Below are 54,596 nucleotides of genomic sequence, written 5' to 3'. Positions count from 1 at the left end.
GTTACCAGTTCTATGAGGCGCCTTGCAAAGGGCGATGTGGAGCACCCGATCACAGGACATGAGCGCCGCGACGAAGTTGGAGAGATGATACGGGCCCTATGCGTTTTCCGGGAGTCGATGATCCGTGAAAAGGCACTTGAGGCGGCAGTTGTGGAACGCTCGATTGCAGCCGAAGCTGGTAATGTGGCCAAGTCTGAGTTTCTAGCAATTATGAGCCATGAAATTCGCACCCCTATGAATGGCGTCCTGGGGATGAGTTCGTTGTTGTTGGAAACTGATCTGGATGAGGAGCAGGAATTGTTTGTTCAAACCATTGCGGATTCCGGTCAGTCCCTGTTGGTGATCATCAACGACATTTTGGATTTTTCGAAACTGGAAGCCGGAAAAGTTGAGTTGGATGAAGGTGTATTTGATCTTCAGCAGCTGGTGCAGAGCATTCTAAATCTGTTGTCACAGCGCGGGGCGACCAAAAACGTCGACCTGGTGATGGACTATGATCCAGACCTGCCAAAGCTGTTGATTGGAGATGAAGGGCGTATCCGGCAAATCATTACAAATCTTGTTGGAAACGCAGAGAAATTCACTTCAAGCGGGAGTGTGACAGTTCAGGTTTCCGGGACGTCGACACAAGGGGACGCTGCATTGGAGATCGCGGTGCATGACACCGGTATTGGTATACCGGATGACAAGCTCAGGCATATCTTCGACAGGTTCGCCCAGGTAAACGGGAGCAAGAACCGAAACTTTGGTGGTACCGGGCTGGGCCTGGCTATTGCGTCTGATCTGTCCCGTTTGATGGGTGGCGAAATTTCAGTGCAGTCCCAAGTCAACAAGGGGTCATCTTTCACGTTTAGATGCAGTTTGAAAACTGCGGAAAATGTGGAACTCCTGTCTCAGAATGCAGATCAAGAGGCAGGTACTCTGACCGACTATAATTTGGCTGAGCCTGAGGCTGATGTTGAAATTAAGTCTGTGCCGAAGAAAATACTGGTAGCAGATGACAACCGGACCAACAGGTTAGTGCTTCAGAAAATGTTGAAAGTAGTAGATGCCGAAATCCTGTTTGCGCAGGACGGCTGTGATGCAGTGCACCAGTTTGTGACCCATCATCCCGAGCTCGTTTTGATGGATATATCGATGCCCAAATTGACCGGCATAGAGGCGACAAATGAGATCCGCGCCTATGAAAAGGAAATTGGATTGCGAACTTGCCCAATTGTTGCACTGACCGCAAATGCCATGGTTGGGGACAAGGAAATATATTTAGAATGCGGAATGGATGATTACCTGAGCAAGCCCATCCGAAAAGCCAACCTGCTGGAGGTGTTATCGCGTTGGTCTTTAGACGAAGACGGTGATTGGCAGCAGGTTGCGTTAGAGCGAAGTGAACCGCGGCAAATAAATGCATATTAAGAATTCAGACATCGAAGTTTGTTGCTGCAAAGTTAGATCATCCCAGATCTACAAAGGTGATCGAGATCAAGGCGCCGCGCCTAAGAAGAGCTAGGCTGCGGGCAAATGAGTTGCTCACAATACAGGAGAGCCCCATGTTGCGCCTTGCCTCTATTCTTTATTCGCTGATCGCCACCAGTTTGGCTGGGGTCGGCGTGATTACTGTTCTGGTGGCCGGTTTGATTTCGGTCCCGGCGATTTTTGGTGCCGCAGCAATTGGGGCCCTGATTGCTGTGCCGGTGTCGTGGCTGGTTGCGCGGCAGATTATTCAGACCTAAGCGTTTAGAAAGGCCCGCGCGGTGGCTTCGAACTCGCGCGGCTTTTCGGCATGTAGCCAATGACCTGCGTCAGGGATCTTGGCAAACCGCGCTTGTGGAAAACGGGCGCGGATCTCGCCTCGGTGTTCGGGCCTCACATAGTCAGATGTGGCTCCGGATAAAAACAAAACTGTCCCATCCCAGACCGCATCAGTCTGTGGAAACGACATCACATTGGGCATTTGATCGGCCAATGTATCCAGGTTTAGACGCCACCGACGGTTTGGAAGGTCCAGGGACTGGGTGAAAAAGCTCTGCAAAGCTGGGTCTACACCAGCCTCGGCCAGTTGTGCCTCGGCCTGTGATCGCCGTTCTAGCGTGGCAAGGTCAATACTGCGCATGGCTTCGATGAACTGGATCTGGCTGTGTGTGTAGGCCACGGGTGCGATATCAGCGACCAGCAGGCGGTTTACGCAACTGGCATGGTTGAGTGCCAACATCATTGACGCCTTGCCGCCCATCGAATGGCCAATAACATCCATGGTTCCACCATGTGCGGCAATGACTTCAGCCAAATCCTCGGCCAGCTCTGGGTAGCTGTGGGTTTGCGTCCAATCACTGTGGCCATGGTTGCGCATGTCTACCGCGACGACCAGACGTTCGTCTGAGAGGCGTTTGGCGATAACCCCCCAATTGCGCGCTGAACCATATAGGCCATGGGCAATCAGCAGGGGTGGTTTGTCGGTGGCAGTGCCATGAGTGATCGTGTTCAACATGCCACCGTGATAACGCCGTGCGGACAAAGCTGCCAGCCCCATTGAGCACCTCAGTTTCAGCAGGTAATGTGGCGCGAAAAGCCAGACAGGGAGAGAGCCACCATGGCCCAGAGCATTGCAGAACAGATTGCCGAGGTGCAGGAATTGCTCAAATCTCGCGAACATGCTTCTGGGGATCTGGTTGCGGCGCTAAAAAAGGCGCGTCGACGACTGCCACGGCGGATCTTTAATCAAGGAATGGTATTGGCCCAGGCGATCCCGCTGATGGATCACCCCAAGCTGCGGCTGACATTGGATGAACCCGCCCTGCGTAAAGCCGCGCGAGAGGTGACAACCCATCTGAAATCGATTGATCTGGCCGACCGTCGCAAAGGCCGGGTGCTGGATGTTCTGGGCAGTATGGCGTTTTCGCTGTTGGTTGTTTTTGCACTGTTCATTGTGGTGTTGCGGTGGCGTGGCTTGATCTGATTGCAACACGGCCGAGGTTAGTGCTATTTGATTTCTGAACGCAGTTCAGGAAATAGAGGTACTATGGCAAGCAAAGCTGAGCAACGTAGGGCAGATCTGCGCGAAAAATTAGTGGTAGCAGCCGAAAGCCGAATAGACCGTGACGGGGCGGTGGCCTTAAGAGCCCGTGATCTGGCTGGCGACGTTGGCTGTGCGGTAGGGGCGATATATACGGCCTATGATGATCTGAATGCGCTGATTATGGCCGTAAATGGTCGAACGTTTCAGAAACTGGGGCAGCAGGTTGCCGCATCAGTTCAAGGCGCGGAAGCCGAAGTTGCAACGCAACGGCTGATTTTGATGAGCAACGCCTATCTTGCCTTTGCTGCAGAGAACACCAACCTGTGGCGGGCTCTGTTTGATCTGAAAATGCAAGCAGGCGACCGCGTGCCGGAATGGTACGTTCAGGCGCTACGAGACCTCTTTGCCAATATTGCCCGTCCGGTGGCCGAGCTGTTTCCAAATGATACGCCTGAGGAGCTGGACCTGATGGTGCGGGCCTTGTTTTCGGCTGTGCATGGAATTGTACTGCTTGGATTGGAACAGCGGATCTCGGCTGTACCACTGGACAAAATCAAGCAGATGATCGCGCAGATCTTGTCGCAAATTGGCGGTTAAGTTTTTCTGAACGTCGTTCATTTTTTTCTTGAACGCTGTTCTGATATTGCCTATACCATTTTCATGAACGATGTTCAGAAAGCTGGAGAGCAACATGTTTGGAACTTTAAGAACTCTGATCACCGGCGCGAATGCCCGTGCAGAAGAGCAATTGCGTGACACTTATTCGGTTGAATTGATTGATCAGAAAATCCGTGAATCTGAAGGCAGTCTGAAGGCAGCTAAGCTGACGCTTGCCAGCCTGATCCAGCGCCAACGTGCTGAGAACCGTCAAATTGAAACACTTGAAGCGCGTATCAAGGATTTGCTGAGCCGCGCCAAACAGGCGCTGGATGGCGACCGTGAAGATCTGGCGCAGACTGCAGCCCAGGCAGTGGCTGAAATGGAAAATGAATTGACCCTGCGACGTCAAACGCTGGATCGCTTGGATCGCCGGATCCTTCAGCTGCGCCAATCAGTTGCCACAGCCAGTCGCCGCATCATTGACCTGAAACAAGGCGCTATGACAGCCCGTGCGACCAAGCGCGAGCAGACTATGCAACGCCGTCTCAATAAACATCTGGGAGGCGACAGTCCGATGGAAGAAGCCGAAGCCTTGATTTCGCGGGTACTGGAGCAGGATGACCCATTTGAGCAGGGTGAGATCCTGCGAGAGATCGACGGTGAGCTGGGTCATGCGAATATCAGCGAGGAACTGGCCGATGCCGGCTTTGGCGCGCGCAACCGCAGCAGTGCAAGTGATGTGCTGAACAGGCTGAAAACCGCTAAATAATTTTTCAACTTACGAACCTGAATTACGGAGAGACCCCATGTATACCGAGAAAAACGACAACAGCCTTATCATCATGTTGAACACTGCAGGTGTAGCGATAGCTTACGGTCTTCTTGGCCTCTCTCTCTGGCTGTCCACAGATGTGCCATTGGCCACCAAAGGCTATTGGGCGATGGGGATCATATTGCTGACCCTCAGCCTGATCAACGTTGTAAAATATCGCTTTGATCACCGCTCCAGTGCGGACCGGATTAGCCGCATAGAAGAGGCTCGCAATGAAAAGCTTCTGGAAGAGGCGTTGAGTGATCCCAAGACTTCTATCTGATCGAGTGATAAGTCAGAAACGCCCGGAGTTCTCCGGGTGTTTTCTGCCGAACATAAGTTTTAGGCCTTACTGGACCGTCGCAGGCTTTAGGTTGCCTTATAGCACAAAGGCTTACGGGACAGCGTATCCCGTATCACTACAGTGACAGTGACAAAACTGACAAAGAGCAGAAGGTACCAGGACCCCATCTTGGCCAAGCTGACCATTTGGTGACTGTCCTGACCGCTATAGATCCATGTTTTGGTGCTGGTTCCAATATTTTCTGCAAGCCAGAGAAAAAAGCTGGAGAAAAAGGCGGCCAGCGGCAGGGGCATCCAATAGTGGGTTTCTGCGATGCGAAACCAGATCCGGGTGCGGGCAAATAGCAAAAGGGTCGCTGCAAATAGGGCCAGCCGGATGTCGGGAAGGAAATGGTGGGCAAAGAAGTTCCCATAGATTGCGGCGGCTAACACAACCGTTGTCCAGAACGGCGGGTAGGGGGCAAACCGCATGTCAAACAATCGGATTACGCGCGCCATATAGGACCCGACGGATGCATACATGAATCCGGAAAACAGCGGCACACCCCAGAGTTTCATCACGCCGCCGCCCGGATACCCCCAACTGCCCGCATAGACCTTGAAGATCTCCATCGCGGTGCCGGTGATGTGGAACAGTAAGATGACACGGGCTTCACGCCAGCTTTCCATGCCGGTGGCCAGAAACAGCGCCTGTAGGGAAATGGCATAAATTAGCAATGCGTCATAGCGGGCGAGCGGCCAGTCGGGCTGCCAGATTTGGCTGCTCAGAATCATGCCACCCAATAGAAGAGTCCCAAACAGTGCTGCCCAGCCTTGTTTCAGGGTAAACATGACAAGCTCGCTCAACAGATATGGCAACTTGGAGCGGGTCCAGTCGCCTAGCTGGCGCTCGAGTTGGCGGGTGCGGTTTGGTGAATCGCTCATGGGCGCAAAAAAAGTGGGGGGACTTGATCGCAAAGCCAGACACCGTTTTCGGACAAAAGAAAAACATGGCCACTTGCGTGCATCTGACCTGCCTCGACAACAAGGACGACAGGTTTGCCGTGCCGCATACCAACCTGTCGCGCTGTCTGGGCATCTGACGACAGGTGCACGTGGTGACGGTTCTGACGGGTCAATCCCTCGGTGCGGATTGCTTCGATATTGCTGGCCGCGGTACCATGAAATAGCATCTCAGGAGGGCGGCACTCGGGCAATCCCAAATCAATTGGAATTGAATGCCCCTGATTTGCACGGATTTTTTTGCCGTCGGCAGAAATTGCAAACCGTTGCTTGGAATTAGAGACGACAATCTCTTCAATTTGGCTCCGGGTTATCGGATGCTCTGACTTATCAATGATCTCATCAATGGTGACCCAGCCCTGGGGATCCATCGTCAGTTGCAGGGTTTCTGGCTTGTGACGCAAAAGGTAGCTCAGAAATTTGCTGCGTGCTCGTAATTCTTTTTTCTCCATAACCGCATCTAATCATTGGGTGGCGACGTGGTCCAGTAGAGTTGAGAAAACCGCCGCAGCCACAGGCCACGACGGCTTCAAAGTGTTGAATTCCCAGAGTTTACAGGTTTGGATACAGCGGGAATTTGGCGCACAGGTCAGCGACTTTGGCGCGAACGCCAGCTTCGACCTCGGCATTGCCTTCTTCGCCGTTGGCAGCCAGACCGTCGACGACTTCGACGATCAGATCAGCGATCTGGCGGAATTCAACTTCGCCAAAGCCACGGGTGGTCCCTGCTGGGGTGCCCAGACGCAGGCCCGATGTGACCATAGGCTTTTCCGGGTCAAATGGGATACCGTTCTTGTTGGTGGTGATATGGGAGCGACCCAGCGCCTTGTCAGCGATATTGCCGGTGACCGATTTGGGGCGCAGATCCACCAGCATCACGTGGGTGTCCGTGCCACCAGTGACAATGTCCAGCCCGCCTTTGATCAGCTGATCCGCTAGTGCAACCGCGTTTGCACGCACCTGTTTTTGGTAATCTTTGAACTCGGGGCGCAGAGCTTCGCCAAAGGCGACGGCCTTGGCTGCAATCACATGCATCAGCGGACCACCCTGGATACCCGGGAAGATGGCTGAATTCAGTTTCTTGGCGATGTCCGCATCGTTGGTCAGGATCATGCCGCCACGTGGACCGCGCAGAGTTTTGTGAGTGGTGGTGGTGGCAACATGGGCGTGTGGAAACGGCGAGGGGTGCTCTCCTGCGGCAACCAGACCGGCGATATGCGCCATATCGACCAGCAGATAGGCGCCAACCATATCCGCGATTTCGCGGAAGCGGGCAAAGTCGATTTGGCGTGGAATGGCCGAGCCACCCGCGATGATCATTTTAGGCTGGTGTTCTTTAGCCTGAGCTTCGACCTGATCATAGTCGATCAGGTTGTCGTCGCGCTTTACACCATAAGACACAGCGTTGAACCACTTGCCCGACTGGTTGGGCCGCGCACCGTGGGTCAGGTGCCCACCTGATGCCAGATCCATGCCCAGAATGGTGTCGCCGGGTTTGATCAGGGCCTGAAACACACCCTGGTTGGCCTGGCTGCCCGAGTTTGGTTGTACGTTGGCAAAGTCGCAGCCAAACAACTGTTTGGCACGGTCGATGGCCAGGTTTTCAGCAACATCAACATGTTGGCAGCCGCCGTAGTAGCGGCGTCCGGGGTAGCCTTCAGCGTATTTGTTGGTCAGCACAGTGCCCTGAGCTTCCATCACGGCAGCAGAAACGATATTCTCGCTGGCGATCAGTTCGATTTCGTCGCGCTGACGTGTCAGCTCGTTGGTGATCGAGCCATACAGCTCGGGATCACGTTCTGACAGGGACTGGGTGAAAAAGCCGGGGTCACGGGGGGAGTTGCTCATGGTGGCTCCGTAAAGTTGGACTGGGATTGGCGATTTCCTATAGGAAACTTCCCCGTGCGAAAAGCCTGTAAAGCGACGAATCCCTGCGACAGAGCGGCAAGACTGGCCATCTGGGGAAAGGTGTGGTTGTTTCGGAACCAATTGGGCAACACCGGAAACTGATTTCATGAGTATGAGAATCGCCTTTTTGGCAAGTCAAACGTCATCGGCACAAAGTGCATTCGACGTTTTGACGAAACGATATGGTAATGTTGAGCCCAATACAGCCGAGGTGATCGTGGCTTTAGGCGGTGATGGTTTTATGCTCCACACGCTACATGCCACCGTAGATGTACCTGCACCGGTCTACGGTATGAACCGTGGTACAATTGGCTTTTTGATGAATACCTATAACGAAAGCGAACTGATCAAGCGGTTGCAAGCCGCTGAGCAGGAAATCATCAACCCATTGACCATGCGAGCGATGGACCGAAATGGAAAACTGCATCAAGCCTTGGCAATCAACGAGGTTTCGCTTTTACGAGCGGGCCCACAGGCGGCCAAGTTGAAGATTTCGATTGATGGACGGCAGCGTCTGGCGGAACTGGTCTGTGATGGAGCGCTGGTTGCAACCCCAGCAGGGTCGACGGCGTATAATTATTCTGCGCACGGCCCCATCGTGCCGATCGGATCGGATGTGCTTGCACTGACTCCCATCGCCGCGTTTCGTCCACGTCGTTGGCGAGGCGCGTTATTGCCAAGTGGGGCGAATGTGCGGTTCGACGTCCTTGAGGCCGACAAGCGGCCGGTAAACGCAGATGCGGATTCTATCTCCAAGTCGATTGCTGACATTGATTGGGTTGAAATCAGCACTGAAACCAAGGTTCGTCACAAAATTTTGTTTGATCCAGGGCATGGGCTGGAAGAGCGGCTGATTTCGGAACAGTTCTCCTGATCTTTTCGCACACGAAAACGTGAGGTCGGATCACAAGACGCAGCACAAAATGATACTACCTCTGGTTGGCTGGAAGCAGCGATGGTCTCCTCAGGCGGAGCCATTGTATTTTAAATGAGTATGCATGGTACGCAAGCGTCGGGCGTGGGGCCCCAACCCCACGCCCGCGTTTGATTTTGTATACGCCTTTGTCTGAAGCGGCGGGTATCAGCGGATGCCGCCTTACTCCATTTTCTGCCAAAGCAGGTCACACATGCGCCCAACGCGCGATTCGATGGCAGCACAAGCATCGACAGCGAGATCCTCGCGCCAGCGCCGGGCAACAATTTGTACGTTGATCGGTTGTGGCCCCTGGGGCAAATCCGCCAATCGAGAGGGCACGCAACCCGCTGGCAGGCCCATATAGTTGATGGCGTAGGAATAGACCGCGCAGCCCAATACTTCATGCACACCTTCAGCGCCTTCTGTATCGCGATCTGGTTTGAAAAACGGCTGCGGCAGGAAGGGGGTCAGCACTAACGGATATTGTTCCAGAAATAGTGACCACTTACGAGCATAGTAGGTGCGTTTGGCCATCATTTGCAGCAGTTCGGTTTCCAAAAACGGTGGGAACTCCTGGAAATAGACCGCAAAGATATCACGCACGGTTTGTGAACCCGCAGCATCAACATCTTTCTTCATTAGCGACCAGACCTCACCCATCAGGGCACGATAGCCCGTGCGACCTGCGTCAAAGACATTTGGCGGTTCGACTTCTTCGACGATGTACCCGGCGTCAAGCAGGGCGTTGCGTGCGGTGTCCAGTGCTGCTTCGACCTCGGGATGTAGATCATAGCCAAAGGTGTTCTTGGTAAAGGCGACTTTGATTGGTCCTTCGATTGGGGCACCATGCCAGGGCATTGGGACATGGAATGGATCGCGTGGGTCTGGAGCAATCAGAGTTGGCATCGACAGATGCAGATCGGCGGCGTTGCGGGTCAGCAGGCCCTGTACCGACATCGACTGTGCCAGTATGCCACGTTCGGCAGACTGACTGGGGTTGTAGGCGGGGACACGGCCCAATCCGGGCTTAACCGTCACCGCGCCATTGGCTGCAGCCGGAAAGCGCAAAGATCCGCCAATGTCATTTCCATGCGCCAAGGCACCGATGCCGGCCATCACAGCGGCGCCGGCCCCACCAGACGAACCACCCGGCGAGATGTGTTTGCCCCAGGGGTTATGAGTGCGTCCAAATAGTGGATTGTCAGTGTCCGCCCGGAAGGAAAACTCGGGCGTATTGGTGCGCCCAATCACAACGGCGCCAGCGTTCTGCAAGTTTGCCACCAGAGGTGCATCTGCCGGGGCAATCAGATCCTTTAGCGCCGTGACCCCGTTGGAGGACGCATGACCTGCCTGATCTACGTTAATCTTGATGGTGACTGGCACGCCTTGCAACGGGCCGGGCGCGGCGCCATCGGCGCGGGCCTTGTCCAGTGCGCGTGCGCGTTCCAAGGCTTCCGCGCTCAGATCTTCGACTACGGCATTCAGGGCTGGGTTTGCAATGTTCATACGGGTGATCGAGGCAGTAATGCTGTCCTCGACACTTAGGTCACCAGCACGCGTGCGGTTGGCAATCTCGCTGGCACTAAGGCGCCAAATATCGTTGTCTGTCATGTCACTAATCTCCTGTGGGGCAAGTTAGACAGCGACAGAGGAGTTGCAAGGGAAACCCAAGGTCACAAAGGTGAACAGTCAGCTAATATGCCCCTTTTGCATGTGTCGGTTGCAGGGGGGGCAAGAGGGTGAGGGCGTCGTTTGACAACTCCCTCACCGACCCCACCAATGCGGGGGGGCTTATGTTTGGTTTAGGCGCGGTTACTCACCGGCATAGCCAATTGTTTGCAGCGCAGTCTTGATCTCGTCCAGAACGGCAGGGTCCTCGATGGTAGCCGGCATTTTGAATGTGGCTCCATCGGCGATGTTGACCATGGTGCCACGCAGGATTTTCCCTGATCGAGTTTTGGGCAGACGATCGACTACCACTGCTAACTTGAATGCGGCAACCGGGCCAATTTTTTCACGCACCAGTTTGACCACCTCTGAAACAACATCGGCGTGATCACGGGTCGCCGTGGCATTCAGGCAGAGGAGCCCTACCGGCATTTGCCCCTTCAACTGATCGGTAACGCCAATTACAGCGCATTCGGCAACATCCGGGTGACCGGCCAACACTTCTTCCATGCCGCCAGTTGATAGCCGGTGACCAGCTACATTGATGACGTCGTCCGTGCGCGCCATGATGTAGAGGTAGCCGTCTTCGTCTTTCATGCCAGCATCACCGGTTTCATAGTAGCCTGGAAAAGCGTCCAGATAGCTAGATTGGAACCTTTCCGGGGCGTTCCACAGACTGGGCAGGGTGCCCGGTGGCAGTGGCAGCTTGATGGCGATGGCGCCCAATTCTCCCGCTGCAACTGGATGGCCTGCGTCGTCCAGAATATCCACCTGGTACCCTGGCATCGCGACCGCAGGAGAGCCGAGCTTGGTGGGCAGTTCCTCGATGCCCAGCGGGTTGGCGGCAATTGACCAGCCGGTTTCGGTTTGCCACCAATGGTCGACCACTGGCACACCAAGGTGGTCCTGTGCCCAGAGAATAGTGGCGGGATCCGCGCGTTCCCCTGCCAGATAGACCTGACCCAAATTAGTAAGGTCATATTTTTTGATGAATTCGCCAGTGGGGTCCTCACGCTTGACTGCGCGGAATGCTGTGGGCGCGGTGAAAAAACTTTTGACTTTATGTTCCGAAATCACCCGCCAAAATGTACCGGCATCAGGGGTGCCTATTGGTTTGCCTTCGAACACGATCGTGGTGTTGCCTGCGATCAGCGGCGCATAGCAAATGTAGCTGTGACCGACGACCCAGCCAACATCCGATGCGGCCCAGAACACATCTCCGGGGTCGACGTTATAGATGTTCTTCATGGTCCAGTTCAGCGCAACCAGTTGACCAGCCGTGTGGCGGATCACGCCTTTGGGCTGCCCGGTGGTTCCAGACGTGTAGAGGATATAGGCGGGGTGATTGCCTTCGACTGGCACACAATCGGCGGGCTCAACCCCGTATTGAAACCCGTGCCAGTTGACATCCCGACCTTCGATCAATTGGGCGACATCCTGTTCTCGCTGGAATATCACGCAGAAATCCGGCTTGTGCTCGGCCAGATCTATAGCACCATCGAGAAGCGGTTTGTAGTGCACCACACGGTTGGGTTCTAATCCGCAGGAGGCAGCGATTATGGCTTTGGGTTTGGCGTCGTCAATGCGCACCGCCAATTCATTCGCAGCAAAGCCACCAAATACCACTGAATGTACAGCTCCGATCCGGGCACAGGCCAGCATCGCCTCCAGAGCTTCGGGGATCATCGGCATGTAGATGATGACCCGGTCGCCTTTTTCGACGCCTTTGGCGCGTAGTGCCCCCGCCAGGCTGGCAACGCGGTTGCGCAGCTCAACATATGAAATCTCGCGTTTGGTGTGGGTGATCGGGCTGTCGTAGATGATCGCAGTCTGTTCACCGCGACCTGCTTCGACGTGACGGTCGACGGCGTTGTAGCAGGTGTTGACTCGGGCGTCTGAAAACCATTCGTACGAGGGCGCAGCTTCGTCGAACAGGGCCTTACTGGGCCGTTGATCCCAGCTGATCGCCTCGGCGGCCTGCATCCAGAACCCTTCGGGATCATTCTTCCAGGCTTGATAGACCTCTTGGTACGACATGCTGTGTTCCTCCCATTTCTCGTATCCGAGTTAGGCGGAAGCGGGCCACTCGGGCAAGGGATCTGCGGCAGGACGCGGCAGATTATCGCAATTTATTTGCAGATTGAGTGTGGATTGGCTTGCAAAGTTTTGCAAAGCTCATCGTTCTGCAAGGTGTCGCGAAACTTATTGCTGCAATTGCAAATTTGCTAAGTCGTGCATGCAAAGACCTTCGAATCTTCTCAACTAGTAGTTGGTTTTCAACTGTAGCCAGACTGTAGCGGGACACTTATTCTTGCAAACTGGGACACAGATAGTTGCAGCAACTCGTTTTCGGTTGTTATCGCGTTCTGATGACTAGTGTGGATCATGGATCATAGCCAAACTGTCGCTGACGATACTCATCGCATAGACCTTCCATGCCGGGAAAAAGCGAACCTGGCGAAATCCCCATAAGATTTAGTTGTCTCAAAACACTTTCATATTCAGATTGGGGAAGGTCAAACACTTTGAGATACCGCTTCGAACGTTCGCCTTGCATTAGAGCTAAGTATCTCTCGATGTCGTCAATGTTAGTCAGTGAAGCTACTGATTGCTGCGGTAGCGCCCTGGGGTTTGCTATCGCCATAGGTTCGAGTAACGAGAAGTGCGGCATTGTATGTATCAGATCTAGAATTTGAACATTGTCTAACCGCCATTGCTTAGCGTCAAACATGAAAATACGGATTTTCCCGTTAGACTGAGGCATTGTCTTTACCTTATCCACTAGCGAAGAATACGCAAAGTATGCCGCAATATAGGGGGAATAGCTCCAATCCAACATTGGTGTTGGATAACCGTGATGCTGGAGAAGGTGCAAAAACGCGCCGTTGTGGTCAGGGATATTTCTGTCAAATGTATTTCCCAACTGTCCAATTGATGCGTGCCATACTCTCTGAAAATCTTCCTCATAGTACCTTACCAAGTCTTTGCGACGGGTGCGGTGAAAGGCGGATCGCAGCCTCCAGGTCGAGGTTTGCCCTCGGAAGATGTATTGGTAAGGGGTTTGAGCTGCCTTTGAGACTTCTTGTTGGAAACTTGCCCAGTCGCTAACTCTTGGATCGGCGGTGAACTTCGAGGGTTGGTCCGCTTTGCTTCTTTTCAGATCCACGCTGCCAGTTTGCCCCTTGTCGGTAATCCAAGTCACCTTGGCACCAACCATATTCAACTCCATTTCAATCCTTATTTTACTCGGTGTGGCGATTGAAGGGAACTCATCTGGTTTAGCAAAGCGCGCTTGAGTTGGATGTAGCGGCACAGGGGTAACTTCTACACTTAGCTTATTACCAACGGGAACCCCTCTAACCTCAGCATAATAATTTGAATCACCAAGAGGGCTCTGAAAGAGGTATAGGCTACCCTGGAGCCAATCTTTCCTGTGGTCCAGGTCGAGGCGAATTTCTCCATAATGTGTTCCAGATACATTGCCCGTCCACTGGCCCGAAAATTCTTCCATGGTTTCAAAGTCCTTGGGTGTAAACATCGCCTTGCGTTAGCGGTCCCCGCAACTCAAGTAGGGTGGGTCCAGCTAGATACTACGCCATCACGCTCAGCTTCCTAATGGTGTCAAAGCGACTATCTATTCTATTTAGGATAGACCACTTCTCTGATCTCCAATGGAAGATCGCCTGGACTAAAACCAAATGACTTCATCAACCGATCTCTTCTAGGTGAACTTGAAAACTGTCCTAGCAAACCAGCGTACTTAACAATTGGATCATCCGGAACTTTTAGATCGGATGAGATAGAGCTGTAGAAGTCCTTAAACAAATCGAGTGGCATATCCGAAAGGGACACAGAAATCCGGAAACGTCGGCTTTGCACCCAATGAAAATCTGCTGCAAGAATATCAGTCCGAGCTTCTGCCACCGGAACAATTAAGGCATTTGGCGCGCCGGAAAAATAGTCACGCGAAAGAACAACGTTTGTTTCCCACAGCTTCCTACCCAATCCCTCAGGTAGCGAAACGTAGGATAAGCCGTCGTCTTTGTAAGTTTGTGCTGCACTTAAAACAAAGTCGGTTCTGCTCGCGTTTGCCCAAACCCTATAGTCTTTGCTTAGGACAGGGCCTTCAGGAAAACTAATTTGGATCGAGCCGATGTTTTTGCGATCGTTTTCAACCGAAAAATCGTGACCGTCATCCGGTCCATTTGTTCCTATGTGTGCAGATATGTCGTGGAAGGTCGTAAATGAGTCAACTGTCCATTCTGGGTATGAAACCTTCCCCCAATAGGGGTCATGTTGAACGTACTCAGGGAACACTTCTCCACGCCTGTAACCGAAATGAAGGTCTGTAAATTCGACACCACTACCATTCCAAAAAGATACAAAAGAGCTCCGATCACACTCATCCAGGTATGTTGCAAGCAAAATAGCAAGGTGCTTTTTGAAGGCTCCACACGTTCGACCATTCTTCAAGTCATGTTCGCGGATGACAGCTCCGATTGGTAGAAATTTTCCTGATGTTTTTTCTTCGAATTGGCAACTTTCGGAGCCTTCGATAGAAAAACTTGAACTCATGATGCCTAACATCGACATTCGGCTAACAATGTCAGAAAGCGCCAATGCGTGAACACTTTCATTTACAGCTGGACTACGCCTTCGAATCCAATTGATTAGTCGCTCGGATGAAGTTACTGAAAATCTAGCTCGTACGGTTTTGTCCACCTGGTCACGCACAAGCCCACTGCCGGTGTTAACATAGCAGCCATCTGCGGTAGCTATTGAAAATGAAGCAAGAAAAACCCCTAGGAAGGCGGTACAATGTCTTGCCGAACTCCGCCATCTAACGAATATTCCACTTTGTATTCTAAAATTCCAAACTCTGTGCATTTTGGTCTGTTGCTCGCAATGTCGCAAATGTCTTTATCAACACCCTTGATCATAATAACATTCCGTCCATTTACAACCAATGGGCGTGGATCTTCGTATGCCCTTGGAGCTTCGCCATAAGCCTCTTGCAGTCGATCTACTGGCATATCAAAAACAGGTGTAACAACGACGTAGATTGGACTTAGCGCAGAAATCTGAGCATCCATCCTCAACACGCCGTTTTCCATTTCCATATTATAGCCCGACTGAAGCACAAGTTGTCGGCGCTCCTCGGTGGCCTGTTTATTCGACTCTATAGTTAGACCAGCGCCGAATAATGCCGCAATTCCGCCGAGCCCTCCACAGACAGCAAGAAGGATTTGTCCTGTGCTGGGTCTCTGAGAAGTTGCTTCGGTGGCGCTCATCGAACAAACCTTTCTTGGACTCTACCTAGACCAGTGGAACAGAAACTTGCCTATTCAAACTTGGTATTTATGCACTTATTGACTTTTTCCCACCCGGCTAATTAACACATTCGCCCACTATCTATAAAAATTTTGTGAACGTGGCAAACTGCGCTGTGCAGATACGCAACACTTAGTCACGACGTTCTAGCCAAAAAGATAGATCGGAATCTTCAAATATCTAGCATTCTCGGGGCATTCAGAAAACGAAAATTGAACAATTCAATCGACCTTTAATGGCTAGCATCTCCGTCAGGCAATTTCCATGCATCAGGTCAAGGCCACTGCCCCCTGTGGTGTCTGGACCTTCGACATGTCAATCAGTGACACACCCGACATAGCCAAGCCGGGCACCTTGTCGTTGACCGTGGTTTCGGCCCCCGATCCCATCCACTCCAGCAGCAATATCTCCCAAAGAAACCTGCCGTTTTCGTCCACCTTGCGGACCAGATCACCAACTATGGTGACGTTGACGCTGTAACTCGTATCCATGACCGGCTCCGTGATCATCTCACCATTGGCATCTCTTTCCGCTGGCACCAGTTCAACAGCCACCGGAAAGAAGTTCGCATGGGGCACTTCTTCGACCCATTCCCGCAACACACCGTCTTGCGTCTCTTGTCTGGCCACCATCAGGTTTTTAGCCAGTGCAGCCACCTCAACATGCGCAGGCGTGGGGGCGTTCAGTGCAAAACTTACTTGCACAACTGTCCCGTTTTCGTCCTCGACAACATCGGCAAAAACCTCAGTTCCTCGAATGGTATAGGTCATGCCACCATCTCCCGCGCCAGATCAATTCCAGAGGCACCAAAACGCAGTTCAAGCTTGGACAATGTCATTGGATAGTCAGGCGCAACCACAAATGCGGCCCCGCCTAAATCTGGAAATCCGCTGACTGCCTTCGATGTAGAAAATCCACCATGTTCAGCGACCGACATGTCGGTGTCCGAGTAGGACGCCGCAATGTCAAACGGAACGCCCATGTCCGGCGTCCAGGTTGAGGCGTCACCGCTGTAGGTCATAACACCGTCAACACCATGGACCACCACCAGGTCGCCAGAGCCGTTGACGCTATCAACCTTAGCCCCAAGCCGGTTCCCGCTGTCTTTGTATATGTTCCAGAATTCGAGCACCGAAAATTCACCCAAATTCGGATAGCTCATCTGGCCAGCCATATGCACCGTCAAATTCTGGATCACGTCCAACCCACCATGACGCGATAGTGTCTCAGCAGAAATGAAAAGCACGTCCTTAGCGCGGCTGGTTGCAGCCCCCGCAGAAAGGATCGGCGAGGTCGGAACGTGGCCTTCCTCAAATTGGAGAAAATACGCGGTGATATTCTCACCCGCCACGTTGCTGTCCGGTCCAATACCCACATTAACAGGACCGTCAGCAAGGGCTGTGTAGGTGGCATAGATCATATGCCCACCGGGCACCGCCAGCTCATGGACGACATTGGCAGTGCCCGCATTTTCTGTTGGGGTTTCCAATGCACCAAACTCACCTCGGATGTGAGTTTCAGCGGCTAGACCTTCATGCCGGATCGCAATGCGGCACCGGCCACTTGTTCCCTCTTTGACGAACGCTGTAACACTGTAGGTCTGGCCAGCAACAACAGCCATTTCAGCCGATGGACGCGCGCGGTGCCAAGTCTCGCCACCAGACGTGACCACGACACCAGCGAAGCGGCCCAAGAAGTTATCTGCCGCAGCTACGAACGTGGCACCTGAGACCAACCAATCGGTAAGATTGGCGACCGCCTGCGCAATCTTGTTCGTCCCAGACGGCTCTAGCAGCAAGCCAACAGGCGTCCACATGCCGTTCAGCCATTCATGGTGACCGCTGCGCGGTTCACCCGGTGCAGCCGTCACCAGATGGCCTAGAGCATTGATGTAATTGCGACTACCAGCAGCAGAGAAGTCAAACAGGCCAAGGATGCCAGGACCAGTGCCGCCGATGTAACTGCCAGCGATGAAGTCCGCCATGACTTGGGAGGTGCTGCGGATGGCGGGCCGCAACGTGTTGAACCCCAGACCCAGCCCAAGCATTAAGTGAGGCCCTTAATGCCGGTGGCGGTTGTGCCGTCGGCAAAGATCTTTTTGATCAGGCCACCATAGGGAAAGCCCGGCAATAGTCCTGGCAGCGTGTCTATGCTTCCGTCAATGAATTCGCATTTCACATCGCCAGCGCCGGTCACCATCAGGCCGCGAATGGGGCGGGGCAGATCTGCAGCGTCATTCGGGACAACTGAATCGCAGCCGCTAGGAGGCGCGCTGGCGTTTTGAGTTCTTATATAGTGGTCAGTTACTGGGGGCATTTGGTCTTCTCCTGGTGTGAATAATGTCGGTTCAGGTGGCAGCGGGTGGCGTTTGAGCCGGCCAATGAAAGTCGGCGTCAAAGTCGGTTGGGATGGGGTCGATATTCTTCAGGGCGCGGGCGGCAAAGACATGCACCCGGACGTGTTCAGCCGCCGCTGCGCCAAAGGCAAAAACGCTCTGTGCATCCATTGGCACGAGTACGTTGTCGCGGGTGAGCCAGGCAAAATCATCAGCGGCACCATGCCAACGCAAATTGCCTGCAAGAGCGCCTTGGGTCATGGCTCCTAGGGCAAGGGATGCAGCGCCGGATATGTTTTGGCGGGAGGCTGCATCGCAGTCAAAAACATGGCCCCCAAACGTAAAACCGGCCTCTATTCGGGCGTCCCGTTCTGCAGTGACCTGGTCACCTGTGATCGCCGGGGCGGTGTAGACAAGAGTGCCGGTTCCAGCATCCAGTTTCCAACCCTCCGCGGACTGCATCGGGTGGCCATCTTCCAGCAGGTAGTAAGGCGGAACCAGCATGTGTTCCATGCAGGTCACCACGCCGGTCACGTCATTTGTTTCAGGGTCGATCTGGGCGGCTCTGACGGGTTTCATATCTGGGGCCTCACATCGGATAAAACATGTAGTTGATTGTGTAGGTGGCAGTGTGGCTGGCGTCGTAGGTCGGGCGCTGGTTTGAGATAACCGTCATCGCGTGGTGGACGTTGCGGACGCCCGGAGTGGAAGCGCCGGGGGCCGGTGTTACCTTGAAGAAAGGCGGCACAACATCGAGCAACCAGAGGCCCGTTCTGGGCAGTAGATCCGGGAAGGATCCTGCGACTCCAGCGGTCACGGTAAAACTGCCAATTGCGGAGGGTTCCGTGGCCAGTGGTCGGGCCGCGATCAACCTGTCTCCAGAGTGCGTGTAGGTAACGACACCAGCAATACCCGGAGTGCCATCGCCACCGCCTGCGCCCGCACCGCCCGCGCCGCCCAGGCCAATCGTGATGACCAGTTTGGGCGCAGAGAGACCTGATACATCAATGTCAAGGACGTTCAGGGATTGGCCCGCATTGCCATGGCTACCCGGTAGCCCATAGTCCCACCCGTCATCATAGTCTGCCCCCCGGCTACCACCTGCGCCGCCGTCGCCTTTGGGACTGTTTGGCGAAATTCTGGAACTGCCCCCGCCACCATTTGCGGTGTAGGTCTCAACCGTGGTGGACCCATCTTTCAGGATCACCACAGTATTGCCACCGATGCCGCCGGGATAGCCAACACCAGGCAAGCCACCGCCTTGTCCGCCGCTGCCGCCGCCCTGCAGGGTCAGAGACAGCGTTTCGGTTCCGGTGGGGAGCGTCACAGTTTGCCCGGTGGTGATACTGGTTGTGTTTTGCGTTGCAGCGCCAATTTTAAAGTCGGCGTTGATGATTTCGACCCCGGTTGGCGTGATCCGCAAGGCGCTTTCCTCGCCAGCAGTTGTGCGGCCCGCATAGAGGCCAAACCCGGTGTTGCCGCCGCCTTCATCCGTGCGGCCCATAAACATTCCATCAGCAGGGTCAGCGGTTGAGGTTTTACCCATCTGAAACCCGGCATCGCTGGCGCTAATGACCAGGTAGTCCTCAATGGTCATCTGGGGCACTCTTACCGAGCCATCCAGCAAAATGTGTTCTGCAGCCATGCGGGCAACGGAGACCGCGCCGGACGATCCGTCGGCGGCGGTCAGATCCAACAGAGAAACAGAACCGCCCGCCTGGGCGCGGATCAGATAGCCCGCGCTGGCGTTGCCTTGTAGGTCAACAAGAGCGGTCTGCGCGACATAGGAGGAGGCGCTTCTGCTAACCACATGATAATCAAACCGGTGAATGCGGGCAGAGTGATCAACCTCGCCTTTGGAAGATCCGTTCACATTGCCTTGAATATAGATCCGCAATTCGTCCAAGCCGCCCGGCACATAATCGACCGGACGAGTGGCGAGGCCTTGTACCCGCTGAACCACTCCAAGTTCATCAGAAATAAGGTCCTTCAGATAGAATGAATGTGACTTGTTTACGCCGCCGGTCCCGCCCTGCCAGGTTGCAAGAATCCGGGCTGACCCCCAAGACCCAGAGATCAGCTCAACCTCAATATCTATTTCTACGGCTTCAACGTCTGAACCGATCAGCCCGTTGACCGCGCTGTCTGATGACTTCTGGTAGATGTAGGGCCGGGACTGCGACAGCTCAGAACCCGTGCCATACTCGATACAAGCGCCGTATTTACCGCCAGTGGCATAGCGATAGATCGAAGAGCCATAGCCACTCAGCCAAACATAAGACGCAGGCGCAGCGGTTGGGTTGCTTTCAGGCTCAACAAAAATGGGATTTGGGTTGCCGCCACCGCCCAGAAGCCGTGCGGACACGTCACGGGCAAGGAGCGCCCCGGCCATCGCATCCTCAGCGCCACCACGCGCCAAGACTGCGCCGGTCTTGCTTGTGCTGGCGCTGAGCGCGTCTTCGGCTGCGTTGTCGGCAGCGGTCTGCGTTTGCTGATACTCAATTTCCAGCTCACCTAGATTGTCCCCAGTAAAGCCAGCGATCAGCGCGTTGTGGGCATCGCGCACCGCTGTAGCCAGCGCAAGGTCGGCTCGCACTTCATCGCTCAGGCCTTGGGGACCTAAGCGAATGTCAGGCGTTGTGACTGGAAGCCACGCCGACCAGGAGGTCTCCCGTGTGGTAGAGAGCGCCTTTGCACGCACCTGATAGTTATGCCCCGGCTGGACCGGCTCTAGGAGAAGTTGCCCCCGCGCGAGATCAGTTGTGCTGGCAGACAGGTAGTTTTCGGTGGTGTCAGTGAGCCGGGCTTCAAAAGAAACACCATCAGCAACACCCTCTATGCTCGTTGACCAGGTGACCCCGATTGCCGGTCCCAGATCTGTTCCAGAGCTATCTTGTTGACTGACACCGGCCACAGCAAAGCCCGGAACGCCCGCATCTATGACGACACCCGGCGCAGTCACGCGGGGAACGTCTGGCAGTTCCAGGCTCGGATCTGGATCAAAATCAGAGGGATCACTTTCGCGAACACTGGCCGTAATGTTCAGGGTGCGCAGGTCATAGGCAACCTCGGCAATCCGAAACAGTTTGGCGTCATAGTCGTTCCACTCAGAGGTCCATTCCAATGATTGCAACGGCTGCAGACCAAAGAAGGAAATCGCCAACGGTACCTTGTGGCTGACAAACTGGCGGTTCTCATTCAGCAAGGCCTGGCCGACCTGCCTGGCTTGTTCGGGCGAGGCTACCATGGGCAGCTTCAGCTCAAACAGCCGCTCGCCGCCGTCGTCTGCTTCCCACTGCGGGTTGGTAATGGTTTCAAGCGTTGCGGGGTTCCACAGCGCATTGGGCGAGGGGTGAGAGATCGTTACTGCGTTGAAGGTCTGCTTGATCGTTGGAAATGGGTTTTTGTGCCAGGCCTCGGACACAAGGAGATCATCATCGGTGATTTGCACCACAGGCCCAGAGCCTGCGCCCACTTGCGGATACCAATAGCCGCCCAGTTCGAAAATCTCTGCATTGGCCGAGGAAAACACCTCTTCCAGAAAGTCTGCAGGCTCCTCTTCAAAACGGATTTCAAAGCCGATTTGAAACTGGGGCCGGGGGGGCGTACCGACGCCCAGATCGCAAGCGTCCATTGCCAGCATCCAATGGGCGGCTGGCAGATCTTCAGCCGGATAACCGCCGCCCCAGACGCTGCCACAGGGCAGGGTGATGCCCCGCATAACCTGATAGGCAATCACCATGGCATTGGTGGACGGAGCCCATGTGGCCGGATCGTCCCAACGGTGCGCGCCGCTACCGCCTGCGCTACTGTCCAGGCGCAGGTCGTAAAAGCGCGGCCCGTTCAGTTCAAACCTGTAGTCGGGTTCGCCGTGCGGGTAGACGCGGTCCATTCGGTCAAAGGTGAGAATGGCATAGGGCAGGCCGGTCAGAATGTGGTCATTGGTCCAGGGGCGGAGCGCGTCCGCTCCGTAGGCTTGCACAAGGTAGGGATCGGCAGTTGTTTGGGAGCCGTCATAAAACCGAACCCAGCCCCGTTCGGTTGCCCCGTCCTTTTTGGAGAGGATCGGCAAGCCAAAGTTTGGATGTTCAACGGCCCCAAGATCGGAATAGTCGCCATCAATGATGAGCCGGTTCAAGGTCGCACCGGGGAGGTCGCCGACCTCAACGATATGTGTCAAATATCGGCCATTGCTGCCGTGGCTGTTCTTGTAAACCAGATGGCCTGCAGTGGCATATAGGCCAATCACAGAGCCCTGCGGGTCCACCCCGCCCGTCGTTGTATGTGTTGTCTGCAGGCCGGGCTGTCGCTGCTTGCGTTGGCTGAGCTTGTTGACAAGAAGGGAAATCCCCACTTTCACCAATGACCGCAGGGCCGCCGCCGCAAGGGCTTTGATGGTGAGGCCTGCCTTAAAGGCAGTGCCAATCGCAGCCAAAATGGCAGAGATAGGATCTGCCGCTGCAGGTTCTGCGCAGATCAGCAATAGAACAAGGGCTGTTAGCAGTAGGTTCATGGGCGAAACACCCGGTCAGCGCGTGCTAGCGACACATAGTCGAGCCCTTTCAGAGACAGGACATGGATTTGCGGCCCGCCAATAATGCCCAGAGCGGTGTGGCCGTCTTCGGTCATGGCAGCAATGTCGCCAACCTTTGACTGAGCCCAGCCGGGGATCTCGGTCAAATGGGCGGCAGCCAGATCTGCCAGGTCTGGGAACCCAGCCAAACGCAACAGATCGCGGCCTTCATCAAAGGACTTGTACTGGGCGTTCCAGCGGGTGGTCAGATCTGTTCCGGTGCAGACCTGAACCCAACCAGCGGCAAAGAAGGCGCAGTCAAAGGCACCAGGACGCATCCGGTAGGGCCGGGCACGGATAGCGCGCAGATAGGCGAGCAGGTCACTTGCCCGATTTGTTTTGGTCATCCCCACCGGCCTCTCCATTCGCCTGCTGTATCGACAATTTCTCGGCCCCGGTCGGCTGGGTTGCGGCGCTGCAGCTCGGCGCTGGATCGCTTCAAAGGCAAACCAAGGGTTAGGCTGCGGGCGGATGTGACCAGGACAAGCTCGGTGCGACTTTCACCACCTTTGCGGCCCAGCTCCTCTGGGGCCTCATTCAACAGCCCTTTGAACATCCGCACTGGTTCGGCCAGGGGATTGCCGCTGTCGATGTCGAGCGGGCAGGAATGGATTTCCACCTTTGCCTGGCGCGGTTCAAACTGGCGAATGAGCGTTTTGACTTCGTCCGTAAGCGGGGGCAGCGACACCCGGTAGTGACGCACCTGAAACCCTGTTTTTGCGATGATGGGCGGTACATCAATGACGTTTCCCGCCCCAAAATAGGTGCGGATCTCGCCACCGATTAGAAACTCCTGGTGATCGTCCCCGGTCCAGAAGCCGATGGTTTCCGGCGCGCCTGTGTCGCGGTTCTTGGCAATGATCCACAGCAGCACTTGGGCGTCGGTTCCGCGACGCTCGTCAAGTTGCTGTTGTACGGCTGGGGCAATCGTCGGCATCGCGTTACCTCAAGGTCTGGGTCCAGTCAAAAGACCCGCCTTCGCTGATGGTGGAACGGCTGGCGCCATAATCGGCACCGGTGATTTTTGCCTTCAGAACCGGGTCGCCCAATGTCACCACTGCATCCACAGCGGCACCGGGTCGGATGAACGGGCGGACTTCGATGTTTGGTGTGACGCCAAGACCATCGGCTGTGCCGCCGGTCGCCACGCGGTGAAAAGCGTATCGAACCGGATTGCTTCCGTAGGTGAAGCCCAGCAGATCGCCCTGAGAGATCACGTAGCCAGAGGGCAGGCCCTTGAGTGTCAGTTCCCGGTTGTTTGGGTCCAGGCTTCTGATTTGGGGAACTGCAGGCCCGAGTATGCTTTTGTCCGGGTCGGCAATTGGACCCGGCAGGCGCACGTCCCATAACAGCAATGAGGCTCCGGGCTCTTCCAGCAGTGCCAGGCGCGATTCAATGGCGGCCCAGATTGCGTGGCTGTCCTTGTCCAGGATGATCTTGCCCTGCCAAAGGCGCGACCCGCGTTTATGGGTGATAAGTTCGCCGCCCCCGGTCTCAGAATAGGTTGCTGAGTTTGCGAGCTGAAACGTCACCTTCTGAATGGGCAGCGTGTCAAAAAACTCGTTTAGGGGCAGGGGCCAGGTGAGCGCCATTATCCAATCCTCCGGGGATCATCCAAAGTGCGTTTGACGGTTTCCGGGGCGACGTTCTGGTCGTAGTCCTCAATTGCCTCAACGACGACGCCGTGGGTTTGTTCTTCAACGGCCACCTTGAAGAGAGGGCTTGGCTGGATACGCAGCAGGACGGTTGGTTGTCCTGGAGCCGAACCGCCCAAACCGCTTCGCGATCCCAGTGGGGTTGCGATGGTGCCGCCGTCTGCCAGACCGGGGATATCGACGCCGTCGTTCATGGCCTGCAGCAGGGGGCGGAACTGGCGGGTGGCCTTGGCCGTGACAACGGTTTCACCGGGCGACAACCAGGCAGGGACCTTGTCGTCTTTGTTGCCGCCAGCGCCATAAACCGTGCCGCCGTCAGCCAGGCCAATGCCGCCTAGGGCAATGCCGATCAGGCCGCCAGTGTCACCGCCTAAACCAAACATATCAGCCCAGGGGCCATCGCCCAGAAGTGCGGCTTGCAGAGCCGCCGCAAGGATAGCCGCCTCAACCTGTTTCCAAGCTTCTGCAGCCTGATCACCGCCTGCGGCCATTCCTTCAGCCAGGGTTTGGATATTGCTGCCAAGAAACTCTGCCGCCTGATTTGTGAGTTCGACGGCCTGTTGCTCGTTAAGGCGCTCGCGAATGAGCGCTTCTACGGCTTCGCGCTCTGCATCAGTGGCGTTTTTCAGGATGTCGCGGACGCGGGCCATTTCCTGCATGACGGGATCTGTTTCGCGCAGGATTTCCAGCCGCTCGCGTTCACGGGCAATCAGGCGTTCAATGGCCTCGCGTTCCGCATTGATTTGACTTGCGCCACCGCCACCTTTTCGAGGCTTGCGGGGCGTTGACCTACTGGTGCTGTAGCCGCCGGTCCAGACGCCGGGTTGGTTGTTTTGCGGTGCGCGGGGATCGCCCGCCTCATAGCCTTGGGTGGTATCCTCATTGTGTCCGGGCTGACCCATCCCAAGGCCTGCCAGTTTCCCGGCCAGCTCCACTGAGACGCCTAAGCGATCCACCAGTCGTGCGGCTGCTTCAGCAGCGCCGTTGACACCGGGTGTCATATCCAGATCGGCCAGGCGCTGGCCTTCCTCAAAAGCTGCGCGCAGCTCGTCCTTCAGACCCTCAGAGACCTTCAGGGTTGCCAGCGTTTCTTCATAGGCAGCCCGTTCAGCCTGTTGGCGCACAAGGGTTGCTTGGGTGCTTTCGCGGCCAAACTGGAGCTCCGCCTGGCGCACATCGGCTTCGCGCTGCATTTGGGCCAGCATGTTGCGGGCGTTGGTTTCGATTTTAACCCGCTCACTCAGATATCCCTTGGCCGAGGCGGTCATGCTGGACCACAGATCGGTGCCGGTTTTCTTTAGCTCCTGCCAAGGCTCCTGCAGGCGACCTGCGAAGATCTCCAGATTGCGGATTAATCCTGCCAGACCATCATAGAATTCCCGTTGTTGGACGTTGAGGTTTTCCAAGCCGCCCGAGGCGTCCAGAAGCATGTCGCGCACATCTAAGGCGGCTTGCAGCTTGGTGGCGGGTTCTTCTGAACTTTGCAGAATTTCTAGGTTTCTGGCGAACTCTGCGCCGGTTTCACGGGCAGATCGTCGGATCGAATTCAGGCCTAAGAAATCTTGCGCGGCTGCAGAGTTGCCGCGTTCGTCCCACCAAGCCAGTTCGAGGACCAGGTTGCGGACGCTAGCCGCCGTCGCGTCTAACTGTTGCGATGCATCATATTTAGCCAGGGCTGCCATATCAGCGAGGACCAGGCGCAGGGCCGGGGACGCGGTTCCAAACTCTGCCAGCATATCAGCGGAGCTTTGGCGGGCCGAGCGTGACTTTTCGGCAAAGACGTCAATGGCATCCGCCACCGATTGGATCGCCTCTTCCAGAGTTTCGGCGTCCTCGTCCGCGCCGGTCAGCCAGTTGGACATAGCAGCGGCGGCGGCGATGGACCCAATGGTGATAATGCTGATGGGGCTAATCATGCCCAAAAAACCGGCCTTGAGTGATTGAACCGCTCCGGCAGCCCCCATCGGCCCAATGACCTGGCTAATCTGTGTACCCTGTTGAATGGCGAGTTGTAGCGGGTTTTGACCGGCTGCCATCATCACGCCGATATCGTTAAACTGGGCTGTTAGGTTGCCAACCTGGCCCGCTGCAGCCCGGTGTGAATTGCCCATCGTCATCGCCTCGCGGGCGACGGATTGTTCGGCAACAGAAAGGGCCTTTGCTTTTGCTGCCGCTGATGAGGAGGCTGCCCCCAGTTTACGGGTTGTTGCGGTTGCTTTGGCTTCGGCTGCGTTGACGGCTGCGGTTGCAGTTTTGACACCGTCTTTGGCGGCTTTGACTTCCTTCAGCTCAGAAACGGCCTGAGCGCCGTCGAGCAGAACCTTTCCTGAGACAACAAACGACATGTCAGTTTCCGTTCCATTCGGCGAGCGCGCCGCGTTCGATCATCTGAACCTGGGCAAACAAATCCGGGGTCATATCCACCCCGGCCAGTTGCCAGGCAGCCTGTGCGCCTGGGTAGTTCAGCCCAGTCACTCGAATTGAGCTGTCGGGCATTGCCAGGCGGGTGAACTGGGTGGTCACATCCAAGAAGGCCTGCACCGCGTCGGAATTGGCGGGCCAAACACCGAGCTCTCGCTTGGGGCGGATATCGTCCAAAGGGATGCCCAGGAGTTCGCAGTCGGTCTTGTCTTCATCGCTGGGCCCCGCATCGAGGAGCGCGCCCTGTACCCAAGCGCGCCCGGCCCAGATCAGTTTCCCACCGATTCCTGGACCTGCGCCAAAGTGTAGGTTTTGAGCAGTGCCACACGCACATAGGGCAGGCTCAACAGGCCTTCGCGGATCTCGTCACTGAAAGCCACCGGCTCGTTCTTCTCATCAACCAGCTCGTCCGCAGAGATCATTGCTTCGCGCAGAAACGCTTTGATGCCGTCGATGTCGGACCAGTTCAGCCCTTCTGATTTGTCATCAGAGAGAACTTGAAAATTGGCTTTAAAGCTCTGTTCAACATGGCTGTCACCGTCAGGGACTTGGACCTTAACGGTGCGGGTGAACTTGGGAATTGTGACGACATTGAACATGGGGTGGGCTCCGGTGCGTTTAAGTAAGGGTCAGCGACCACTGGTCATTCAGCGAGGCGGCGCGGGGGATCAGGCGCAGGGGCCATTCCTTGATGTTTTGGGACTGGCTGATATTGGGGCGCTGCATTTGCGCCGTCGCGAGATCCAGCGTGGCAATGCGGCCGGCCGTGGTGCCATGCACCAATTGGACCGGGACTTTCTCCATATTCAGCGCCATGGTGAAGGGATCGAAGGCGGTTAGGGGCTGGGCTTCAACGGTGGTTTCAAACAGCTCTGATTTGTCGGTGATCAGAACGCGATCGGAGCCGACCAGGAAGCGCGGTTCAACCTTGTTGCCCAGAGCCAGTTTGGCCGATTTCATCACAAACGGCGTCGCGTCGATGGTGAAAACCGGGGTGTTCTTGTGCGAGACGATTGTGGGCTCTGTCCAGCTTGAGAGGTCAACAACTGGGGGCGCGACCTCCGTTGGGATCGTAAACAACCCAGTGAATTCAAACTTGATCTTGGGCGTGGCCTGGGCGCTCAAGTCAAACTCTGCTTTGCCCCGCGCGCCAAGAATGACATATCGGGTTCCACCAATCGCCAGATGGAAGGTGCCGCTTTCAAAGCCCTCGCTAATAGGCGTGTAGGCGACGGATGTTGCGGCGGTAATAGTTTCTGCAACGCCACAAGCGCGCAGCAATGGCCCCCAGGCGGGGGCGGTCCCGGCAGCACCTGAGGCGCTGAGATCCACAGTGAAGCTGATAGCCGCGTGTAGGTCGGTTGGAATGGTGCCGTTTGCGCTCATGCCCGGCTGTTCCAGGTCGCGCTCCTGGTCTTGGCCTTCCATTGGCTTCAGGGTCACGTCCATTCCAAGAATAGCGTTTGCAGCGCCGGTGGGGCCGGGATCGACGCCATAGGTGCCTTCCAGGCCAAACAGGAAGCGTTTGTCACGCCAGAAAATTGGGGCTGCCATTTACTTGGCCTCCTTCTTGGGGCTGGGTGCCGGGGTTGGTTTCGCAGACTTTTGAACCGGATCGGCGGCGGGCTTTACGGCCTGCTTCAGACCGCCGTCGGGTTGGCGCACAAAGCTGCCGCCGCCCTGGGGGAGTTTCTGTTTGCTCATGACGGGGTCCTCACATGGTCGATGATTGAAAAGTCGATCTGGTACACAAGGCGGCCCTGGTGCAGGGAAACGAGCTTGCCGCGATCTGCCTGAAACACCCCGGACACATCCTCCGGAGCCCAGCCAATTAGGGCTTTCACCACTTCGCGGATCAGTGGGTTGATCCGCTTCAGTGCTTTCTGACCGGCCTTGTCATGGGCCGTGGCAATCAGCAGGACGCCGAGCGCCTCATTGAAAGGCTGGCTAAAGACGCCGGTTGCGTCGGCGGGTTTGCCGCCCTTGAACCCGAGCGGCACCACAATGGCGCTGGCGTTTTCTGGCAGGCGTCCGGAGCGCATCAAGTCTGCCAGGTGGGCAACGGTTTCGACGCGGCCCTGCAGGTCCGCAACTTGAGCATTCAGACGGGTTGTGACGGCGTCGAGCATCAGATGAACCCCTTGAGGTTCTGGGCAGTCAGGGGGCGCTCGCGGTCGGTGATCCGTACTCCGGTGCCACCCGAGCCTTTGGGCTCTACGCCTGCGATGGGCAGTCGGATTGTGCCGTTGCCAATGTCGCGAAGGGCGGCAACGGCGGCTTTGTGTTCAGCTTCGATTTTGTCCGATGCTGAATAGATATGCAGCCGATAGATGGCGATTGCCTCGGCCAGATCCTTGATTAGCGGGGGCGTCTCGGCCAGCGGCAAGGCGTAACGGCCCTGCAGATAGCCATTGATCTGGGCAGCAGCGCCCTCAATGGCCTGGTCAACCGTATCTGTGTCTGTAACTCCGGTGGGCGCTTCATCACGATCTGTCAGCTCAATCACCAGGCGTTCGCCGTAGCGGTCGTTAAGTTGCGCAAGCGTGGTGTAGGCCATGGGGCAGGGTCCGGCGAAAAGAGAGGGAGGGAAGGGGTTGGACGGCACCGGATTGGTGCCGTCCTTATGGTCAGGAAACTGAAACCAACAGTTTCGGGTCGTTCTGCAGCGCTTCTAGCTGACCTTTTTTCAGGTCATCCAACGGGATTTCCTGTGGCTTGGACGTAAAGTAGCGACCAACGCGCCAGCGGCCTGTGTGAGGACCGATGACCGTTACCAGTGAGCCTTCTGAGGGCTCGCCCTTGTTGGCTTCGGCTTTTTCCACCAGCGCCGCCAGTTTCTCAGTCGAGATGGTTTTGCCGTGGGACAGCTTCAGCTCAAGGGCGCGGGCCAGGAGGGTTTCACGTTCGGGTGTCATGCCGGTTCTCCCCTACGCCAGCCAGGGAACGACCATCACTTCTGCCGTGCCCTTCCATTCGTTGTCAGACCCGTTGATTTGGTCGTTCTTCATCAAACGGTTGGCTGCGCCTTCCAAAGCAGGAGAAACCACCAACAGGTTGGGCGTAATGCCCAGAGGGCGGCCATAGTCGCCTTTCATGCCCAAGATTGCCGCGCGGGCAGTCTCATAGTGGGCGGCGTCCAGGGCCTGTTTGGAGCCCCAGGCCATCTGCCAGTAGCCAAAGCCAACGTTGGAGCGGCCATCAACGCCGTAGACAAATTCCTTGTTGCTGAAGACCTGTGGGTTGGTGGGATCGTCTAGGGCAACAAACTGAGGCTTTTCACGCTCTTGGTAGATGATCGGCTTCAGCGCCCGGTTGGTGGCCAGCAGGTACCAGGACGCCCCGGCACCGCCGTCGGTATTGGCGATGGTGGTTTTCTCGCCGTGCTCGTCCAGGACAGGGTGGTCGGTGTCGAAGAAGTTTTGGCCGTCGTAGCACTCAGTTGTGAACCCGTTTTTCAGCAGGCTGAACACAAGCTGGTCAGGGTGTGCTTTGGTCGAGCGGCCCATTTCTTCGAACATCGGAGCAAAGATGCCCAGCTTGTCGTCCTTGATCGCGTTCTTGCCGACGCCGATTGTCAGCTCGTAGTCCTTGTTTTTAACGGTGTAGCTATGTTCGGAGATGCCGTGGACGTGACGCTCGCCGACCCATTCGCGCATATTGGGCATTTTGCCCAACCAGCCATATGTTTCTTCGCTGGTTGTGGATGGGACCACAGTCGCAATGCGCTCGTATTGAGAGCTGGCTTGATCCAAACCGCCTTTAAAAGAGGTTTTAAACCCGGCGCGAATGGCCTGAAGGGTAGAGGTTGTAATCTGCATGAGGGGCTCCTGTTAGCCTGCGTTGGTCAGCGCTTCGTCGAAGCGGACCCAGACGCCTTGGGCGTCCACATTGTCGATGAAACCTGCGGGTGAACGGGTGGCACCGCCGTTTGTCTTGGCAACCGTCTGGTCGTCCACGACATAGGCAAGGCTGCCAATATCTGCGGCGGTGACTTCATCCCCTGCAGCCGAGTTGGCGTAGCGGAAGGTGCCGGGCTTGTAAGGGGCGGCCAAATCACTATCCGCACCTAAGCGGTTGTCAGTCTCTGCGGTTGCGCAACCGATGCCGACCAAACCAGCAGCGGTTTGACCCGCAACCAGCAAGCCAGCGGCATTGCGCATGGCAATGGCTCCGACAAAGAGGCGTTCAGCAGCGGCAAGAGGCCCGACGCGGTTGTCACCAACGCTCTCGGGGGTGTTGCGGCCTTTTGTAAGGGCAGTCATCAGGCGTTCCCTTCATCTTTGATAGATGTGGCATAGTCCTCGTCGCTTAAGCCCAACTGGGCGGCCACGGCGGATTGATCCGCATTGAGGGAGACAACACCGTCGGCGGGCTTGGGGGGCAGAAGGGTGGTGCCGGATGTGTTCAGCTTGGGCAGACCGCCGATGATGGCCTCGGTCCCAGAAGGGTCCTTTTGGTGCATCGCGATGTATTGCTCGCGGCTGGCTTTAACCCCGACGCGCATTTCAGAAATTGCCGTATCGACAAAGGTCGTGGCGGCAGAGGTCTGGTTGGCGCTTTGCAGCGCGGTGACCTGACCGGATAGCTCGGCAACGGTGGATTGCAGCGCGACAATCGTGTCGCCATCACCGCTGCTTTGGGCGCTCTTGGCAGCGGCCAGGACGTCGCCACCTTCAGCAACGCCCAGAGCCGTGCCGATGTCTGACAGTTGGGACTGCAACGCGGTGGCTTGGGTTGCGCCTGCGTCTTTCAAGGTGGTCAGGGCTGCCGAAATATCGGCTTCCGAGGCGTCGGCACTAAGCCCCAGCGCCCCGGCCATGTTCTTTTGAAACGACATATCGTCGGTCTCCTGATTAAGAGCGGAAATTTCACGTAGGTTGGGTCGGTTGACGAGGCTGGCCCGCAAGATGCCGGTGACGGTCTTGGAGGTTTTGTTGGGCAGGCCAATGACGGGGGAGAGGTAGCGATAGGCACGCGCCTTCAGGAGGTCGCGGCCTTCTTCAGACCATTCAACCTTGCCCCAGATCCCATCGTCGCGAGCCTGCATTGCGGTGATCCAACCGCGCGACGGGGCAGGGAGCCCTTTGGGAGCGGCAAGGTCAATGGCGTGATTTTCGTCAATTGGCAGCCGGTCAGAATCTGCAAAACTGGCGTCAATAATGTCTTGGGCGTTGGTTACATGGTAGGGGCCCCGCGCGTCATTGGTTTGCACCCGGCCGTCGCTCATAGGCAGCAAATGCACCAAATCCGGCACCTCGCCCTGATTATCGGGCAGGAGCTGGGAATTCAGTGAAACGGTGGTGATTTGTGCAACTTTACTCATGCCGCCATATTCGCAGCGGGGCTAAAATGCAGACACCCACAACAGTTTGCGGGTGCGGGCGTTCATGAGTGTGTTGGGTAAGTTGGCGGGGATTTCCCGCTGGGTCAATCCCGCTGTTGCGCGGCCTCTTCCAGCCATTCGCTCAGCTCGGCGACGATATTGTCCTGGTCCTCGTCAGACATGCCGATAAACGGGCGGGCCGGGATAGCGCCCCAGGGGATCGACGCCCCATTTGACGCTTTGCCAAAGGCCCCCTTGGCTGCGCCGAATTGCATGACGGCGGCTTGAATGGCGTTTGATCCAAATTCAGCGCTGTCCTGGTCGGCGTCGTAAAACAGGGTGTTGCGCATATCGCCCGAAACATTCAGCGGCGCGCCAAATGTCAGCCCCAGCATGGCATAGCGGTCCAGAGTGGTTTGTGAGCGCGGGGCAAAGGGGGTTCCGTCTGGTTGTTCGCCGTCGCGCATCCGGTCCTGGCTGGATTGCACGAGCAGTTCGCCAATGTCCTGCATGATTGGGGACATATCGCCAATAGCCGCCGCCACAGCCGCCAGCAGCGGGTCCAGGGTGTCTGTATTGTACTCTATGGTTGAAATGCGATTAGTCCTTTGTTTTTGTTGGGTGCATCATTTTTTCTTGCAATAATACAATGCTATGAATGGTGGCATGTTCGGATGGCCCTCGCCACTGCCAGAACTCCAGTCATATTCGCTTCCAGAATGTGCTACTCCAATCGGTACGGGATAGGATTTTGCTTGTGCATACCAAGGTAGTTGCTGGCCATTGAGCCCATGCTCTAATCCATGATTGTGGGGAGGCAACTGAGCTACAGTAATTGATACAGATTCCGCGCCACCGGTGGCGCGGGCCTCGTCCGTTTCTTGAACTCCTGCGCGAGCGTCTTGCTCAAAGGTTGGATATATACTTATTGGCAACGGTTCACTTGAGTCGCGCTGAAACCACCTATTGTTGTGGTCTCCGGCTCCTACAATCATACGCCCTCCAGCTGGTTCAAAGAATTCCCAGCCTGCCGGGCATCCCGGCTCCGTCTTCGGGTCAGTATCAAATGCCATAACCGCGCCGACTGGGATGGACGGAACACTGCTGCTGTCTCCTTCTTTCTCCAACTTTTCGATACGCGCCTCAAGAACTAATGCCCGTTCCCTCTCTGTTTGAAGTTCGTTCTGTAGAGCCATGGTTTCCGTTTTAAAGGCTTCAACCTTCTCAAGAATTTCGCGCAATACGGCCGCATTATTTTGACTAACGCTAGGCGTTGCGGCCATTGAAAAAATTGCTGTCAAAGATACCGAAACAAAAAAACGATTAACGGACATTACTTTATCCCTTCTATGGTTTTAAGAATATTTTTTGCCAACTCACATTCTAACTCAGTCAAGTCGTTGCAATCAGGAATAGGTGGGGGTGGTTTACACCAGTCGGTCAAATCGCAAAGCTGCTCCTTGAAATTTGCAGCAAAGCCGACGCCCAAGATTAGCAGTATGAAAGCGGCTGGGATCGGCTTCTCCCGTAACCATTTAATTGCCTTACTGACCCAATCTGTTGGTTCTCGTCGCTTGAACTCCTCTTCGATGAGATAAGCGCGGTCGGCATGATTTTTTTTGAGAGTTTCCTGAAATGTATTCCAATAAAGCTTCAAGTCCTCAAGGTCTTGGTTTTCCAGAAATTGCCGAACGTCTTCAGCGCTCTTCAATTCAATGACAGGCAGATACTGTTTATCAAGGCGGTCTCGAATATCGTTTGGCATGAAAAAATAGCTCATATCTGGATTCGCAATTTCAGCATTCCACAGAACTTTTTTTTCGCCAACTGATTTCAACTATGAATAGATCGACAGTTGATTGCTTCATTGGACATCCTCCCTTTGACTCTGTTCCCAGAGCTCAACGGAAAGAGGTTCTCTGCTTTGCGACCGATTGTTTTCGTATTCTAGTTTGAAACTTGTCTCCCCCACATGTTTTGAACTGCCAGCATGTGGTGTTTTTTGTCTCGGATCTCCATGGCTACTGTGTAGACCTGCGCACCAAATTGCCTGGTGAAGCGCACAATTGGGTGGCCTGCTCGCGTTATGCCAGCGGCTTCAATGCTGTCGGGGCGGTCTAGTAAGCGTGGGAGCAGGGCAAGGTTGTCCTGGTTGATCTGAAACTGCCCGCGCAAGGCCTCAGATACACTGCCATGAGAGCTTAAGAAGTGGCGCACTGCGGAATCGTCCAGTGTGAAGTGGTAGTTCTCCAAATCCCGGCCAGACACTTCGGCGATACGCCTGCGGTGTGATTGGCTTAACCGGCCCATCGTGCGGATCGGGGCCACGCTGCGCCCATCTGCTACAGCGTCGGCATAACGGCGGATATCTTCGTGCAGCGAGTATAAGTTGCGATAGGCGGTGGAATGGGCGTCCTGAGCTGAAGCTGGCAGATCGTCCATATAGGCGCGGGAAATCGAATAGGGCCAGTTGATGGTTTTGCTGGCCATGGTTTGAACCATATCAGAAACGGAACCTGCAGGGGCATGGTCCCAGCCCTCGCCAATACCGTCGAGCCTGCCGGTATTGGGGTTCACCTGGTCCCAGCCGTCCTGCAGGACCTTGGTGGGGTCACCACCGCGCCGAATAGCACCGGCCATACTGCTGGCCCCAACGATCCGACAATTGCAGCCAAACCCATTGGGCGGGAAATGCTTCAGCCAAAATGGATGATCAGACGGCAGGATCAGCCCGTCCCAGGCAAGGTGTTGCAGGCGCGGCTCTGCAGATCCGCCATGGCGGTACACCCAGAATGGAAAATTGCCCTCGCGCAATTGGGCCAGGCGACCGCCCATGTAGGAGGTGCGCATGTTGGTGTGGTAAACCGTGCGCATCCGCCAGGCTTGTCCTGCCTCGGTGTCTTCGCCGGTCCAGCCCGTCCAGCCGCGTTTGGCGACAATGCTTCTGAAATCCTGTTTGAAGGCTTCAAAGCCGGTGCCCTCGGTAATGGATCGATCTACGGCAGCGGCCAGGTCAGCCAGCAGGTCGGCCTTCACAGCACCGGCAACCATAAAGCCCCGGTCGTTGGCGCTTCCGGCCAGGTCATTCCAGGCCGAACTTGGGACTAGGTTGCCAAGTCGAAGCCGAAACGCCGCGACCTGGTGCGGGAAGGGTTTGCGAAGAATGGCCTCAATTGGTTCAGGCACTGGCGTCGTCCTCAAGGGTGGCGCGCCCGCCTGCAAATGATGCCGCGAAAGCCTCCCCCATGACCTTGGCAAGCTCGCCGCTGTTCAGGTCGGGGTAGCCTTCCAGCAGGAATTCGCGGAATTCTTCCATCGTAGTCGCCGCTGCCAGCATGGCCTCAATGCTTTGCAACATGCCGTCCAAAGCCGGGGTTGCGGCTTCAGTAAACTGACCCGTCCAAACAGCGGTAGGGGCCAGAGCGCCTATATCGCCCTGTGAGGCGTTTTCTGACTGTAGAGCGGCATCCACCTGAAAATTCCCGTCGAGGCCCTTAAAACGGTGTTTAAATTTAGTCTCAGAGAGGTTCTGATCCTTTTCGGCGGATGAATTTGGGCTCGTGTCGGGCGATTGCGGGTTTCTACCCAATATTTTCGCCCCCGCCTTTGGAGCTTTGAGTCCAAACTTGGCGCGCACTTCCTCTTGCTCCACTTCAAGCCCCACATCGACCCAAGGCGTAACCGCATCCGTCCAGGCTTTCAGGTCTTCAACTTCTGGTCGGGCAATGATCAGGCGCGGGTAGGTATTCTGAGGGCCATACTCGATATCAATCCAAGGCCGGATCAAATTGCGGTTCAGGATCGCGGCAAGCAACCGAGCGTCTGCGCGCTCGATGTCTTCTTGGACCTCGCGATGTTCCTTGCCAGATCCCATACCGCCGGTCTCTGCATCTGTCGTGGCCGTTTGTCCCAGCACCGCCTTGGAGGTCTGTTTGTCCAGCCAATCGCAACGGCGCTCGTAGTGGTCTGTAGACGAGCCGAGACTTTTGGCTTCGACAAAGTCGATGGACATGCTGTCGGGTACAATCGCTGCACAGTCGCCAGCGATTTCCGCTACTGCCTGGAACAGCTTGTCCTTGTCGTCCTCAGACGCACCCGGCCCATATTTGCCGACACGCAAAGGCTGGCCATAGGTCTGGGTGAATATTGCCCAATCGCGTTGGGTGAAGGCTTTGAACATCCAAGCCCAGGAGGCCACGCGCGCCAGACCGCCGCGCAATGCGAGGCCAGATTTGGCCTGCATCGGTGCATAGATGAACCTGAAAGGCTCTAGGGGCTCTTCCTGGCCGGTGTCAGACAGCATGACCGGCGTTTTGAGGTCGTGACGGTCGAAACGGAACCAACGCGGGTCACGCCACTCTAGCCGCTCGGGGAAGTATTGCCCCATGGACTGGCCCCAAATGATCTCGGTGAAACTGTAGCCTTTGCCTACAGCGTCCAGAATATCAAAGATTTCTGCCGTCAACTCGTCGCGCTTCAGCCAGTTGCGCACCATATCGGCGTGGGACAGTTCTTCTGTGCTATCACCGCCGGGCTCAACCGTCATTTCAAGTTGGCTAACCGCTCGTTTGCGAGTGCCGACAACAGCGAGATAATGCGCGTCGCGCTCTTCAATGGTTTCGGCTAACTCAAGGTAGCGAACCGGGTCTCCAGCGTCGGCGGCGCGCAGGATGTTAGCCAGGCGCTGGGGTTCCAAACCGTCTGCAGGATAGCCAGAGATTGGCGAGCGGACGCTGCCCACCGTAGGCGCCATAATTTCCTTGGTTAGGTTGGCGCGCTGTAGCGGGCGACCAAAAGCGTCATATATTTGGGGTTTCTTAGCCACTAGATACCGCCTCTCAATCCTGAACCCAGTGGGCTTCGCCACCAGTTCTTGCCGTTGTTTTTGATCCGGTTGCGAGCTGCGCGGCCTGCGCCTCCGAGGCCGCTGCCGTTGTGGGGGGTGGTCATGCCGCGATAGTCGTACTCAATGAACCGCATCCGGGAGGCGAAGTGGGCCAGCGCCAACCCGATGGCATAGTCTCCGTGGCGCTTCTTGCCGCTTTTGCCGCCCTTGGCTTTTTCTTTTTCGCGCACATCGGGAACCCGTGGGATGCCCCGAACCACTTTGACCTTGCCCAGATCGGTCAGGTGGTCGTCATCCGGGCCGATTGACAGCGCGTCGTCTTCAAACGCGGTTTTAAGGGGCGGCATATGCAGCCGGTACCATTCCTGGCTAAAGTGAATGGCCCAGATCAGACCGGGGGTGTCTTCGTTCTCGCGCAGACCAAAACGCCGCCCCATGTCCTCGGCCACCGTCCAACCCATGCCGGTGGCGTCAAAAGCAGCCCCCAGCAGTCGCTCTTTCACACAGTCCAGAACATCACCCACAATGGCCTTTTGCTCGTTGCCTGGCACGTTTCGCATTTCAATCGACAAGGCCTCTCGGCGGCGCAGATTTTTCTCCACCATCAGCAGCGGCATCACCGACAAATCGGCCACGCGGGCAAAGTCGAAACCAGCGGCATAGTGCGGGTCCATATCCAAACCAGACAGAACCTTGTCGAGCTTCCTCATAAAGGGGCGCATTTGCTCTGACTGTTGCGCGTCGGTCATGTGTAAATAGTTGTCGGGCAGTTCCAGGCGCAGGACTGGCGCATCTGCGGTCATGCGCGCTTCGATTAGCGGAGCGCTCAACCAGGCCCCGGACCCCGCTTTGGGAATGCAGTGCAATTCTTCGTCGGCGTCGTCGCCGTAAACCGCGTGAATGCCATTTACCCAGGCTTGCTTTGCCTCTTCGGTGTTCGGCTTGCCAGTCACCAGGGCAATGCGCTCATACAGCCCGGCGTCAATTGCGTCGTTGAAGTCAACGCGCAGGACCGTTGCGCTGTCGCCCCGCTCGCCCGCATTGACCTGGCGCACCAGAGCATTGAACGGGTTGGTGTCGCCGTCGTGCGTTGAAATCACCAGAACCTTGCCGCCCCACATCAACAGCGCGTTGGCGGCTTTGAGCATTTCGTCCAGCTCTTCGTGGAAGGCCGCCTCATCGAAGATCACATAGCCCTGACGGCCCCGCAGTGAGCGCGGCTTGCTGGTCAAAGCGACGATCTCAAACCCAGAGGCAAAGTTGATCCTGAAGGCAAGAATGTCGCGATCTTCTTCGCCCTTCTCCTGGTCCTTAAAGAGGAATTCCTGCACCGCACTGGCAGCCGGAATAAACGCCTTGGCCCACATGGCGGCGGTGTCGATAAACTCCCGCGCCATATCGAGATTGAAACCGATGTAGAGCGTGTCCATGCCGCCTGCGGGCTTGGACGCGCCCGAAGTCAGAACCGCGTCCGCAGCAACTGCCCAGGTCATCCCAATTCGGCGGGATTTCTCGCAGACAACAAACTGATAGATGGCGGTCGTTTGTAGCAGTTTGGATTGGTAGGAGAGCAGGACGGCTGGCAAGTCCGTGCTTTCGCTAATGATGTCGGGAACCGCTTGGCGGCTCTGGGCGCGTAGCTCGTCCCATTCTTGATCTGTGAGGGGTTTAGCGGTCATTGCTCACGCCTTTTCCCAACAGCCGCCGCGCATCTCCCGAAACCCGATCAGGTAGGGTTCATCGCGCCACCAGGCCACGGTGCAGGCCTTGTCCAAATGGGTGAACCTGTCGCGGCGGCCAAACAACCAAGCTGCCAACGACTTTCGCATGGATCGCTTGCGCCAGTTGAAATCGCCAACAAGAACAACAGCTCCAAAATTCATGTCTTGGGTGCTCATCGCTTGCCCCCAAACAGAACCTGTTCGCGAATACCCTGGACGGTGTCCTTGGTCATGCCGAGTTGGGTGGCGGCTTTTTCAATGTCGTCAACGGCTGCTTCGCGGGCTTCTTGTGCGACACGGCGGCGCTCATCCTCGCGAAGTTTTTCGCGCATGCCGGCCGATTGCATTAGGTCCTTTAACATCCGAGACAGGTTGGCCAGGCTCTTAGGGTCAAAGTCCTGGTCCTTCTCGGACATGGCTTGCATCATTTGGAAGGCGGCTGTGGCGATCATCTGCATCAGCACTTTGTGCATGTTGCTTTCGCCTTCGATATCCAAGTCAGCCAACATGGTTTCGGCCATGGCAAAGGCGTCGCGCTGGTTCTTTAACAACTTGGAAAATTCGCCAACTGCTGATTTGCCGATGGTGAGTTTTTCGCCGCGTTCCTCAAGCCAGGAATTCAACTCAGCGGTGACGTCTAGGATGTCACCAAAACCACGTTTCATGAGAACTTCCGCAAGGCGTTCGCGAAGCTCATCCGGGACCAGATCCAATTTCTTAGGAGGCGGCATGATTACGCCCCTGGCTTTGGTCGTTGGATCTCTGGATGGCGAGCGGTGCCCTGGGCAACTTCAACGCCGCGTGTGGTTGCGGTGGCAACGATGAATGCGCCGGTTTCCTCAGTCTCGACGAGGCCTTGCTCTTTCAGCCAAGCCAATTCGGTCACCACCTGGGCACGGGTGAATGCAATTCCGATCAATGGCAGTTGGGAGGTCAGCATGGATACGTTTGAGGTGTATCGCGGGGCGTCCTCCAGAAAGCGGAGAATGGCAATCCGGGCGTGTTGGCGCAATGTGTCTGAATAGCTCATTTGTTTCCGCTTCCTGAAATCAGGTGATCTTCGTGGCGGGTCACTACGTTTTCCAAACGCCGCATGACATCGCGCTGTGCGCCCATGTGGGCCCCAATGGCTTTGATCTCTCCGCCGATATTGCTCATCGTTAATTCCAGCCTGTGCATGTCTTCTTTGGCGGGCATTGAAGCTACGGTTTGCTGGAGGGACATAAGGTCCAGATCGTGCTGATCCATGCGCTTGGAGCCGGTATCAAGCCGCTTGCCGATAGCTGTGAAGGCCTCGTCCACATCCTTTTGGCGGGTGGCGAACCAAGTGTAGATTATGCCGCCCAATGGAATGGCCAGCCCCAGGGCCTTAACTGCCAGATCGAGATCCAAGGTCATTTGCGGCCCTCGCGCCAGGCGCGGACAGCGGCGTTGTCCGTCGGCTTGGTCGCCGCCTGTGACAGCGCGGTATCGGTGCCGGTTTCTGCTACGCCGGGGCTGTCATGACGAAGCGCACGAATGCCGCGAATGTTATCCAGTACCTGCGGCAGACGCGCGGTACTGTGGGCGATGGCCTGGCTGAACTCTTGCGACTTCATCTGGAAACGACCGCCAAAGTAGAAGGCGACAACGGTCCCGGCCAACCACCAAAGCGGATCTGGAACCAAGACCAGCCCCTGCATCCGCTCAGCAAACCAAAGTGGGTCGTACATGGCCGAGGCAAACAGGGAAAAAACGGCAATCACAATCAACGGGCGGGGCAGGCGGTTTAGCCCGTCCATGAAACGGTCAAACCGGCCTTTGCGCGGCACCTGAAACTCCGCCCCAAACTGCCCCAATGCTGACTGGGCATAGTCAGCGCGGCGCTGTGCCCCGGCTTCGGTGTTCTCCATGAACGCCTCGGCTGTCTCAACGACGGCGTTACGCCCACCGCCGAAAAACAATTTTAGCCAGTTCATGTCCAGCTCTCCACTCGTTTGGAAAATTCTTGATCTGTCATGTGGAATTTCGGGCTGATGAACTCCTCCGCCCGTGTGATCCAACCGCCTTTGCCACCGGCGCGGGTGCGGGCGTATTTGCGGGACGCCGCGCGCCGGTCAGCAAGACGGAAGTAATAGTTGCGGCGGGCGATGCCGTAGGCGTCCACGAACAAGGAGCCGCCCTCATCATATGCTTTGTGTGCAGCGGCGGCGGTGTTTGGGCCCAAGGCCCCGTCAACCGTGATTGGCCCTAGCAGTTCGCCAAGTAGGCGCTGGAGGATTTTCACCGCATTGCCACCAGCGTTCACATACATGTCGAACACCGACGGCTGCAGGGCGACGGGCAGCAGATTTATACGCGGTTTCTCAAAGTAATGTTGAACGAAGATATCAACGGCCTGAGTGCGGGAAAGGGCGCGAACATCGGCGGCGTCCACATCGCCGTCGCGGTCCAGGTCAAGGCCCAAGCGCCGCATGGTGTGGATTGTTACGCCAAAATTGGTGGCCCCGCCGGGATCGTCGGGATCATTTACGTAGCCGCCTTCGCGCGCGACGATATCTTTGGCGATTTGCTGGACTGAGTGCATTGATCGACCCTTCGGGAAACCTGTTTACAGGTTCAAAATGGTCGATTTTGGGACGCCTGAAACACCCACAAGAGCTTGCGGGTTAGGGGCGATTAAAGGCTTCGAAAAAGGGAGAGTTGGTTTTCATCTGATTTGAGCGCGACTGCGTTCTCAGAGGGCTTTAGCCACTTGCGGACAGTGACGTCCGTTACGCCGAGTTTGCGGGCAATCTCAGCTTTTTTCAAGCCCATGGATTTATAGACCTGTGCGCGCCATTGCTGGGCCAACGGGACACGCGCTGGCAGGCGTTCAACAAGGGCGAATAATGCGCGCGCTTTGGCATGGCCGACAATGTCAACGACCTGCGATCTGGGAGTGGGGTTTTCTGCGATATAGATTTCAGACCCGCCAAAAGCCTCAAGGAAGTTCAGCGTGTCCTCTAGCCCAAGGGCCTCAAAGTAGGGCTGGACCTGAGCAGTTGGCTTTGGGTGGGGGAGATCTTTATCGCCGACCATCGCGCCCTCCGGTCAAAAACCGATGCTTTGGCTTCCTGCGGTTGCCCTGAACTGGAATGACGGTGGTTACGACACCATTGCGGATTTTGTAGGAGAAGCCCCTTGAGATCACGCCGGTTGCATGGGGGTGGTCCTGGTACAGGTCAACAACCCGACCAATCCGGTGGCGAAGGCCTTTGATATCGACACCCTGCACCCGCTCAAGGTAGCGGATAACAGCATGGTCAGAAACGCGGGTGCAGGGCTTTTTCATGATTGATGCTCCGACCAGTCAAAGTCGATGTCAGCGCGCGATCCCCAAGCTTTCAGTGCTTGGATTACAGCGTTGATTTTGACCCCGTCGCGCAGCATGTCGATATCGGCGGGAATCGAGCCCCAAGCCTTGCCAAACTGGTCACGAATGAACTTGTTTAGCCCTTTGCGGCTCGGATCGTGCAGCGCACCTGCGTCGCTGAGTTTACCCCAAAGCACATGCACCAGGCGCAGATCTGCGCGGGGGGCCGCTTTGTGTTTTTTACTACCCTTTGAAGAGGGTTTGAAACCGTCTTTTTCGAGCCGTTTAAGCACCTTCAGAAGGTCGGTGTCGCTCATGTCTTTCATTGAGGCCTTGCCGGTTACGGCAAGCTGCAAGGCGCGGCGGGCGTCTGCGTCCAGGTGAAGCTGGCGACAACCAATGTGGATCTTCTGTTGCAGGGCACGGGACATATTTGGTGTCCTCCTTCAGGCTTTGGCGAGATCAATGGTGATGTGCTGCCACTTGGCGTCCGGTGCTGGGCGTTGGTAGCAGCGCACATAGGTTGATTTTCCCACCACACGCATGGCGTCTCGAATGGCCTGCATGGCGCGCTGCCAGCGTTCGTCTTGGATCTCCAATTGCAGGAGTTTGTAAATCTCAGCCCGATTGATCTGGCCTTCTTTGTCGGTGTTGAAGGCGTTGGTGACGATGGCTTGCAGCTCGACCGGGGCTTCGGCGGACCACTCGTTCAAGCATTCATCCAGCAGGCCCTTGGCGATCTGCAACTCGGGGCCAAAGTCGAACTGATCAGCCACCGAGACCTGAACTTTGAACAACCCGTCAAAGCTCATCAGGGTTTTGTTGCCACGTGCGCCACCAATGGTGGACCCGTATTCCTGTTCCAGGATGGCCTCAAAATCTCCGATATCGTTAAAGACGTGCTCCTTGAAGCGGGCGGTCTGGTCGCTAAGGGCCAGCGCGTAGCCTGCAATCTTGCGCACGGTTTCGTCCTGGAGCTGGTCTTGAGCCTTGACCAGGCTAATCGGCACCAACCCGCCTTTCGTGTCCGTCATGTAGGTGTGGCCGTTGGCGTTGACGCGCCCGTCGGGGATCAGTGCAGGCTCGAATTTGCTTGGTGTCTGCGGGGTCATTGTATTGCCTCGTGTTGGGTTGGCTAAAGTGTGGCCTCAAGGATCAGGACTGGGTTTTGTGGGAGGTCCGAGAACCCGGCCTCTTCGACCAGGAGATCAAACTCGCAACCGTTCACGGCCCCAGCGCATTGGGCCAGAATGAAGCGGGCGGTTTCTGTTGAGCGAAACGCGCGCAGGGTGGTCAGCGTCAAAGTCAGATCACCGGCACAATCAAAACGCCCCTCCTTGATGGCATGGCGCAGGGCTATGCGTTCGGGTGTCTCCGGCGTCTCATCAATCGGACGGATCAGGATATTGGCGTCCACTTTGAAGTGACGACAAATCCGCGCCAGCAATGCGGGACCAGGGAAGCTTTCACCATGAAGGTAGCGATTGAACTGGGTGCGGTGGATGTCCAGATCGCGGGCAACCTGAGTGACGTTTAAACCCTTGGTTAGCCGTCTGAGGTTCGCGCCTAGGACGTCGCGCAGCTCTTGCTGATTTTGATTGCGTTTAAGCATCGTTGTCGTCCCCTTCGGTTTGGCTGCTGTTGAGGGGACATTTGCGACATGCGTGAAACATCCTAACGCGCATCGGGCTTGAAGAGGTGAGCTTTTCGGACCGGCGTCGCCATGTCAGGCAGATCGGGCTTTCGATTTCTCCGCCAAGCGCGTCACAGTTCACCGGGGCGTTTATGAAGGTATCGCGCACGACACTTTCGATGTTTGAAAGGTTGCCTGCATACCTGTTTCGGATGCTCTGACTGACAACCGCAGCGCTTAGATCGAGCTGCTTTGCTACGATGTTTTGGCTCGTCTGGTCGCATTCTCGGATCAAGGCTTCGATCCAATCTGGGATGGTCTCTCCCCAGCCGTCTTGGGCTAGTATTAGGCGGTTGCTCATTAGTTTTGCCCCACGGGTGAATATACAATTTTGTCTTCGTTCGGATCTACGATCACGGTCACGCTGCGCTTTTGCGGGGGCAGGGGACCGGCATTGATAATCAGGAGAAGCGGCGTGTCAGCGGTGATCCGGGCATTCGGCTTAGGCGGCTTAATAAAGCCAGCCTTTGCCAAGGTTCGGCAGTATCGCGTTACGTCGCCCAAGGTGACGTCTTCGCGGGATTGGCGTAGGGCGTTCAGAACGTCGGAAGGCCGGAACCTGCGTTTAATCCGAATAGCAGTCCAAATCGCTCCCTCAGTTGTGGAGCGTAAATCCCGAGCAGTGTCCCGGCCTTCTTTGGCCGACTGAGTTGTGAAGTAGACCTTGCCGTCTTCGCGGCCCCAAAACCGAATGACCTTTGCAGCCTTCAGCCTGCGCAAAAAGTCCGTCCGCATGATTGGGTCCTGCGGAAAAACCGACTCAACATCCGCGTTGGTAAAGTGAGGGCGTTTGGCGATATAGCGCCAGATCTTCGCTTCTTCTGCAGTGCGCGGTGTCTTGGCCGGAATATCGACGTTGAAGCCACTGTCCCGTGCGCTCTCTATCAGGTCAAGAAGACGCGCATGGGACGTCTCGTCGGTCAAAGAACCGGACCTTGTAGCGGCTTTGATCTTTGCGGCTTCTGCTTCGCCCCAAGTAGTCAGGAAATGTTGCCGCCCGTCACTACCGCAAGGAACCGCTGCCCCGGTGTCGAGCATCATTTGCAGGAACCGGTCGCGCACCGTGTCTTTCGCCGAGCAGTGGGTGGCCACGTCCAACGCGGTAAACCGGTGCTGTGAGCGCATGAAGTCCAGCAATTCTTGCTCAACGGCGTGTCTGACATGCACTTTGATCATTTGAGGCCGCCCCGTGGAACTGGGGCCGTGTCACGCATGAATTCCAGGCCGCCCCAAACAGCTTTGGAAATGTCGTCCAACCCCAGTTTTTTGGCCTCTTTGCAGACATGGGAAACCTCTTTGACAATCCACCGTGCGTTGCCGGTGTGACGCTCCCGAATGATTTCCAGCAGATCGTCTTCAATGGTCATGCCTGAAGGGGAAACCATATCCGCCAGGTGGCGGGCGTCGGTCATGTCGGCAGGCAGGGCCTCGGACCAAGACAGCACCCGGCTTTTGAATTGGTCGTGCTTGTTCAGGAGCTGGGGGAAGTTCTCCATGCCGATAAGTAGGATGGGGATTTGAGATCCGTCGTGAAGGTCACGGACGATGTTTAGAATACCTTTTGAGATCAGGTAATCGGCCTCATCAATGATCAGGGCTCGCCCGTCTATCGCCAGCGCTTCGTTGGCTGTCTGGACCAGCTCTGGCACCGTCCCTTTGGTTGGCCGGCCAAGTTCGCGCAAGAGCTGCTGAAGGAAGAATTTCTTGCTCCATTCGCTTTGTACCGCCAGATGAATTGCGTCCAGTTTGTCGGCGCAGAAAATGGCTCCAAAAGTCTTTCCGTATCCCGGCGGACCATGAAACACCCCAAAGCCTGGCGCGCCCCATGTGCGGCTCTCAAGTTCTTTGAGCAGGCTGGCCATCTTGGCCACGTTGGTCAGCGGCCTGACGGCATTGCCGATTTCAGAAAGATATGACATGCTCACTCCTAGTTCACTTCTGCCGTCGCTCTGGGGTCCATCCAGGCGGCGGCGTTTCTTTTGAAGCTACTGCCCGTTGTTGCGGCTGTAGCTCTGCTTGACGGCCAACAGGCCCTCATATTCGGGGTGGTTCAGGAAGCCTTCCATCCAGGCAGCTTCGCGCTCTCCAACTGGCTTTCCAGCTTTCTTGCGGTCTTGGATTTCCTGAACCTGTTCGAACCGACCATCGGGGGTCTTGGCGACTTCAAACGTCTTTGAAACGGGCGAAGATTGCTTGGCGGACAGTTCCAATATCAAAGCGTCCCGCGCCTCTGTGGCTTCTCGGTTGGTGTGGTTCTGAAACGTTTTGACCGGGGTCTTTTTCGGGAACATTCCCTTGACCACTTTGGCTTCCAGAGCGCTCGGGGCCTCGGCACGGTTCTTGTTCATGTCAGCCGCAATCTGGTCGGTTGAAATCGGCTTGTGCAGGTTACGCAAAACCTTCTCGGCTTTGACAATTTGGCGACGTCTGCGGGCGGTGGAACGCGCGCCTTCCAGATCGAAGAAACCAATTTTCTGCTGGCATTCCGCAAAGCCAAGATAGCCGCCTTCAGGTCCGTAAATGTGGACGCCGCTGTGCAGGTCTTCAGGGTCAAACCTGACAATGATTTTTCGACCGGCTTCCTGGCTCATCCAGGCGCAGTGGTAGACATTGTCGTGCAAGGTGAGTTGGCCGCTGCTTTTGTGCAGTTTGGCCGTGGCCTGTCCCATCATCCAAAGACGGCGCTGTTCTTCCGTTGCTTTCTGAATTGGGGCAACGGCGTAGCTCTCTTCAAAGGTCTCATCGAATGAGCGACCTTTGGCGGTTGGCGATCTCCGACCGGTTCGGGCGTTATGTTCGATAATGCCATCGGCCAGAGCTTCCAGAAACTCACTCGCTTTGATGGCGCGGCTGCCATAGTTTTCCGGCTTGGCGTCTGGACGGTTGCCGACGTAGGCACCAGCAAAGCGCGGGTCCTTGGCCACATCGCTGGCGAGATCCCGGAAAGCGCGTTCAATCGGCTTCGCCTGGCCATGCGCAGGGGTGGCCCAGTGCATCTTGATACCCAGCAGTGGCAAGACGCCTTTGGGATCGTCTTCGCAGATCTTAAAGCGGAACCGGGTAGGCGCGCCCGCTGTCATCCATTTGTTGGCAAATTCGCGTCCGTTATCAAACAGGCAGCGCTTGGGAATACCCCAGTTCTCAACCATTTCCCCAAAAGCGGCCATCACCATGACTTTGTTTGGGTCATGGTCCACCCGCCAGGACAGGATCTTGCCGGAGTATAAGTCCTGAAATGCAACAATCTGTGGTCGGTTTATGGTGCCATCTGGCCATTCAACAAAGGTGTCGATCTTGTGACAATCTGCGTTGACTGCTTCTAGGGCTGTGAGTGACGAGCGGTCCCGAATTTGCGCCGGATAGCAGCGCATCAAACCGTTGACGCCTTCGCGCGCAAAAACCTGTGTGACCCGAGGCACTTCTTTGTTCAAGCGGCGTTGCGCCGTCTTGGACACCAACACGTCCCAGCCTTCTTGTTCTGCCTTCTTACAGGCTAACCGATGGCACTGGGCAAATGTTGGCTGTTCGAGGCGCAGATACAGGCTCTTCAAATAGTCCATAAATGCTGCGTTACAGGTGGCTTTTGTGGCCTTTCGGGCCGCAATGCGATTGCGTGGTGCAAGATAGGCAAGGCGGTCCTCAGGGGGGACGCCTTCGATCATGTCCAGCCAGTTGTAGATGCTGCGTTGGGATGATCCGCATTGGCGCGCGGCCTCTGCTATGGCGTGGACATGAGAGACGCCCGTACAATACAAGCCATCGACAATATCCAAGGCAGCCAGCCGGTCTTTGGCCTTGGTTTTGACCCGTTCGGGCAACTGCTCAAAAACGGCCCAGGCGGTGCCTCGGTCCGGGCGCTCATCTGGTGTCTCGGCAGCTTCTTTTAACAACTTGCGCCGCGCCGCCAGTGGCAGCACTGACCAGTGATACTGATAGCCGCCACCGCGACCAGCTTTGCGCTTGAAACAGCCCTCTTCCAGACGCCAGCCGTTTCGCTCAGCAATCGAATTGATGCCCCGCTTGCTGCCGGGCAGTTTTGGCAGACCAGACGCAGCCAGTTCGTCGGCTGTCCACCAGATCTGTTTGGGTTCAACAGCGCTCATTTGATCACCCCGTCCGCTTTGAATTGAAGGGGAGGATTTCGGCGTCTGTTTCGGGGGTTTCCGTTTGCTCAGTTGGAACCTCTAGGCCCAACAATTCCAGCAGCTCGTCGCGGTGGTCATCGACAAACCGCCGGCGGGCTTCTTTTGGCGCTCGCGCATAGGCATCACAGATCTTGCCGTGGGCTTTTTCAACGGGATCTTTGACCGCCACACCGGGGGACTTTTTCCGGCTCAGAACTTCCTTGGCGGATTTGGCTGAACCGTCGCCCAAAGCTCGGCAAATGTCATAGCGATCTGTGGGCGATCCGCATTTGGCGATCTCCTGCAGGTCAGACAGAGAAACCCCCTTGGGGGCGTCTCTCAATTCTTGGATCTCTCGAGGGCCAAGAGACTTCCCCGCAGCAACAAGGCGGCGAACAGTGCGCTCGTCTACGCCCATTTTTTCGGCTGTAGAGGTGACAAAGGATGCGACGGACATTGTGTCCGGCGCATTCCATCGCTTACCTGCTAGCTCTTTACCTGAGGTCTGTTTAGTTTCCGGATAGGCGTTTTCGTAGACTTCTTTGCGGCGCGCCAGAAAGACGGCCTTTTCCAGAAAATCAAGTTCGGCGTGGGCAAGGTTATCGTCTATTTCGGCAAGATCTGCCCAGTCGTCGGTGCAATCCCAGATTTTGGCCGGGATCACATCGCGGCCCAGGGCGCGAAACGCCGCCACTCGGTGCCCGCCTGCTATCAGCCGCAACTTGCCCGACTTCTTGATTTTGCGGACTTGGATTTCAGACATCAAGCCCTGAGTTTCAATTGATTGGGTCAGGCTCTTTACGGCCAATTCAGATACGGGGCGCAATCGGTTCGATGTGTCGATTTTGTCCAGTGGAATTTCTGTAACTTCAATTAGGCGTGGGGGGCGCATGGGGGAATGCTCCTAAATGATAGGTTTCAAACGGCAGGGGAGGGGGCTTCGGGGGGGCTGACATCAAGAAAGCCCATGCAATGCTCAAGCGTTCCATCACCGTGCAGGGCCATTGCCCAGGCGGTGACTTTGTCTTGGGCCAGGCACTCTGCTTCAACAGCCGCGTCAACCATCTGGCCAGTTACGACAGCCCGCTCGTCGCCCGCTTTGGTCTCATTCCATCTCTGGCCAACGAGCTGGCTGATCCCTACGCGATAACGATGCTCGTTGAGGGCATCAATGAATGCTTCAAGGCGTTCCGTCGGCGTTAGAGGCGTGGCCGAAAAGGCCTGAATTTGTTCGTCTAAAGTCATCTAAAAAGCTCTCCAAGATAAGGGCCAATAATGGGAATTATGGTAAATGTGGCGGCGACAAAGGTTTCGCCGACCACATTGAGGGCACTCATAATTTTAGCGCGCCGGTCTCGGCCCCAGCTCGGTTGCATGGCAGTGCAAATGCTGGGGCCCGTATTCGGGGTCGAAGGGGAATAATAAGCCCCCTGCAGCACAACCCCCGTGCCGAAGGAGGAGTTATCCAACCGGGTCCGAGCAGGCGCCCGGTTGGAAGGGGAGTGAGGTTGATTAATCCGGCCCATTATGCTGCCCCAACCGTTTTACGGCGGGGCGTCTTCTTTGCTTTTGGGAAGACCGCTCTAGGCCGGTTTGGCCCATGAAGCTCTTCAATGTAGCTGCCGTTGTTTCTCAGATGGGGGAGTACATCGTGTTCGGGAGCGTCCACATGGTATCCGAGAGTGAACAGGGCCAAGCGGATGATTAAGACCGAAGGGTTGCCGTCGTCGCTAACAGCAAGTTGCCTTAGCCGTCTGCCCGTGACGCCGCATGATCGACCGAGCTCTTCGTAAGACAGCTTTCCAAGGCCCTTGTTTTGGGCGGCGACCTCTTCTTTCAGGAAGGTCGCGAATTGTTGTCCACTCATCTGGGTCATGTCTGGGTCCGCTGCATTCTGGTTCGATACATCCAAACGTTAGAATTAAACTTCTATAGTTTCAACCTTAAAAGTCGAAATAGCAGAACTATAATTCTATCAAGGTTGTGCGACCCCACCCCTAGCGGACTTATATTTCCGTTTGCAGGAATTATATTTCCATGTATGTTGAGCCCATGATTGGTGCAGTTGAAAAAAAGCAACCCACTAAAAATGGGGAGGTCGAGGTCTGGAGACAGCGCCTTCGGCAGGCGTTGGACGACCGCAACCTAGATTACGATGAAGTATCGGTATCCGCTGGCAGCAACGCTGAGTACGTGTCGAAGATGCTCGCCGGTCGGTTTAACCCAACGGTAGCTCGTTTAATGAAAATTTGTGAGGCAGGAGGCATAAATATGGCCTACTTGTTCTCAGATGATCCGAGCGAAGAAGAGCAATCCGTGCTGGAAAAAGCCGCCGACCTTTCAGGGGAAGACGCAGACTTAGTCAATCGGCTCATTCAGAGCGCCAGAGCTAAGTAGCTCCTTTTTCTTTAGAGCATCTTCAAACATTTTGGTCCCTGAATGGGGCTCTTTTTTATTGGCTTCAATAACCTGATCCATGATGGATGCGAGTACTTTGACCGAAATTTGGTCCTTCTTCATGATCCTGCCTAACAGTTGTTTTTATTACTTGTGATAATAACTTTCGCGCGATATATTTTGCACAGTTACATATCAAGCGTGTGTGTCCAATATGAAAAGTGATATTCAAGGCGTACTATTGAGGTCTTTGGAAACCATAACCGACGGTGGGTATTCTGTCGGCGTTGGCTTCCAGGGGGTTGAACCGCATTTTGTCAAATCCACCTACTCAGAGGCGTGGGTCGAACGCTATATTAGCCAGCGTTTCATCCAGATTGACCCTACAATTCAGTTTGGGCTTTCCAAAACCGGACACTTCACCTGGGCAGAATTAGAGGCGCAGTTTCCTGATTCAAAAACCTTTTTCACCGAGGCTAGGAAATATGGATTAGTGAAGGGTAACACGCTGTCAATTCGTGTCGAAGGTCAGGTTTCTATACTCAGTGGCTCGGGCCCCGCCTGGCAAGACCAAGAACTAAAGATTGCAAGCGCAACACTTCATGCCTTGGCTGTGTTGGCTGCAAATCCAAACTCCCAAAATACGGTTTTACTGCCCGACAGAGTGAAAGATGTCCTCTACCTGATGGCTGACGGCGTCAAGGATAAGGCTATTGCAGATATCCTAGGCATTAAAGTTGAGACCGTTCGGGCAAGAAGACGGAGCGCTTTTCAAGCGACCGAGACAGTAACTATTGCTCAGCTAATGTCAAAAGTGATAAAAAACGGCTTGATTTAGAACTTCTCTATACACAATGAACTGATGCTCAACAAAATGGCGCTACAAATTGGAGAGCGCTATGCAATTACATACATTTTCATTTCTCGATCAGTATCATCACGGGCCAATTTTCAACGGCTTTTTAGAATTGAGATATCGCGTTTTGGTGGAGAACCTAGGCTGGGAACTTTCGCACGACGGAGTTGTTGAGATGGATCAGTATGATCACCCAAAAGCGGTGTACTCGATAGTTACAAACAAGGGGCAGGTTGTTGCGGGGGCAAGAGCTCTGCCATGCAATGCATCATGGGGAGGCTGGTCCTATATGCTCAAAGACGCTGCTTTGCAGAAGTTGAAGAGTATCCCCGACGACTTACTAGATGATTGCCCGGACACTGCCAATACCTGGGAATGTACTCGCTTAGTAACAGATGATACCAACTTAGCACAATTGTCTCGTATGAAGGCATTGCGGATGGTTGTTCATGGCCTTTGCAAGGAAGCCGGCAAGCGTGGAGCTAATGATTTAATCTCTTTGTCTCCATCTTCTTTTGGCCGACTGCTGGAGATCGCTGGGTACTCGCCGGTTCCTCTAGGGAGACAGTACGCAGCAAACGAAGATGGCCGCCACTATCGTGTATTTAGAATGCCCTGTGACCGGAAAGTGAATGCAATTGCCTGCGAAGGACTTGATGTCGAGTTATCAATATGCATACGACCTCAAGATAGTGGCCTTTCGCTGGCCCCGAAAACGGCGGAAAAGTCATGGCCATCGCATTCAACCTGATTGAAACCGCCAAACTAAACGTGGATCTGCAAGCATGGCTCAAAATGGTCTTACTCATTTTTGCAGAAAGAGTAATTGACGGACGGGCACTGTAGTTCACGAACTGTAGTTTCTAAGTAAGGCTGTGTCCGTTTAAGTAGGTCCAGGATTTCGCGCTTGGTCGGCGCGATTGTATGTGCAATCGTCGTTTTCTCCGGATTTTGGCGTTTGAAAGGTTAGCGAAGTAGGCCGTCAGTCTCTTCTGATCAGGCCTGTAATAGCAGCTGCGCCAAGTGCTGTAACGATCCATCCTGCTGTGGAAAGAAGCCATTTTAGCCACCATAGTATTCTTCCCCAACGCCCTCTAGTCGTTGAAGGAGCCCATGCTTCTGTCTGACCGAAATTTATAATGGGGACGACCACATCGATTCCATATGCAATCGGGCTGAACGTCTCCCAATCTTGACCGGCCTGGCTTACATCGGACCAGGTTTTGGCAGGGTTCGAAGAAGAAAGCTCCTCCTTCCAATCAAGTGATGTCTGGATGACTGCTGAGTTTGGTGCAAAATCTCCGGCCTCATAAGCATAGTGGGCTGGAAGCACTGCAGCAGCAACTAAAACCAATAGTGCAATGAGACTGCGAAATGGCTGATGGCCGTAGCCAATCAATCCTTGAAGCAATTTGTCAGCAAATAGGTAGTGAACACCGCACAAACAATCATTCAATAATGCGGCGACATAGTTCCTCGAAGGTGGATCTGTGTCAACTTGCATCGCTTTCCGCGCCTCGATCTTCAGAAGGCGTTCTCGTTCTTCGAGTAATATTCGAGCGTCTGCATCGTGTCCGAGCTCTCGCAACGCTTTAGCCAGTTGTGTGTAAGGTTGCGGGAAGAATTCACCGTTCCAATAGCTGCCTTCTTTAAGCCACTTCTTTCGACCTCTTGGGTCTTTGGGTGAATTAGCTAAGCCTTCGTAGCGAAACCCATTCAGCCGCAGACGGCCTTCGCCCGGCCAACTGTCATAGTCATCTACTAAGACTCCGACATGAGCTAAGCTTATGTCCACGGCTCCTTTTGGCACGGAGACGTGCTTCCAGAAAAAACCATGGCCAACGTGCATATCTTGCCCATCAAATGCATATGGTGGTGCATTCGGCCCCGGCCCTTGGAAGTTTTTTCTTGAGTTAAACTCTGCATTTTCGCAATCTAGCTGACCCTTTATTCGGGCCCCGGACAAGCAAACTCTTTCCGAAAAAACGGTGCCATCGAGACAGACGTCGTTCCTCACTACAGCTCGTTCTAGCGTCATTTTGGATAAAACACACTTCGAGGCCTCGAGCGCGGGAATAAATGCACCAATGGCAGACAGCTCGCCGCTCATGTAGCATTTCGAGAGTACGAGAGGGTTTTTGAGTTTTTGCTGATCCAAGTGTAGAGTTCCTGTGATATAGGCACCACTCAAATTAATCGTGCAAATAGGAAGTGGCTTTTCTTCACATCCTCCTAAAAGTAGGTAACGTAATATGCTGGCACGAATTTTTTGATCACCCGGAGGGTTGCTGCAACGTGAAGGAAGGTCACCATTAGAAAATTTGCAATCAATACCGGCGTAGCATGCGTCAATCAGTCTATTCTCAGCTTCAGTTAAGTCCAAAGCCTTCAGTTGACACCATTTGCGAATAAAACCCATTAGTCTAAATCTCTCATTTACCAATTATTCTAATCTGGCATGCTTGGCACAAGCCTCGCAATCGTTCATTTGAAGAGCACAATGTGTGTCTGCTGGTGTGCCGTCAGTTTAAACTGCAATACAATCTCCAGCCCTGAAAGGGGCCATGAAAAATTGAGTCTTGAATGGCCGTTTCGTACGCGTTGCGGTCTTTAGCTCTGAAACGTTTCCCACTTCTAGCTTCCTATGAATTGCATAGGTTACTGTCATTGGGTTGATTTTTAAAAGAAAATTTCTATCTGGGAAGCCAAAAACTACCCAGGAGAGAGATTTCCCAGTTCCGGCTCTCGGAAACTGCACACTTGGTGATGAATCGGCATAGGTGAATTGGCCGACCAGCCCTATTTATATGCCTCTCAAGGATGTCAGGACTATTTGCAAGAATAGGTGTCCCAAATCTGGCCAAAGGGCTTTAAAGGCCCGTTTCAAGCGGTTTTGAAAGACATTCGGCAAACCTGTCCAGGATACAGTCTGCTGCCACAATAACCCTTGTTTCTATGTCTCTGTCCGGGTTCTTCCGGCATCCTCCGGGTTCTTCCGATTACTGCAATTATAAGTGTCCAACAACAAGACTGTAACGGGACACTTATTCTTGCAAACTGGGACACAGATAGTTGCAGCAACTCACTTTTGATCTTTTACATCAGAACCGGGCGCTGGGCTAGCTGTTATAGGTTCACCAACTGGATGCGCGTCAATGGACCAGCTTATGACAGTAGTGAAGCGGTTTCGCGCCCCGCATTTGGTGCAACGCGCGTTGTTAACGGTCGTTGGAAAAATTCGTATCGGTGAAAGAATCGTTGCGATTGTTCTTTACCAAGTCTGAAATACAACATGGATTACTTGCAGGCATTTTTCTGGATACTGAAGTTTATGGTGGGCTATTTAGAGGTGGTTCTTTTTGTGCTGTACGAGGCCATCTCACCAACGTTGGAAGTGACTGAAGGATATTCGGAAGTTCAGTTAGACTTTATCGCCAATATGACCTCATTCTTAGCTTGGCCAATTGTAATGCTCCTGCTCTCATTTTTCTTTAGGAAACGGATCGGAAAGGTGGCATCCGTAAAAATGGGGGGGGAACGAAGTAACGTTGTTCGAAGAAACGCTAAATGTGGCCAACGAAATCGAAGCTGGGTATGAAGTCCCGGAAGATGTCGAGACCGCGGTGAGATTTCAAAAATATAGTTATTCGCCGAGCGAGTTCCTTACAGAGCGGCCTACTACAATCGATTTGGACCTGTCGCGCTTTCGTGCCGCCCCAAGTGCTCGTTTAAGCCACCATCCGTTCGAAGGCGACTGGGCTTTTCC

The 54,596-nt window shown here is 55.2% G+C and carries 64 protein-coding genes (1 of these 64 running past the window's edge); 11 read left to right on the top strand and 53 right to left on the bottom strand.

The genetic code is table 11. The features are described from left to right. Positions 1–1,413, top strand: partial view of a CHASE3 domain-containing protein gene (locus GO984_RS13760; RefSeq protein ID WP_167740341.1) — the 3' portion only. 1,185 nt of this gene lie to the left of the window's left edge; only the last 1,413 of its 2,598 coding nucleotides appear in the window; its start codon lies beyond the left edge, outside the window; it ends in the stop codon at positions 1,411–1,413. Positions 1,414–1,547: 134 nt separating this feature from the next. Continuing rightward, positions 1,548–1,730, top strand: coding sequence for a hypothetical protein (locus GO984_RS13755; RefSeq protein ID WP_138164728.1), 183 nt, complete (start codon positions 1,548–1,550; stop codon positions 1,728–1,730). Here GO984_RS13755 and GO984_RS13750 read toward each other — a convergent pair. Then, a complete protein-coding gene (locus GO984_RS13750; protein ID WP_245231111.1) occupies positions 1,727–2,527 on the bottom strand; it encodes an alpha/beta fold hydrolase in 801 nt (266 codons plus the stop codon). The genes GO984_RS13755 and GO984_RS13750 overlap by 4 nt on opposite strands. Before the next feature lie 60 nt (positions 2,528–2,587). Between GO984_RS13750 and GO984_RS13745 the strand changes: the two genes are divergently transcribed. The 4 genes from GO984_RS13745 (at position 2,588) to GO984_RS13730 (ending at position 4,707) form a co-directional block, all read left to right on the top strand. After that, a complete protein-coding gene (locus GO984_RS13745; RefSeq protein ID WP_157023100.1) occupies positions 2,588–2,953 on the top strand; it encodes a hypothetical protein in 366 nt (121 codons plus the stop codon). A 63-nt stretch (positions 2,954–3,016) separates the two neighbouring features. Further along, positions 3,017–3,610 (top strand): TetR/AcrR family transcriptional regulator, encoded by a 594-nt coding sequence (locus tag GO984_RS13740; protein ID WP_157023099.1) that lies wholly within the window; start codon positions 3,017–3,019, stop codon positions 3,608–3,610. Between the two features lie 94 nt (positions 3,611–3,704). Further along, positions 3,705–4,382, top strand: a complete 678-nt coding sequence (locus tag GO984_RS13735; RefSeq protein ID WP_167740340.1) for a PspA/IM30 family protein — start codon at positions 3,705–3,707, stop codon at positions 4,380–4,382. 37 nt (positions 4,383–4,419) lie between these two features. Next, positions 4,420–4,707: a hypothetical protein gene (locus tag GO984_RS13730; RefSeq protein ID WP_157023097.1), complete on the top strand. Its 288-nt coding sequence runs from the start codon at positions 4,420–4,422 to the stop codon at positions 4,705–4,707. Positions 4,708–4,793: 86 nt separating this feature from the next. Here GO984_RS13730 and GO984_RS13725 read toward each other — a convergent pair whose 3' ends face one another. From GO984_RS13725 to glyA, 3 genes are all read right to left on the bottom strand, one after another. Continuing rightward, the gene (locus tag GO984_RS13725) at positions 4,794–5,651 is read right to left on the bottom strand and encodes a DUF817 domain-containing protein (protein ID WP_157023096.1); all 858 of its coding nucleotides are present in this window, start codon (positions 5,649–5,651) and stop codon (positions 4,794–4,796) included. Beyond that, positions 5,648–6,181 (bottom strand): RNA 2'-phosphotransferase, encoded by a 534-nt coding sequence (locus tag GO984_RS13720; protein WP_157023095.1) that lies wholly within the window; start codon positions 6,179–6,181, stop codon positions 5,648–5,650. Before GO984_RS13720 ends, GO984_RS13725 begins: the two co-directional genes overlap by 4 nt. Positions 6,182–6,281: 100 nt before the next feature. Beyond that, complete coding sequence (glyA, locus tag GO984_RS13715) at positions 6,282–7,577, bottom strand: serine hydroxymethyltransferase (protein WP_157023094.1); 1,296 nt, start codon at positions 7,575–7,577, stop codon at positions 6,282–6,284. 166 nt (positions 7,578–7,743) lie between these two features. Here glyA and GO984_RS13710 point away from each other — a divergent pair, with 166 nt between their 5' ends. Continuing rightward, positions 7,744–8,511: an NAD kinase gene (locus GO984_RS13710; RefSeq protein ID WP_209279421.1), complete on the top strand. Its 768-nt coding sequence runs from the start codon at positions 7,744–7,746 to the stop codon at positions 8,509–8,511. Between the two features lie 222 nt (positions 8,512–8,733). Here GO984_RS13710 and GO984_RS13705 read toward each other — a convergent pair whose 3' ends face one another. The 48 genes from GO984_RS13705 to GO984_RS13475 all read right to left on the bottom strand — a co-directional run bounded on the left by GO984_RS13705 (position 8,734) and on the right by GO984_RS13475 (position 49,453). Next, the gene (locus tag GO984_RS13705; protein WP_157023093.1) at positions 8,734–10,164 is read right to left on the bottom strand and encodes an amidase family protein; all 1,431 of its coding nucleotides are present in this window, start codon (positions 10,162–10,164) and stop codon (positions 8,734–8,736) included. Between the two features lie 201 nt (positions 10,165–10,365). Further along, a complete protein-coding gene (prpE, locus tag GO984_RS13700) occupies positions 10,366–12,258 on the bottom strand; it encodes a propionate-CoA ligase PrpE (RefSeq protein WP_157023092.1) in 1,893 nt (630 codons plus the stop codon). Between the two features lie 346 nt (positions 12,259–12,604). Further along, positions 12,605–13,732 (bottom strand): FRG domain-containing protein, encoded by a 1,128-nt coding sequence (locus tag GO984_RS13695; protein WP_209279420.1) that lies wholly within the window; start codon positions 13,730–13,732, stop codon positions 12,605–12,607. Between the two features lie 128 nt (positions 13,733–13,860). Beyond that, entirely contained in the window at positions 13,861–14,796 is a 936-nt protein-coding gene (locus tag GO984_RS13690) for a hypothetical protein (RefSeq protein WP_167740339.1), read from the bottom strand. 227 nt (positions 14,797–15,023) lie between these two features. Further along, positions 15,024–15,512 (bottom strand): hypothetical protein, encoded by a 489-nt coding sequence (locus GO984_RS13685; RefSeq protein WP_157023090.1) that lies wholly within the window; start codon positions 15,510–15,512, stop codon positions 15,024–15,026. Between the two features lie 309 nt (positions 15,513–15,821). Then, positions 15,822–16,322 (bottom strand): hypothetical protein, encoded by a 501-nt coding sequence (locus tag GO984_RS13680; protein ID WP_157023089.1) that lies wholly within the window; start codon positions 16,320–16,322, stop codon positions 15,822–15,824. Then, complete coding sequence (locus GO984_RS13675; protein ID WP_157023088.1) at positions 16,319–17,599, bottom strand: phage head spike fiber domain-containing protein; 1,281 nt, start codon at positions 17,597–17,599, stop codon at positions 16,319–16,321. Before GO984_RS13675 ends, GO984_RS13680 begins: the two co-directional genes overlap by 4 nt. Continuing rightward, on the bottom strand, positions 17,599–17,868 hold the full coding sequence (locus GO984_RS13670; RefSeq protein WP_157023087.1) for a spike base protein, RCAP_Rcc01079 family: 270 nt from the start codon (positions 17,866–17,868) through the stop codon (positions 17,599–17,601). The genes GO984_RS13675 and GO984_RS13670 overlap by 1 nt, the downstream gene beginning before the upstream one ends. Positions 17,869–17,899: 31 nt before the next feature. Continuing rightward, complete coding sequence (locus GO984_RS13665; protein WP_157023086.1) at positions 17,900–18,466, bottom strand: DUF4376 domain-containing protein; 567 nt, start codon at positions 18,464–18,466, stop codon at positions 17,900–17,902. 10 nt (positions 18,467–18,476) lie between these two features. Continuing rightward, positions 18,477–22,400, bottom strand: a complete 3,924-nt coding sequence (locus tag GO984_RS13660) for a phage tail protein (RefSeq protein WP_157023085.1) — start codon at positions 22,398–22,400, stop codon at positions 18,477–18,479. Further along, the gene (locus tag GO984_RS13655; protein ID WP_157023084.1) at positions 22,397–22,807 is read right to left on the bottom strand and encodes a DUF6950 family protein; all 411 of its coding nucleotides are present in this window, start codon (positions 22,805–22,807) and stop codon (positions 22,397–22,399) included. The genes GO984_RS13660 and GO984_RS13655 overlap by 4 nt, the downstream gene beginning before the upstream one ends. Next, positions 22,804–23,397 (bottom strand): hypothetical protein, encoded by a 594-nt coding sequence (locus tag GO984_RS13650; RefSeq protein ID WP_157023083.1) that lies wholly within the window; start codon positions 23,395–23,397, stop codon positions 22,804–22,806. Before GO984_RS13650 ends, GO984_RS13655 begins: the two co-directional genes overlap by 4 nt. A 4-nt stretch (positions 23,398–23,401) precedes the next feature. Next, entirely contained in the window at positions 23,402–24,052 is a 651-nt protein-coding gene (locus GO984_RS13645; RefSeq protein WP_157023082.1) for a hypothetical protein, read from the bottom strand. Continuing rightward, positions 24,052–26,460 (bottom strand): phage tail length tape measure family protein, encoded by a 2,409-nt coding sequence (locus tag GO984_RS13640; protein ID WP_157023081.1) that lies wholly within the window; start codon positions 26,458–26,460, stop codon positions 24,052–24,054. The genes GO984_RS13645 and GO984_RS13640 overlap by 1 nt, the downstream gene beginning before the upstream one ends. Before the next feature lies 1 nt (position 26,461). Then, entirely contained in the window at positions 26,462–26,713 is a 252-nt protein-coding gene (locus GO984_RS13635) for a DUF1799 domain-containing protein (RefSeq protein WP_167740338.1), read from the bottom strand. A gap of 92 nt (positions 26,714–26,805) precedes the next feature. Next, positions 26,806–27,135, bottom strand: coding sequence for a hypothetical protein (locus GO984_RS13630; protein WP_157023079.1), 330 nt, complete (start codon positions 27,133–27,135; stop codon positions 26,806–26,808). A gap of 19 nt (positions 27,136–27,154) precedes the next feature. Next, complete coding sequence (locus tag GO984_RS13625; protein ID WP_157023078.1) at positions 27,155–28,090, bottom strand: phage tail tube protein; 936 nt, start codon at positions 28,088–28,090, stop codon at positions 27,155–27,157. Further along, the gene (locus GO984_RS23370; RefSeq protein ID WP_167740337.1) at positions 28,091–28,240 is read right to left on the bottom strand and encodes a hypothetical protein; all 150 of its coding nucleotides are present in this window, start codon (positions 28,238–28,240) and stop codon (positions 28,091–28,093) included. It lies immediately after the preceding gene. Beyond that, a complete protein-coding gene (locus GO984_RS13620; RefSeq protein WP_157023077.1) occupies positions 28,237–28,665 on the bottom strand; it encodes a phage tail terminator protein in 429 nt (142 codons plus the stop codon). Before GO984_RS13620 ends, GO984_RS23370 begins: the two co-directional genes overlap by 4 nt. Then, positions 28,665–29,093 (bottom strand): gp436 family protein, encoded by a 429-nt coding sequence (locus GO984_RS13615; protein WP_157023076.1) that lies wholly within the window; start codon positions 29,091–29,093, stop codon positions 28,665–28,667. The genes GO984_RS13620 and GO984_RS13615 overlap by 1 nt, the downstream gene beginning before the upstream one ends. A 70-nt stretch (positions 29,094–29,163) precedes the next feature. Further along, on the bottom strand, positions 29,164–29,451 hold the full coding sequence (locus GO984_RS13610) for a hypothetical protein (RefSeq protein WP_157023075.1): 288 nt from the start codon (positions 29,449–29,451) through the stop codon (positions 29,164–29,166). A gap of 12 nt (positions 29,452–29,463) precedes the next feature. Beyond that, a complete protein-coding gene (locus GO984_RS13605) occupies positions 29,464–30,354 on the bottom strand; it encodes a Mu-like prophage major head subunit gpT family protein (RefSeq protein ID WP_157023074.1) in 891 nt (296 codons plus the stop codon). A 12-nt stretch (positions 30,355–30,366) separates the two neighbouring features. Then, positions 30,367–30,798 (bottom strand): hypothetical protein, encoded by a 432-nt coding sequence (locus GO984_RS13600; RefSeq protein ID WP_157023073.1) that lies wholly within the window; start codon positions 30,796–30,798, stop codon positions 30,367–30,369. Continuing rightward, positions 30,798–31,859, bottom strand: a complete 1,062-nt coding sequence (locus GO984_RS13595; RefSeq protein ID WP_157023072.1) for a phage protease — start codon at positions 31,857–31,859, stop codon at positions 30,798–30,800. Before GO984_RS13595 ends, GO984_RS13600 begins: the two co-directional genes overlap by 1 nt. Before the next feature lie 104 nt (positions 31,860–31,963). Then, positions 31,964–32,425 carry a phage virion morphogenesis protein gene (locus tag GO984_RS13590; RefSeq protein ID WP_157023071.1) on the bottom strand — a complete coding sequence of 154 codons (462 nt, stop codon included), beginning with the start codon at positions 32,423–32,425 and terminating at the stop codon, positions 31,964–31,966. A gap of 60 nt (positions 32,426–32,485) precedes the next feature. Then, the gene (locus GO984_RS13585; protein WP_157023070.1) at positions 32,486–33,193 is read right to left on the bottom strand and encodes a hypothetical protein; all 708 of its coding nucleotides are present in this window, start codon (positions 33,191–33,193) and stop codon (positions 32,486–32,488) included. Next, the gene (locus tag GO984_RS13580; protein WP_167740336.1) at positions 33,193–33,639 is read right to left on the bottom strand and encodes a hypothetical protein; all 447 of its coding nucleotides are present in this window, start codon (positions 33,637–33,639) and stop codon (positions 33,193–33,195) included. The genes GO984_RS13585 and GO984_RS13580 overlap by 1 nt, the downstream gene beginning before the upstream one ends. 167 nt (positions 33,640–33,806) lie before the next feature. Further along, positions 33,807–35,045 (bottom strand): phage minor head protein, encoded by a 1,239-nt coding sequence (locus GO984_RS13575; protein WP_167740335.1) that lies wholly within the window; start codon positions 35,043–35,045, stop codon positions 33,807–33,809. Further along, positions 35,038–36,684, bottom strand: coding sequence for a phage portal protein family protein (locus GO984_RS13570; protein WP_167740334.1), 1,647 nt, complete (start codon positions 36,682–36,684; stop codon positions 35,038–35,040). Before GO984_RS13570 ends, GO984_RS13575 begins: the two co-directional genes overlap by 8 nt. Next, positions 36,684–38,384 (bottom strand): terminase large subunit domain-containing protein, encoded by a 1,701-nt coding sequence (locus GO984_RS13565; protein WP_157023066.1) that lies wholly within the window; start codon positions 38,382–38,384, stop codon positions 36,684–36,686. The genes GO984_RS13570 and GO984_RS13565 overlap by 1 nt, the downstream gene beginning before the upstream one ends. 3 nt (positions 38,385–38,387) lie before the next feature. Next, the gene (locus tag GO984_RS13560; protein ID WP_157023065.1) at positions 38,388–38,603 is read right to left on the bottom strand and encodes a hypothetical protein; all 216 of its coding nucleotides are present in this window, start codon (positions 38,601–38,603) and stop codon (positions 38,388–38,390) included. Further along, on the bottom strand, positions 38,600–39,157 hold the full coding sequence (locus GO984_RS13555) for a phage protein Gp27 family protein (protein ID WP_157023064.1): 558 nt from the start codon (positions 39,155–39,157) through the stop codon (positions 38,600–38,602). The genes GO984_RS13560 and GO984_RS13555 overlap by 4 nt, the downstream gene beginning before the upstream one ends. 2 nt (positions 39,158–39,159) lie before the next feature. Next, the gene (locus GO984_RS13550; protein WP_157023063.1) at positions 39,160–39,456 is read right to left on the bottom strand and encodes a VpaChn25_0724 family phage protein; all 297 of its coding nucleotides are present in this window, start codon (positions 39,454–39,456) and stop codon (positions 39,160–39,162) included. Continuing rightward, entirely contained in the window at positions 39,453–39,824 is a 372-nt protein-coding gene (locus GO984_RS13545) for a DUF2730 family protein (protein WP_157023062.1), read from the bottom strand. The genes GO984_RS13550 and GO984_RS13545 overlap by 4 nt, the downstream gene beginning before the upstream one ends. Then, positions 39,821–40,384: a holin family protein gene (locus tag GO984_RS13540; protein ID WP_209279419.1), complete on the bottom strand. Its 564-nt coding sequence runs from the start codon at positions 40,382–40,384 to the stop codon at positions 39,821–39,823. Before GO984_RS13540 ends, GO984_RS13545 begins: the two co-directional genes overlap by 4 nt. Further along, positions 40,381–40,992, bottom strand: a complete 612-nt coding sequence (locus tag GO984_RS13535) for a holin-associated N-acetylmuramidase (protein ID WP_157023061.1) — start codon at positions 40,990–40,992, stop codon at positions 40,381–40,383. Before GO984_RS13535 ends, GO984_RS13540 begins: the two co-directional genes overlap by 4 nt. Positions 40,993–41,084: 92 nt before the next feature. After that, positions 41,085–41,486 (bottom strand): helix-turn-helix domain-containing protein, encoded by a 402-nt coding sequence (locus GO984_RS13530; protein ID WP_209279418.1) that lies wholly within the window; start codon positions 41,484–41,486, stop codon positions 41,085–41,087. Then, the gene (locus GO984_RS13525; protein WP_157023060.1) at positions 41,473–41,739 is read right to left on the bottom strand and encodes a hypothetical protein; all 267 of its coding nucleotides are present in this window, start codon (positions 41,737–41,739) and stop codon (positions 41,473–41,475) included. The genes GO984_RS13530 and GO984_RS13525 overlap by 14 nt, the downstream gene beginning before the upstream one ends. Continuing rightward, positions 41,736–42,191 carry a gp16 family protein gene (locus GO984_RS13520; RefSeq protein ID WP_157023059.1) on the bottom strand — a complete coding sequence of 152 codons (456 nt, stop codon included), beginning with the start codon at positions 42,189–42,191 and terminating at the stop codon, positions 41,736–41,738. Before GO984_RS13520 ends, GO984_RS13525 begins: the two co-directional genes overlap by 4 nt. Before the next feature lie 15 nt (positions 42,192–42,206). Next, positions 42,207–42,872 carry a DUF3164 family protein gene (locus tag GO984_RS13515; RefSeq protein ID WP_157023058.1) on the bottom strand — a complete coding sequence of 222 codons (666 nt, stop codon included), beginning with the start codon at positions 42,870–42,872 and terminating at the stop codon, positions 42,207–42,209. A gap of 23 nt (positions 42,873–42,895) precedes the next feature. After that, positions 42,896–43,372 (bottom strand): helix-turn-helix domain-containing protein, encoded by a 477-nt coding sequence (locus tag GO984_RS13510; protein ID WP_157023057.1) that lies wholly within the window; start codon positions 43,370–43,372, stop codon positions 42,896–42,898. After that, positions 43,365–43,754 (bottom strand): hypothetical protein, encoded by a 390-nt coding sequence (locus tag GO984_RS13505; protein ID WP_157023056.1) that lies wholly within the window; start codon positions 43,752–43,754, stop codon positions 43,365–43,367. Before GO984_RS13505 ends, GO984_RS13510 begins: the two co-directional genes overlap by 8 nt. Then, positions 43,754–44,629 carry a hypothetical protein gene (locus tag GO984_RS13500; protein WP_157023055.1) on the bottom strand — a complete coding sequence of 292 codons (876 nt, stop codon included), beginning with the start codon at positions 44,627–44,629 and terminating at the stop codon, positions 43,754–43,756. Before GO984_RS13500 ends, GO984_RS13505 begins: the two co-directional genes overlap by 1 nt. Next, the gene (locus GO984_RS13495; protein WP_157023054.1) at positions 44,626–45,372 is read right to left on the bottom strand and encodes an AAA family ATPase; all 747 of its coding nucleotides are present in this window, start codon (positions 45,370–45,372) and stop codon (positions 44,626–44,628) included. Before GO984_RS13495 ends, GO984_RS13500 begins: the two co-directional genes overlap by 4 nt. A gap of 66 nt (positions 45,373–45,438) precedes the next feature. Further along, on the bottom strand, positions 45,439–47,556 hold the full coding sequence (locus tag GO984_RS13490) for a transposase domain-containing protein (protein WP_157023053.1): 2,118 nt from the start codon (positions 47,554–47,556) through the stop codon (positions 45,439–45,441). A 4-nt stretch (positions 47,557–47,560) separates the two neighbouring features. Further along, complete coding sequence (locus GO984_RS13485) at positions 47,561–48,469, bottom strand: ParB/RepB/Spo0J family partition protein (protein ID WP_157023052.1); 909 nt, start codon at positions 48,467–48,469, stop codon at positions 47,561–47,563. 26 nt (positions 48,470–48,495) lie between these two features. After that, on the bottom strand, positions 48,496–48,822 hold the full coding sequence (locus tag GO984_RS13480; protein WP_157023051.1) for a hypothetical protein: 327 nt from the start codon (positions 48,820–48,822) through the stop codon (positions 48,496–48,498). Positions 48,823–49,102: 280 nt separating this feature from the next. Then, the gene (locus GO984_RS13475) at positions 49,103–49,453 is read right to left on the bottom strand and encodes a hypothetical protein (RefSeq protein WP_157023050.1); all 351 of its coding nucleotides are present in this window, start codon (positions 49,451–49,453) and stop codon (positions 49,103–49,105) included. A 161-nt stretch (positions 49,454–49,614) separates the two neighbouring features. Between GO984_RS13475 and GO984_RS13470 the strand changes: the two genes are divergently transcribed. The 3 genes from GO984_RS13470 (at position 49,615) to GO984_RS13460 (ending at position 51,581) form a co-directional block, all read left to right on the top strand. Beyond that, a complete protein-coding gene (locus GO984_RS13470) occupies positions 49,615–49,974 on the top strand; it encodes a helix-turn-helix domain-containing protein (RefSeq protein WP_245231109.1) in 360 nt (119 codons plus the stop codon). Between the two features lie 214 nt (positions 49,975–50,188). Next, positions 50,189–50,812, top strand: coding sequence for a helix-turn-helix transcriptional regulator (locus GO984_RS13465; protein WP_157023049.1), 624 nt, complete (start codon positions 50,189–50,191; stop codon positions 50,810–50,812). 61 nt (positions 50,813–50,873) lie between these two features. Then, on the top strand, positions 50,874–51,581 hold the full coding sequence (locus GO984_RS13460) for an acyl-homoserine-lactone synthase (protein WP_157023048.1): 708 nt from the start codon (positions 50,874–50,876) through the stop codon (positions 51,579–51,581). Positions 51,582–51,812: 231 nt separating this feature from the next. Here GO984_RS13460 and GO984_RS13455 read toward each other — a convergent pair whose 3' ends face one another. Beyond that, positions 51,813–53,249, bottom strand: coding sequence for a hypothetical protein (locus tag GO984_RS13455; RefSeq protein ID WP_157023047.1), 1,437 nt, complete (start codon positions 53,247–53,249; stop codon positions 51,813–51,815). Positions 53,250–54,378: 1,129 nt separating this feature from the next. Between GO984_RS13455 and GO984_RS23500 the strand changes: the two genes are divergently transcribed. After that, positions 54,379–54,596 (top strand): hypothetical protein (locus GO984_RS23500; protein ID WP_209279417.1); only part of this gene is annotated, 218 nt, incomplete at its 3' end.

It is taken from the genome of Parasedimentitalea huanghaiensis (genome assembly GCF_009753675.1).
GTDB classification, from domain to species: Bacteria; Pseudomonadota; Alphaproteobacteria; order Rhodobacterales; family Rhodobacteraceae; genus Parasedimentitalea; species Parasedimentitalea huanghaiensis.
This window is presented reverse-complemented; position numbering and strand designations above follow the sequence as displayed.

What these genes read in the sequence shown, in the direction of transcription:
- GO984_RS13655 (WP_157023084.1), bottom strand. Translation starts at nt 22,807, where the DNA reads ATGACCAAAACAAATCGGGCAAGTGACCTGCTCGCCTATCTGCGCGCT.
- GO984_RS13720 (WP_157023095.1), bottom strand. Translation starts at nt 6,181, where the DNA reads ATGGAGAAAAAAGAATTACGAGCACGCAGCAAATTTCTGAGCTACCTT.
- GO984_RS13565 (WP_157023066.1), bottom strand. Translation starts at nt 38,384, where the DNA reads ATGACCGCTAAACCCCTCACAGATCAAGAATGGGACGAGCTACGCGCC.
- GO984_RS13725 (WP_157023096.1), bottom strand. Translation starts at nt 5,651, where the DNA reads ATGAGCGATTCACCAAACCGCACCCGCCAACTCGAGCGCCAGCTAGGC.
- GO984_RS13645 (WP_157023082.1), bottom strand. Translation starts at nt 24,052, where the DNA reads ATGGCGCTCACCTGGCCCCTGCCCCTAAACGAGTTTTTTGACACGCTG.
- GO984_RS13710 (WP_209279421.1), top strand. Translation starts at nt 7,744, where the DNA reads ATGAGTATGAGAATCGCCTTTTTGGCAAGTCAAACGTCATCGGCACAA.
- glyA (WP_157023094.1), bottom strand. Translation starts at nt 7,577, where the DNA reads ATGAGCAACTCCCCCCGTGACCCCGGCTTTTTCACCCAGTCCCTGTCA.
- GO984_RS13535 (WP_157023061.1), bottom strand. Translation starts at nt 40,992, where the DNA reads ATGCACTCAGTCCAGCAAATCGCCAAAGATATCGTCGCGCGCGAAGGC.
- GO984_RS13675 (WP_157023088.1), bottom strand. Translation starts at nt 17,599, where the DNA reads ATGCTTGGGCTGGGTCTGGGGTTCAACACGTTGCGGCCCGCCATCCGC.
- GO984_RS13560 (WP_157023065.1), bottom strand. Translation starts at nt 38,603, where the DNA reads ATGAGCACCCAAGACATGAATTTTGGAGCTGTTGTTCTTGTTGGCGAT.
- GO984_RS13690 (WP_167740339.1), bottom strand. Translation starts at nt 14,796, where the DNA reads ATGAGTTCAAGTTTTTCTATCGAAGGCTCCGAAAGTTGCCAATTCGAA.
- GO984_RS13460 (WP_157023048.1), top strand. Translation starts at nt 50,874, where the DNA reads ATGCAATTACATACATTTTCATTTCTCGATCAGTATCATCACGGGCCA.
- GO984_RS13505 (WP_157023056.1), bottom strand. Translation starts at nt 43,754, where the DNA reads ATGAGCAACCGCCTAATACTAGCCCAAGACGGCTGGGGAGAGACCATC.
- GO984_RS13730 (WP_157023097.1), top strand. Translation starts at nt 4,420, where the DNA reads ATGTATACCGAGAAAAACGACAACAGCCTTATCATCATGTTGAACACT.
- GO984_RS13600 (WP_157023073.1), bottom strand. Translation starts at nt 30,798, where the DNA reads ATGACTGCCCTTACAAAAGGCCGCAACACCCCCGAGAGCGTTGGTGAC.
- GO984_RS13550 (WP_157023063.1), bottom strand. Translation starts at nt 39,456, where the DNA reads ATGAGCTATTCAGACACATTGCGCCAACACGCCCGGATTGCCATTCTC.
- GO984_RS13455 (WP_157023047.1), bottom strand. Translation starts at nt 53,249, where the DNA reads ATGGGTTTTATTCGCAAATGGTGTCAACTGAAGGCTTTGGACTTAACT.
- GO984_RS13530 (WP_209279418.1), bottom strand. Translation starts at nt 41,486, where the DNA reads ATGGTCGGCGATAAAGATCTCCCCCACCCAAAGCCAACTGCTCAGGTC.
- GO984_RS13745 (WP_157023100.1), top strand. Translation starts at nt 2,588, where the DNA reads ATGGCCCAGAGCATTGCAGAACAGATTGCCGAGGTGCAGGAATTGCTC.
- GO984_RS13475 (WP_157023050.1), bottom strand. Translation starts at nt 49,453, where the DNA reads ATGACCCAGATGAGTGGACAACAATTCGCGACCTTCCTGAAAGAAGAG.
- GO984_RS13515 (WP_157023058.1), bottom strand. Translation starts at nt 42,872, where the DNA reads ATGACCCCGCAGACACCAAGCAAATTCGAGCCTGCACTGATCCCCGAC.
- GO984_RS13580 (WP_167740336.1), bottom strand. Translation starts at nt 33,639, where the DNA reads ATGAGCTATTTTTTCATGCCAAACGATATTCGAGACCGCCTTGATAAA.
- GO984_RS13750 (WP_245231111.1), bottom strand. Translation starts at nt 2,527, where the DNA reads ATGGGGCTGGCAGCTTTGTCCGCACGGCGTTATCACGGTGGCATGTTG.
- GO984_RS13695 (WP_209279420.1), bottom strand. Translation starts at nt 13,732, where the DNA reads ATGGAAGAATTTTCGGGCCAGTGGACGGGCAATGTATCTGGAACACAT.
- GO984_RS23370 (WP_167740337.1), bottom strand. Translation starts at nt 28,240, where the DNA reads ATGAGCAAACAGAAACTCCCCCAGGGCGGCGGCAGCTTTGTGCGCCAA.
- GO984_RS13585 (WP_157023070.1), bottom strand. Translation starts at nt 33,193, where the DNA reads ATGTCCGTTAATCGTTTTTTTGTTTCGGTATCTTTGACAGCAATTTTT.
- GO984_RS13650 (WP_157023083.1), bottom strand. Translation starts at nt 23,397, where the DNA reads ATGCCGACGATTGCCCCAGCCGTACAACAGCAACTTGACGAGCGTCGC.
- GO984_RS13755 (WP_138164728.1), top strand. Translation starts at nt 1,548, where the DNA reads ATGTTGCGCCTTGCCTCTATTCTTTATTCGCTGATCGCCACCAGTTTG.
- GO984_RS13605 (WP_157023074.1), bottom strand. Translation starts at nt 30,354, where the DNA reads ATGCAGATTACAACCTCTACCCTTCAGGCCATTCGCGCCGGGTTTAAA.
- GO984_RS13500 (WP_157023055.1), bottom strand. Translation starts at nt 44,629, where the DNA reads ATGATCAAAGTGCATGTCAGACACGCCGTTGAGCAAGAATTGCTGGAC.
- GO984_RS13660 (WP_157023085.1), bottom strand. Translation starts at nt 22,400, where the DNA reads ATGAACCTACTGCTAACAGCCCTTGTTCTATTGCTGATCTGCGCAGAA.
- GO984_RS13495 (WP_157023054.1), bottom strand. Translation starts at nt 45,372, where the DNA reads ATGTCATATCTTTCTGAAATCGGCAATGCCGTCAGGCCGCTGACCAAC.
- GO984_RS13465 (WP_157023049.1), top strand. Translation starts at nt 50,189, where the DNA reads ATGAAAAGTGATATTCAAGGCGTACTATTGAGGTCTTTGGAAACCATA.
- GO984_RS13665 (WP_157023086.1), bottom strand. Translation starts at nt 18,466, where the DNA reads ATGAAACCCGTCAGAGCCGCCCAGATCGACCCTGAAACAAATGACGTG.
- GO984_RS13620 (WP_157023077.1), bottom strand. Translation starts at nt 28,665, where the DNA reads ATGCTCGACGCCGTCACAACCCGTCTGAATGCTCAAGTTGCGGACCTG.
- GO984_RS13630 (WP_157023079.1), bottom strand. Translation starts at nt 27,135, where the DNA reads ATGTTCAATGTCGTCACAATTCCCAAGTTCACCCGCACCGTTAAGGTC.
- GO984_RS13615 (WP_157023076.1), bottom strand. Translation starts at nt 29,093, where the DNA reads ATGGCCTACACCACGCTTGCGCAACTTAACGACCGCTACGGCGAACGC.
- GO984_RS13610 (WP_157023075.1), bottom strand. Translation starts at nt 29,451, where the DNA reads ATGACACCCGAACGTGAAACCCTCCTGGCCCGCGCCCTTGAGCTGAAG.
- GO984_RS13705 (WP_157023093.1), bottom strand. Translation starts at nt 10,164, where the DNA reads ATGACAGACAACGATATTTGGCGCCTTAGTGCCAGCGAGATTGCCAAC.
- GO984_RS13470 (WP_245231109.1), top strand. Translation starts at nt 49,615, where the DNA reads ATGTATGTTGAGCCCATGATTGGTGCAGTTGAAAAAAAGCAACCCACT.
- GO984_RS13510 (WP_157023057.1), bottom strand. Translation starts at nt 43,372, where the DNA reads ATGCTTAAACGCAATCAAAATCAGCAAGAGCTGCGCGACGTCCTAGGC.
- GO984_RS13480 (WP_157023051.1), bottom strand. Translation starts at nt 48,822, where the DNA reads ATGACTTTAGACGAACAAATTCAGGCCTTTTCGGCCACGCCTCTAACG.
- GO984_RS13545 (WP_157023062.1), bottom strand. Translation starts at nt 39,824, where the DNA reads ATGACCTTGGATCTCGATCTGGCAGTTAAGGCCCTGGGGCTGGCCATT.
- GO984_RS13540 (WP_209279419.1), bottom strand. Translation starts at nt 40,384, where the DNA reads ATGAACTGGCTAAAATTGTTTTTCGGCGGTGGGCGTAACGCCGTCGTT.
- GO984_RS13735 (WP_167740340.1), top strand. Translation starts at nt 3,705, where the DNA reads ATGTTTGGAACTTTAAGAACTCTGATCACCGGCGCGAATGCCCGTGCA.
- GO984_RS13740 (WP_157023099.1), top strand. Translation starts at nt 3,017, where the DNA reads ATGGCAAGCAAAGCTGAGCAACGTAGGGCAGATCTGCGCGAAAAATTA.
- GO984_RS13625 (WP_157023078.1), bottom strand. Translation starts at nt 28,090, where the DNA reads ATGGCAGCCCCAATTTTCTGGCGTGACAAACGCTTCCTGTTTGGCCTG.
- GO984_RS13640 (WP_157023081.1), bottom strand. Translation starts at nt 26,460, where the DNA reads ATGTCGTTTGTTGTCTCAGGAAAGGTTCTGCTCGACGGCGCTCAGGCC.
- GO984_RS13680 (WP_157023089.1), bottom strand. Translation starts at nt 16,322, where the DNA reads ATGACCTATACCATTCGAGGAACTGAGGTTTTTGCCGATGTTGTCGAG.
- GO984_RS13685 (WP_157023090.1), bottom strand. Translation starts at nt 15,512, where the DNA reads ATGAGCGCCACCGAAGCAACTTCTCAGAGACCCAGCACAGGACAAATC.
- GO984_RS13525 (WP_157023060.1), bottom strand. Translation starts at nt 41,739, where the DNA reads ATGAAAAAGCCCTGCACCCGCGTTTCTGACCATGCTGTTATCCGCTAC.
- GO984_RS13595 (WP_157023072.1), bottom strand. Translation starts at nt 31,859, where the DNA reads ATGAGTAAAGTTGCACAAATCACCACCGTTTCACTGAATTCCCAGCTC.
- GO984_RS13670 (WP_157023087.1), bottom strand. Translation starts at nt 17,868, where the DNA reads ATGCCCCCAGTAACTGACCACTATATAAGAACTCAAAACGCCAGCGCG.
- GO984_RS13555 (WP_157023064.1), bottom strand. Translation starts at nt 39,157, where the DNA reads ATGCCGCCTCCTAAGAAATTGGATCTGGTCCCGGATGAGCTTCGCGAA.
- GO984_RS13490 (WP_157023053.1), bottom strand. Translation starts at nt 47,556, where the DNA reads ATGAGCGCTGTTGAACCCAAACAGATCTGGTGGACAGCCGACGAACTG.
- GO984_RS13485 (WP_157023052.1), bottom strand. Translation starts at nt 48,469, where the DNA reads ATGCGCCCCCCACGCCTAATTGAAGTTACAGAAATTCCACTGGACAAA.
- prpE (WP_157023092.1), bottom strand. Translation starts at nt 12,258, where the DNA reads ATGTCGTACCAAGAGGTCTATCAAGCCTGGAAGAATGATCCCGAAGGG.
- GO984_RS13520 (WP_157023059.1), bottom strand. Translation starts at nt 42,191, where the DNA reads ATGTCCCGTGCCCTGCAACAGAAGATCCACATTGGTTGTCGCCAGCTT.